Origin of the sequence: Bifidobacterium thermacidophilum subsp. thermacidophilum DSM 15837 (genome assembly GCF_000426425.1) — a bacterium.
GTDB classification, from domain to species: domain Bacteria; phylum Actinomycetota; class Actinomycetes; order Actinomycetales; family Bifidobacteriaceae; genus Bifidobacterium; species Bifidobacterium thermacidophilum.
This window is the reverse complement of the sequence record NZ_AUFI01000013.1, coordinates 1-57,671: the sequence shown is the minus strand read 5'-3', so window position 1 is coordinate 57,671 and position 57,671 is coordinate 1. Positions and strand designations below refer to the sequence as shown.

At 61.3% G+C, this 57,671-nt stretch carries 42 protein-coding genes, 1 pseudogene and 2 riboswitches; of the genes and pseudogenes, 12 read left to right on the top strand and 31 right to left on the bottom strand.

Annotated elements, in window-relative coordinates; translation table 11 throughout:
- Nucleotides 1–159: 159 nt before the first annotated feature.
- The 14 genes from K315_RS0108425 to K315_RS0108360 form a co-directional block, all read right to left on the bottom strand.
- Complete coding sequence (locus K315_RS0108425) at nucleotides 160–975, bottom strand: putative ABC transporter permease (RefSeq protein WP_029577055.1); 816 nt, start codon at nucleotides 973–975, stop codon at nucleotides 160–162.
- Entirely contained in the window at nucleotides 975–1,499 is a 525-nt protein-coding gene (locus tag K315_RS0108420; RefSeq protein WP_029577054.1) for an HD domain-containing protein, read from the bottom strand. The genes K315_RS0108425 and K315_RS0108420 overlap by 1 nt, the downstream gene beginning before the upstream one ends.
- Before the next feature lies 1 nt (nucleotide 1,500).
- A complete protein-coding gene (gene argH, locus K315_RS0108415; protein WP_029577053.1) occupies nucleotides 1,501–3,003 on the bottom strand; it encodes an argininosuccinate lyase in 1,503 nt (500 codons plus the stop codon).
- 231 nt (nucleotides 3,004–3,234) lie between these two features.
- Nucleotides 3,235–4,473: an argininosuccinate synthase gene (locus tag K315_RS0108410; RefSeq protein ID WP_029577052.1), complete on the bottom strand. Its 1,239-nt coding sequence runs from the start codon at nucleotides 4,471–4,473 to the stop codon at nucleotides 3,235–3,237.
- Between the two features lie 267 nt (nucleotides 4,474–4,740).
- Nucleotides 4,741–5,259 carry an arginine repressor gene (argR, locus tag K315_RS0108405; RefSeq protein WP_029577051.1) on the bottom strand — a complete coding sequence of 173 codons (519 nt, stop codon included), beginning with the start codon at nucleotides 5,257–5,259 and terminating at the stop codon, nucleotides 4,741–4,743.
- Nucleotides 5,260–5,273: 14 nt separating this feature from the next.
- The gene (gene argF, locus K315_RS0108400) at nucleotides 5,274–6,239 is read right to left on the bottom strand and encodes an ornithine carbamoyltransferase (RefSeq protein WP_029577050.1); all 966 of its coding nucleotides are present in this window, start codon (nucleotides 6,237–6,239) and stop codon (nucleotides 5,274–5,276) included.
- Between the two features lie 131 nt (nucleotides 6,240–6,370).
- Nucleotides 6,371–7,669, bottom strand: a complete 1,299-nt coding sequence (locus K315_RS0108395) for an acetylornithine transaminase (protein ID WP_029577049.1) — start codon at nucleotides 7,667–7,669, stop codon at nucleotides 6,371–6,373.
- Nucleotides 7,659–8,612: an acetylglutamate kinase gene (gene argB, locus K315_RS0108390; protein WP_029577048.1), complete on the bottom strand. Its 954-nt coding sequence runs from the start codon at nucleotides 8,610–8,612 to the stop codon at nucleotides 7,659–7,661. The genes K315_RS0108395 and argB overlap by 11 nt, the downstream gene beginning before the upstream one ends.
- Nucleotides 8,613–8,683: 71 nt before the next feature.
- A complete protein-coding gene (argJ, locus tag K315_RS0108385) occupies nucleotides 8,684–9,853 on the bottom strand; it encodes a bifunctional glutamate N-acetyltransferase/amino-acid acetyltransferase ArgJ (protein ID WP_029577047.1) in 1,170 nt (389 codons plus the stop codon).
- On the bottom strand, nucleotides 9,850–10,944 hold the full coding sequence (gene argC / locus K315_RS0108380; RefSeq protein WP_029577046.1) for an N-acetyl-gamma-glutamyl-phosphate reductase: 1,095 nt from the start codon (nucleotides 10,942–10,944) through the stop codon (nucleotides 9,850–9,852). The genes argJ and argC overlap by 4 nt, the downstream gene beginning before the upstream one ends.
- A 148-nt stretch (nucleotides 10,945–11,092) precedes the next feature.
- Complete coding sequence (locus K315_RS0108375; RefSeq protein ID WP_029577045.1) at nucleotides 11,093–11,890, bottom strand: hypothetical protein; 798 nt, start codon at nucleotides 11,888–11,890, stop codon at nucleotides 11,093–11,095.
- A gap of 196 nt (nucleotides 11,891–12,086) precedes the next feature.
- The gene (gene pheT / locus K315_RS0108370; protein WP_029577044.1) at nucleotides 12,087–14,699 is read right to left on the bottom strand and encodes a phenylalanine--tRNA ligase subunit beta; all 2,613 of its coding nucleotides are present in this window, start codon (nucleotides 14,697–14,699) and stop codon (nucleotides 12,087–12,089) included.
- 7 nt (nucleotides 14,700–14,706) lie between these two features.
- Nucleotides 14,707–15,774: a phenylalanine--tRNA ligase subunit alpha gene (gene pheS / locus K315_RS0108365; protein WP_029577043.1), complete on the bottom strand. Its 1,068-nt coding sequence runs from the start codon at nucleotides 15,772–15,774 to the stop codon at nucleotides 14,707–14,709.
- A 57-nt stretch (nucleotides 15,775–15,831) separates the two neighbouring features.
- The gene (locus K315_RS0108360; RefSeq protein ID WP_029577042.1) at nucleotides 15,832–16,740 is read right to left on the bottom strand and encodes a TrmH family RNA methyltransferase; all 909 of its coding nucleotides are present in this window, start codon (nucleotides 16,738–16,740) and stop codon (nucleotides 15,832–15,834) included.
- Between the two features lie 323 nt (nucleotides 16,741–17,063).
- Between K315_RS0108360 and K315_RS0108355 the strand changes: the two genes are divergently transcribed.
- Entirely contained in the window at nucleotides 17,064–17,636 is a 573-nt protein-coding gene (locus K315_RS0108355; RefSeq protein ID WP_029577041.1) for a TIGR01440 family protein, read from the top strand.
- Here the strand turns inward: K315_RS0108355 and K315_RS0108350 are convergent.
- From K315_RS0108350 to K315_RS0108310, 8 genes are all read right to left on the bottom strand, one after another.
- The gene (locus K315_RS0108350; RefSeq protein WP_029577040.1) at nucleotides 17,615–18,085 is read right to left on the bottom strand and encodes a hypothetical protein; all 471 of its coding nucleotides are present in this window, start codon (nucleotides 18,083–18,085) and stop codon (nucleotides 17,615–17,617) included. The genes K315_RS0108355 and K315_RS0108350 overlap by 22 nt on opposite strands.
- 9 nt (nucleotides 18,086–18,094) lie before the next feature.
- A complete protein-coding gene (locus tag K315_RS0108345; protein ID WP_029577039.1) occupies nucleotides 18,095–18,454 on the bottom strand; it encodes a hypothetical protein in 360 nt (119 codons plus the stop codon).
- 305 nt (nucleotides 18,455–18,759) lie between these two features.
- A complete protein-coding gene (locus K315_RS0108340; RefSeq protein ID WP_161786025.1) occupies nucleotides 18,760–21,297 on the bottom strand; it encodes an ATP-binding cassette domain-containing protein in 2,538 nt (845 codons plus the stop codon).
- Nucleotides 21,298–21,556: 259 nt separating this feature from the next.
- Nucleotides 21,557–22,252, bottom strand: a complete 696-nt coding sequence (locus K315_RS0108330) for an ECF transporter S component (protein WP_029577037.1) — start codon at nucleotides 22,250–22,252, stop codon at nucleotides 21,557–21,559.
- 228 nt (nucleotides 22,253–22,480) lie between these two features.
- Nucleotides 22,481–23,110, bottom strand: coding sequence for an ECF transporter S component (locus tag K315_RS0108325; protein ID WP_029577036.1), 630 nt, complete (start codon nucleotides 23,108–23,110; stop codon nucleotides 22,481–22,483).
- Between the two features lie 32 nt (nucleotides 23,111–23,142).
- A riboswitch (TPP riboswitch) is annotated at nucleotides 23,143–23,253 on the bottom strand.
- A gap of 50 nt (nucleotides 23,254–23,303) precedes the next feature.
- Complete coding sequence (locus tag K315_RS0108320) at nucleotides 23,304–24,473, bottom strand: hypothetical protein (RefSeq protein ID WP_029577035.1); 1,170 nt, start codon at nucleotides 24,471–24,473, stop codon at nucleotides 23,304–23,306.
- Nucleotides 24,470–25,237 (bottom strand): ABC transporter ATP-binding protein, encoded by a 768-nt coding sequence (locus K315_RS0108315; RefSeq protein WP_029577034.1) that lies wholly within the window; start codon nucleotides 25,235–25,237, stop codon nucleotides 24,470–24,472. Before K315_RS0108315 ends, K315_RS0108320 begins: the two co-directional genes overlap by 4 nt.
- Nucleotides 25,228–26,313, bottom strand: a complete 1,086-nt coding sequence (locus K315_RS0108310) for a hypothetical protein (RefSeq protein ID WP_029577033.1) — start codon at nucleotides 26,311–26,313, stop codon at nucleotides 25,228–25,230. Before K315_RS0108310 ends, K315_RS0108315 begins: the two co-directional genes overlap by 10 nt.
- A 493-nt stretch (nucleotides 26,314–26,806) precedes the next feature.
- Here K315_RS0108310 and K315_RS10545 point away from each other — a divergent pair, with 493 nt between their 5' ends.
- On the top strand, nucleotides 26,807–26,992 hold the full coding sequence (locus tag K315_RS10545) for a hypothetical protein (protein WP_152571459.1): 186 nt from the start codon (nucleotides 26,807–26,809) through the stop codon (nucleotides 26,990–26,992).
- 10 nt (nucleotides 26,993–27,002) lie between these two features.
- On the top strand, nucleotides 27,003–27,422 hold the full coding sequence (locus K315_RS0108305) for a hypothetical protein (RefSeq protein ID WP_152571458.1): 420 nt from the start codon (nucleotides 27,003–27,005) through the stop codon (nucleotides 27,420–27,422).
- A 910-nt stretch (nucleotides 27,423–28,332) separates the two neighbouring features.
- Here K315_RS0108305 and K315_RS0108300 read toward each other — a convergent pair.
- Entirely contained in the window at nucleotides 28,333–29,703 is a 1,371-nt protein-coding gene (locus K315_RS0108300) for a dipeptidase (protein ID WP_029577031.1), read from the bottom strand.
- 184 nt (nucleotides 29,704–29,887) lie between these two features.
- Between K315_RS0108300 and K315_RS0108295 the strand changes: the two genes are divergently transcribed.
- The 5 genes from K315_RS0108295 (at nucleotide 29,888) to K315_RS0108275 (ending at nucleotide 36,479) form a co-directional block, all read left to right on the top strand.
- Nucleotides 29,888–30,514: a DUF3043 domain-containing protein gene (locus K315_RS0108295; RefSeq protein WP_029577030.1), complete on the top strand. Its 627-nt coding sequence runs from the start codon at nucleotides 29,888–29,890 to the stop codon at nucleotides 30,512–30,514.
- Nucleotides 30,515–30,736: 222 nt separating this feature from the next.
- A complete protein-coding gene (locus K315_RS0108290) occupies nucleotides 30,737–32,215 on the top strand; it encodes a dihydrolipoyl dehydrogenase family protein (protein WP_029577029.1) in 1,479 nt (492 codons plus the stop codon).
- Between the two features lie 148 nt (nucleotides 32,216–32,363).
- Nucleotides 32,364–33,155 carry a DUF4191 domain-containing protein gene (locus tag K315_RS0108285; RefSeq protein WP_029577028.1) on the top strand — a complete coding sequence of 264 codons (792 nt, stop codon included), beginning with the start codon at nucleotides 32,364–32,366 and terminating at the stop codon, nucleotides 33,153–33,155.
- A gap of 359 nt (nucleotides 33,156–33,514) precedes the next feature.
- Nucleotides 33,515–34,951: a type I glutamate--ammonia ligase gene (gene glnA / locus K315_RS0108280; RefSeq protein WP_026503287.1), complete on the top strand. Its 1,437-nt coding sequence runs from the start codon at nucleotides 33,515–33,517 to the stop codon at nucleotides 34,949–34,951.
- Between the two features lie 256 nt (nucleotides 34,952–35,207).
- Nucleotides 35,208–36,479: an Mrp/NBP35 family ATP-binding protein gene (locus K315_RS0108275; protein ID WP_029577027.1), complete on the top strand. Its 1,272-nt coding sequence runs from the start codon at nucleotides 35,208–35,210 to the stop codon at nucleotides 36,477–36,479.
- A 228-nt stretch (nucleotides 36,480–36,707) separates the two neighbouring features.
- On the opposite strand, the gene ligA is transcribed toward K315_RS0108275, so the two are convergent.
- Together ligA and K315_RS0108265 are read right to left on the bottom strand one after the other, a co-directional pair.
- A complete protein-coding gene (gene ligA / locus K315_RS0108270) occupies nucleotides 36,708–39,506 on the bottom strand; it encodes an NAD-dependent DNA ligase LigA (RefSeq protein ID WP_029577026.1) in 2,799 nt (932 codons plus the stop codon).
- A gap of 266 nt (nucleotides 39,507–39,772) precedes the next feature.
- Complete coding sequence (locus K315_RS0108265; protein WP_029577025.1) at nucleotides 39,773–43,453, bottom strand: tetratricopeptide repeat protein; 3,681 nt, start codon at nucleotides 43,451–43,453, stop codon at nucleotides 39,773–39,775.
- 60 nt (nucleotides 43,454–43,513) lie between these two features.
- Between K315_RS0108265 and K315_RS0108260 the strand changes: the two genes are divergently transcribed.
- A complete protein-coding gene (locus tag K315_RS0108260) occupies nucleotides 43,514–45,739 on the top strand; it encodes a hypothetical protein (RefSeq protein ID WP_029577024.1) in 2,226 nt (741 codons plus the stop codon).
- A 5-nt stretch (nucleotides 45,740–45,744) separates the two neighbouring features.
- Nucleotides 45,745–46,536, top strand: a complete 792-nt coding sequence (locus K315_RS0108255) for an ATP-binding cassette domain-containing protein (protein WP_081666458.1) — start codon at nucleotides 45,745–45,747, stop codon at nucleotides 46,534–46,536.
- Nucleotides 46,537–46,732: 196 nt separating this feature from the next.
- Here K315_RS0108255 and K315_RS0108250 read toward each other — a convergent pair whose 3' ends face one another.
- The 3 genes from K315_RS0108250 to K315_RS0108240 form a co-directional block, all read right to left on the bottom strand.
- On the bottom strand, nucleotides 46,733–47,926 hold the full coding sequence (locus tag K315_RS0108250; RefSeq protein WP_029577022.1) for a pyridoxal phosphate-dependent aminotransferase: 1,194 nt from the start codon (nucleotides 47,924–47,926) through the stop codon (nucleotides 46,733–46,735).
- 638 nt (nucleotides 47,927–48,564) lie between these two features.
- Nucleotides 48,565–49,362, bottom strand: coding sequence for a polyphosphate--glucose phosphotransferase (gene ppgK / locus K315_RS0108245; RefSeq protein WP_015451304.1), 798 nt, complete (start codon nucleotides 49,360–49,362; stop codon nucleotides 48,565–48,567).
- A 170-nt stretch (nucleotides 49,363–49,532) separates the two neighbouring features.
- A complete protein-coding gene (locus K315_RS0108240) occupies nucleotides 49,533–50,549 on the bottom strand; it encodes a glycosyltransferase family 2 protein (protein ID WP_029577021.1) in 1,017 nt (338 codons plus the stop codon).
- Between the two features lie 88 nt (nucleotides 50,550–50,637).
- Nucleotides 50,638–50,794: riboswitch (FMN riboswitch) on the top strand.
- 4 nt (nucleotides 50,795–50,798) lie between these two features.
- On the opposite strand from K315_RS0108240, the gene K315_RS0108235 reads away from it, so the two are divergent.
- Complete coding sequence (locus tag K315_RS0108235) at nucleotides 50,799–51,527, top strand: ECF transporter S component (protein WP_029577020.1); 729 nt, start codon at nucleotides 50,799–50,801, stop codon at nucleotides 51,525–51,527.
- Nucleotides 51,528–51,678: 151 nt separating this feature from the next.
- On the top strand, nucleotides 51,679–54,417 hold the full coding sequence (locus tag K315_RS0108230) for an energy-coupling factor transporter ATPase (RefSeq protein ID WP_029577019.1): 2,739 nt from the start codon (nucleotides 51,679–51,681) through the stop codon (nucleotides 54,415–54,417).
- 322 nt (nucleotides 54,418–54,739) lie between these two features.
- Here the strand turns inward: K315_RS0108230 and K315_RS10790 are convergent.
- The 3 genes and pseudogenes from K315_RS10790 to K315_RS0108215 all read right to left on the bottom strand — a co-directional run.
- A pseudogene (locus K315_RS10790) lies at nucleotides 54,740–55,126 on the bottom strand (DUF4186 domain-containing protein); the annotation flags it as partial.
- A 59-nt stretch (nucleotides 55,127–55,185) separates the two neighbouring features.
- Complete coding sequence (locus K315_RS09775; RefSeq protein ID WP_029577017.1) at nucleotides 55,186–55,644, bottom strand: YihY/virulence factor BrkB family protein; 459 nt, start codon at nucleotides 55,642–55,644, stop codon at nucleotides 55,186–55,188.
- A gap of 308 nt (nucleotides 55,645–55,952) precedes the next feature.
- The gene (locus tag K315_RS0108215; protein ID WP_029577016.1) at nucleotides 55,953–56,780 is read right to left on the bottom strand and encodes a hypothetical protein; all 828 of its coding nucleotides are present in this window, start codon (nucleotides 56,778–56,780) and stop codon (nucleotides 55,953–55,955) included.
- Between the last annotated feature and the right edge of the window lie 891 nt (nucleotides 56,781–57,671).

The following is a 57,671-nucleotide window of genomic DNA, read 5'->3' as shown; positions in this document are numbered from 1 at the left end:
CCATGGTTTCCCCGTTCTCTTACAGGATTCCAAAGTGTGCCCGACTGGTTCCCTTGGAAATTCCTTGCCTCACTGCTCTCCCAGTTTTCACCAAGTTATCATCATGCTTTGACAGATTCGCGTCGAATCGCACACATCATCGTGTTCGATTTTGCATATTCACCGATTGTCGCCGTCAGTCGCATCGCCACCGTTGCGGTCAATCAGGTGTCGAACGGTTTCGATGAGTGAATCGTAGATGCTGGATGTGGTGGAAGTCAGATGCGGGAATGCGCCAATCATACGACGCTGCTGCGCGCTGAGCACACCCGTCGCCGCGTCGCGCAGCCGCGTAAACGTCTCCTGGGAGGATTCCGACCAGGCGCGCATTCGGCGCGTCAACGTGGGTCCGTCCCACACGGGCAGACTCTCCCCCGCCCGCGAGACATATTCCTGAATCATGGCTTTGAGCTTGTCGAGATTCTCCTCAAAACAGGCCATACCGCGGATTGTCACGACAGTATCCGCCACGAGCAGGGCAGCGCAGACAGCGCATACCGCATGCAACACGGCAGGCGGAATCGCCTGCGTCAGCCCCGCGACCACAGGCTGAGCCACCTTGACAATGAGCACACCTGCAGCGCCGAACACCACGGCCCCCAGCAGGCACACCCGCCCTTGGATATTGAACCGGCGACGGCTGTAATCCCACCATCGCGCATGAAACAGTTGCTCCATCGCCCATGATGTCACGTATTCGAGCACGCTGGCGCCACCAGCCGCCGCAAGGAACACGACCACCGGGTTGGCGATGCCACCAAGCAGCAAAACGGCCAGCACCGCTCCCACTCCATATATTGGGCAGAGTGGACCATTGAGGAAGCCTCGGTTCACCCAGCGGCGGCTCGCAGCAGACACCAGTATGGATTCGTATGTCCACCCGGCGATGCTGTAGCCGATGAACCACAGGAACAGCCGTTCGAGTGTGCCGAGCATCATGCACGGGACATCCGGGAGCGCCGGGAATGCCTGGCATATCGTTTGCGGCGCTTGAATCGCGTCGGCGACAAGGTCTCCCGAGTGGCGCTGATCTTATCCGCGAGTGACACGATGTACCCTTCGAGGTATTTCGGCGGAATCGGCGTCAGCGGGAACATATGCCGCGCGATGCTGTCACGTTCGACGCCGCCGAGCTGGAAGTCGCGGGAGGCGTTGAGCAGCGCGGTCTGCCCATGGGTCAAACCATGCAGACGATGCGTACCGTTGTCCCACTCATGCCAGTCGTACAGGAAATAGTCGTGGAGCAGCGCTGAACGTACCAGTGCGCGTTGATCGACCCTGTCCCACAGATGCATCCGGTCCGCCAGCCAGATGCTGAGGCAGGCGACCCGGATGGAATGGGCGAAAGTCGTCACCGACCCATGCTGGTAACTGGTACGCTCGATGCGCATATGCTCATGCGGGATGATTTCCTCGCCCTGACGCTCGACGATGCGCTGGATCTGGATTCGGTCGAGCATATCAGGCCAATGAACCCGGGGCTTTGAAGGCGCTGCCGTCACTGCGCGATGTGGCGAAATGTCCAAGCTCGACGGCGAGGTTCTTCGCGGCGAGAATCTGTTCGCGCACCCGCGCCGGCGAAGTGCCGCCACGGCCGTTACGCGCCGTGACCGACCCCTTGGTGGACAGGACTTCACGCACTTGCGGGGCTTTGTCTGCGGGCAGGAAACCGCTGAACACGCTGATGAAATCGTCATCGGTCAAATCACACAGTTCCTGGCCGCGGCCTTCGGCGAGTTTGACGCACGCGCCGGACAACTCGTGGGCGTGGCGGAACGGCACACCGTTGCGCACCAGCCATTCGGCGATATCCGTGGCGAGCGCGAAACCGCGCGGCGCCTCCTGCTCGAGGCGTTCCTTGTCGAAGACCGTGGTGCGCAGCATGCCAGCGAATGCGGGCAGCACGACCTCAAGGGTGTCGACTTGGTCGAACACCGCTTCCTTGTCTTCCTGCAAATCGCGTGCATATGCGGTCGGCAAGCCCTTCAGGGTGGCGAGCAAACCGGTCAGGTCGCCGATCAGCCTGCCGGACTTGCCACGGGTGAGCTCAGCGATGTCCGGGTTCTTTTTCTGCGGCATGATCGACGAGCCGGTCGAATAGGCATCGTCAAGTTTAACGAAGGCGAATTCCTGGGTGTTCCAGATAATGATTTCCTCGCTCAGACGCGACAGGTCGATGCCGGCCATCGCGGCGACGAACGCGAATTCCGCAACCACGTCGCGGCTTGCCGTCCCGTCGATCGAATTTTCGGTGACACGGCTGAAACCAAGTTCGCGTGCCACTGCATCTGGGTCAAGGCCGAGCGTGTTGCCGGCGAGCGCACCGGAGCCGTACGGGCTGGCGTCCGCACGCCGGTCCCAGTCAACCATGCGCTGCACGTCGCGCAGCAGCGGCCATGCGTGTGCCATGAGCTGATGGGCAAGCAGAACGGGCTGGGCGTGCTGCATATGGGTGCGTCCGGGCATAACGGTGTCCCCCGCCTGTTCGGCCTGGCCGATCAGCGCCTGGATGACGTCAAGGACCTGCCCGGCGATGAAGCGGGCATGGCGGCGCAGCCACATACGGATAAGCGCGGCGATTTGGTCGTTGCGCGACCGGCCTGACCGCAGTTTGCCGCCTAGCTCGTCTCCGGCGATGTCCAGCAGACCTCGTTCGAGCGCGGTCGCCTCGTCCTCGTCTTCCTCGATGGGTGCGAACGACCCGTCATCGACGGAACGTTGCAGCTGGTCGAGCGCGGCCTCCATACGATTGAGCTCGTCCTTGGTGAGCAGTCCAGCACGGCCGAGAGCGCGTGCATGGGCGCGCGAACCGGCGATGTCGTCGTCGGCGAGCCGCCAGTCGAACTGGGTCGATTTGCTCAGCCGCGCCAGCTCAGGCGAGGGACCGGATGAGAATCGCCCTCCCCACAGCGCGATTGAATGTTCCGGTGCGTTCGAATGTTCCTGTTCGTTGTTCTGTTCCATGGACGTTGGCGTCTTTCTGTGTTGTCTGGGTTGTCGGATTCGGCGTTGTCGGATGCAGTGTTGCCGGACTCGGTATTCCGCAGGCTTGTTGTGTCTTACCCTACACCGGTGATTCGTCAAACCGGCCGGATATGCCGGGAAGGCCATGGACCGGCGTGCCGGCATGGCCTTCCCAATGCATTCCCCGCACGCAACACCCTGTGCCGCAGGTTGCGCGTGCCGTGGTTGGCGTTACTCGACGGTGTTCTCCGGCACTTCGATGCCGTTGCCGAACTTGACGTCACGAGCGGCGGCAACCTTGCTCGGCAGGCCGTAGATCTCGATGAAGCCGTTGGACGCGTGCTGGTCGAAGCTGTCACCAGAATCGTAGGTGGCGAGGTTGTAGTCGTACAGCGAGCTGTCGGAGCGGCGTCCGGTCACGACCGCGCGGCCGCCGTGCAGGGTCATGCGGATTTCGCCGGACACGTACTTCTGGGTGTCCTCGATGAAGGCGTTGAGCGAATGGACCGCCGGGGAGAACCACTGGGCATCGTAGACGAGCTCCGCCCAGCGCTTGTCGATATCGCGCTTGATGCGGTGCTGCTCACGTTCGAGGCAGCAGTTCTCGAGTTCCTGATGCGCGGTGATGAGCGCGACAGCGCCCGGAGCTTCATACAGTTCGCGAGACTTGATGCCCACGAGACGATCCTCGATCAGGTCGATACGGCCGATGCCCTGCGCGCCGGCGCGACGGTTCATTTCCTCGATGGCCTGCAGCGGGGTGACTTCCTTGCCGTCGATCTTGACGGGGACGCCCTGCTTGAATTCGATGACCACCTCGTCCTCGACCGGCGGGAACGCCGGGTCGTCGGTGTAGGAGTAGCAGTCCTTAGTCGGGGCGTTCCACGGATCTTCGAGGAAGCCGGTCTCGATGGCACGGCCCCACACGTTCTGGTCGATGGAGTACGGGCTCTTCTCGGTCTGGGTAATCGGCAGCTTGTGGTCCTTGGCGAACTGGATTTCGACGTTGCGGGTCAGGGACAGATCACGAATCGGGCTGATGGCCTTGAGCGTCGGGTCAATCGACTGGATGGAGACCTCGAAACGGACCTGGTCGTTGCCCTTGCCGGTGCAGCCATGCGAAATGGTGTCGGCACCGAACTGGTGGGCCGCACGCACCAGATGCTTGGTGATCAGCGGACGGGAGATGGCGGAAACGAGCGGATAGACGCCTTCGTACATGGCGTTCGCCTTGAGGGCGAGCATGCAGTATTCGTCGGCGAACTCCTCACGGGCGTCCACGACATATGCTTCGACCGCGCCGCAGGCGAGTGCACGTTGCTTGATGGTCTCGAGGCTTTCGCCGCCTTGGCCGACGTCGAGGGACACGGCAACGACGTCTTTGCCGGTGCGTTCCTTGAGGTACGGGATTGCCACGGAGGTGTCGAGGCCTCCAGAATACGCCAAGACGATGCGCTTGTTGTCGCTCATGACTGCCCTTTCTGATTGGAGTTCTTGCATGTCGATACTGTAATTATATACAGACCTATGCATAAGTATGCATTAAGCGGTGTTCCGCGTGTCGTTTTTCGGATCGGACCGCGCGCGGACCCGTCTGTGGACAGGATTTGCATACAAACCGCCCACTTGCCGAAACGAGCCGCGATGACCAAACCCGCGCAGAAAAAGGTACGCAGAAAAAGGTACGCCCGGCGGATTGTCATTGTGGTGACAGTCCACCGGGCGTGGCACACAGAATCAGTCAGTGCTCTGCTGGCTGTTGGAGGAGGCGATGCTCAGCAGCCATTTGGCGCGCGCGGCTGCCGATTGGTCGTCCTTGCAGATGATGAGCACGGTGTCATCGCCGGCGATTGTGCCGAGCACATCGTCCAGTGATTGGCGGTCCATGACACTGGCCACATACTGGGCCGCCCCCGAAGGCGTATGTATCACCGCAAGATTGCGCGCCGACGCCACGGAAGTGACCAGTCCGGACAGAATACGCGACATCTGCTGCTGCGCCGATTTCGGAGTCGTCGACTGCCCGTACCCCAACACGTAGGCGACTGTCCCGTTCTCGAGACGTGTTTTGGTCGCGTTGATCTCCTCGAGATCTCGGCTGAGCGTCGCCTGGGTGACGTCTATTCCCTCATCCGACAGCATGTCGGAGAGTTGGGATTGGGACGTGACGATGTGATGCAGCAGCATCTCCTCGATCGCGCTGAGACGAGCCGCCCGTGTCGCAGGCCGTTGCAACGGCGTTTTCTTGTCTTCCATAGCGTCCACGCAGCTTAGGCGAGCAGGCTTTCGTCGCCGCGCAGCTGGCCAGTCAGCCAGGTGAGCAAAGCCTTCTGGGCGTGCAGGCGGTTTTCGGCTTCGTCCCAGACCACGGACTGCGGGCCATCGATCACCGATGCGGTGACCTCCTTGCCGCGGTACGCGGGCAGGCAGTGCTGGAACAGGGCGTCCGGCTTGGCGAGCTTCATCAGTTCGTCGTTGACCTGGTAATCCCAGAACGGCTTGGAACGCTTCTCATACTCGGCTTCTTCGCCCATAGACACCCAGGTGTCCGTGAACACGCAGTCGGCGCCTTCGACTGCCTCGCGCGGATCGGTGGTCACAAGGATGGACCCGCCGTTTTCGGCCGCGATGCGCTTGGCGTCATCCACAATGCTCTGCTCAGGCAGATAGCCGTAAGGCCCAGCGATGCGGACGTTCATACCCGCAGTCGCGCCAGCGAGCAGATAGGAGTTGGCCATATTGTTGGCCGCATCCCCCAGGTAGGCGATGGTCTGCCCGACAAGCGCATCGACACCGCCGCGGAACTGGGCGATGGTCATGAAGTCGGCGAGCACCTGGCAGGGGTGGAACTGGTCGGTCAGCGCGTTGACGACGGGGACGGTCGCATATTTGGCCATCTCCTCGACGCGTTCCTGCCCGAAGGTGCGCCAGACGATGCCGTAGGCCATACGGGTGAGTACGCGCGCAGTGTCGGCGACCGGCTCGCCTCGGCCCAGCTGGGAGCCGGACTTGTCAATGACCAGCGGATATCCACCGAGTTCCGCCACGCCGATTGAGAAGCTCGAACGGGTGCGGGTGCTGGGCTTGTCGAACAGCACGGCGACACCCTGCGGCCCTTCGAACGGCCGCTTGTAGAAGCGGTTTTCACGGAATTTCAATCCAAGTGCGATGATCTGCTTCTGCTCGTCATGATTGACGTCATCATCGCGAAGCATGTGGCGCAACTGCCCATCCATACGGTGTACTCCATTCTCTTTGGTTCTCTTTGGTCTGTACTGTCTCTCCGGCACGTCCAACTCGGGCGTCGCCTTTGCACCGGTCGCGAACCGGTTGCACATCGGTCGTAGCGGCTACGAAGGCCGTGACGTCAGTCGTCGGCGAGATCCGCCGGCACGCCGGCCATAATCGATACGGCCTCATTTACATCCTGCGCGGAGACGATCAGCGGGGGTGCGATGCGCAGCGCATTCGGGGCGACGGCGTTGACGATCAGCCCGTGTTCAAGCATCCAGTTCATCGCCGCATGGGCGCACGGGTGTGCCAGCTCGACCGCATCCAGCAGACCGGCGCCGCGCGTTGACTTGAACAGCGGATTGCCGGTGGCCATGATGTCTTCGCGCAGCTGCTTGCCTCGCGCCTGGGCGTTGGCGAGCAGATCATCATGCTCGATTACGCCCAAGGTGGCGAGCGCAGCCGCGGCCCCGAGCGGGTTGCCTGCGAAGGTGGATCCGTGCGATCCGGGAGTGAACAGGTCGGACAACCGCTGCCCGAAGGCGATCATGCCGCCCATCGGGAAGCCTCCCGCCACACCTTTGGCGAAGGTGATGATATCCGGGGTCACGCCACCGGAGAGTTCCTTCTGTTGGAAGGCGAACCAGCTGCCGGTACGTCCGATGCCGGTCTGTACTTCGTCGATGATGAGCAACGCGTGATGCTCGTCGCACAGCTGCCGCGCCTGGCGTACATACTCGGCGCCGACCGGCATGACGCCGGCTTCGCCTTGGATGAGTTCCATGATGACCGCGGCGACCGGGCCTTTGCCTTCAGCTGCGGTTCCTGTCGCGTCGAATGCGGCCTTGAGCGCTTCGACGTCGCCTGGTTCGACGAATTCGACCGCCGGGACGAGCGGTTCGAACGGCTCGCGGATCACGGGCTTCCAGGTGGCGCTCAGCGCGCCCAGAGTGCGCCCGTGGAAACCGTGGACCATGGAGATGATACGCGCGGGTTTTCCGCCCTGTTCAGGCAGGGCACCCGGAAGTGTGCGACCATAGAGCTTGGCAAGCTTGATGGCGGCCTCATTGCCTTCGGCGCCCGAATTGCCGAAATAGACGTGGGACCCTTCAGGGGCTCCGGCGAGCTTGACCAGTTTCGCCGCGAGTTCGATCTGCGGTTCGGTTGCGAAATAGTTGCTGGTGTGGGCGACTTTGTCCGCCTGCTCGCTGACGGCCTTTACCCACGCCGGATGGGCGTAACCGAGCGAGTTAACCGCGATACCTGCGAGGAAATCAAGGTATTCATTGCCGTCGATATCCCAGATGCGCGTGCCCTTGCCGTGATCCATGACGCGCAGCGGAGTGCCGAACACGTTCATGTGCACTTGCGAGTATTTGCCGAGCCACGCTTTGTCTTTGGTCCCGAGTTGCTCGAGCTGTCCGTCAGTCGTCATAGGAACTCCTCATTTCCACACCATCTTCGGGCACGACCATGGTGCCGACGCCTGCGGTGGTGAATATCTCGTTCAGAATCGAATGTGGTTTGCGCCCGTCGATGATGTGCGCCTGGGGTACTCCCCCGTCGATGGCGCGCACGCATGCCTCCATCTTGGGCCGCATGCCGGTTTCCAGATCGGGCAGCATGTCGCGCAGGTTTTCGACGCCGATGCGGCCAATCAGAGAGTTGCGGTCCGGCCAATCCGCGTACAGGCCGTCAACATCGGTGAGAATCACCAGTTTGCGGGCGCCAAGCGCGGAGGCGAGGGCAGCGGCCGCTGAGTCTGCGTTCACGTTGAGCACCTGGGTGGCGTCTTCTTCGTCTGGCGCGACCGAGGACACGACAGGGATGCGACCAGCGGAAATCAGATCCTCAACAGCGGAGGCGTCGACGCTGACCACATCACCGACGAGCCCGATATCGGTGGGTTTGCCGTCGATGATAGGCTGGCGCTTCATGGCGGAAAACAGGCCGCCGTCCTCGCCTGACAGGCCTACGGCCATCGGACCGTGGGAGTTGATGTAGCCGACCAGTTCGCGGGAGACCTTGCCGGTGAGCACCATACGCACGACGTCCATCGCCTCAGGTGAAGTGACACGTAGACCGCCCTTGAACTCGGATTTGATGCCGAGCGCCTTGAGCATCTTGGAAATCTGTGGGCCGCCGCCGTGGACGACGACGGGATGCATGCCCACTTGACGCAGAAACACCATGTCTTGGGCGAAGCACTGTTTGAGATGTTCGTCGACCATGGCGTTGCCGCCGTATTTGATGACGATCCGCTGCCCGGCGAACTCCTCGAGCCAAGGAAGCGCTTCGATCAGCACTTCAGCTTTCTGGTCCGCCCGCAAATCGGTGTGTACGTCCAGGTGGTATCCCGGACCTTTCAAATCACTCATGCCGTTCTTTCTGTATGTGTAATCGCTTGCGTGTCTGTGACAGGCATAGCCTCGTAAGCGACCTTTGCCGATCAGCTCTCGTAATCGGCGTTGATGTGTACGTATTCATGGGTCAGGTCGTCGGTCCACACGGTCGCTTCGGCCTCGCCGGCGTTGAGGTAGACGTCCACCCCCACTTCGCGCGGGGTCATATCGACCTCGGAGCGATCACGCCCCGTGCCGCCTCCTTGGCAGATGCGCACGCCGTTGACGTCGACATCAACATGCGTTGGGTCGAATGGTGCGACACTAGGCGGAACCGTGCCCAGCGAGCTGAGGATGCGGCCCCAGTTCGGGTCGTTGCCGCTGACCGCGCATTTGAACAGGTTCGATGCAGCGATGGCACGCCCGCAGGCTAGCGCCGCGTCTTCACTGGTTGCCCCGTGGATGCTGATCCGGATGTCGTGGCTGGCGCCTTCACCGTCGCCTACGATCTGGCGGGCGAGGGATGCGCATGCCTGACGGACGAGATCGTTGAATTCGTCAGGGCCCGGCTCCACGCCGGAAGCGCCTGATGCGAGCAGCAGCACGGTGTCGTTAGTGGACATGCAGCCGTCGGTGTCAATGCGGTTGAAGGTCACTGAGGTGCCTGCGGACAACGCGGCCTGCATGGCACCCGGGGTGACGACGGCGTCAGTGGTGATGACACAGAGCATCGTAGCCAGCTGTGGGGCGATCATGCCGGAGCCCTTGACCATGCCGCCGATGCGGTATCCGTTGCCTTCCAACGCCACGGTTTTCGGCTTGGTGTCGGTGGTCATGATTGCGTGCGCGGCGTCGCTTCCGCCCTGTTCGCCGGAATCAAGCCCCGCGTAAGCGCTTTGCACTCCGGACAGGACGCGGTCCAACGGCAGCAGCTCGCCGATCAAGCCGGTCGAACATACCGCGACCTTGCCGTCTTCGACGCCGAGCAGGCCTGCCGCCTCATGCGCGGTGGCTTGGGACTGTTCGAACCCGGGCTGCCCGGTGCAGGCGTTGGCCCCGCCGGAATTGAGCACCACAGCCTTGAGATGGCCGTCGGCCACAGCTTTGCGCGACCACTGTACCGGGGCGGCGCAGAATCGGTTGGAGGTGAATACGCCAGCCGCCGCGTCAAGCGGGCCGTTGTTGACCACGAAGGCAAGATCAAGCTTGCCCGCCTTCGCGGAGATACCGGCGGCGACTCCGGCGGCGGAGAATCCTTGTGCGAACGTTACACTCATGGTGCCACTCCAATCTTGGTCAGACCTTGGTCCTCGGGAAGCCCCAAGGCGATGTTCAGCGATTCGACCGCCTGCCCGGCGGTTCCCCTGTTGAGGTTGTCGATTGCGGCAAAGGCGATGATTCTGCCTGCATGCCGGTCGGCGACGACCTGAACATGCGCCGCGTTCGAGCCGACGACATTGCCTGTGGCCGGAAGCGTACCCTGCGGCAACACAGTGACGAAATCCTGCCCTGCGTATGCCTGTTCCCAGACCGCATGCAACTGGTCGTCGCTCAGATTACGGGCGGCGTCGGTCATCGGCGCGCTCACCGTAGCGAGGATGCCACGCGCCATCGGCACCAGCACCGGGGTGAACGACAGAGAGAACCGCGATGCCTGCGCCGCCTGCAAACCGGCGGCATGGGCGAAGTTCTGCAGGATTTCGGGAATATGCCGATGGGTGCCGCCGACGCCATAAGGCACCGCGGAACCGAAGGCTTCAGCAGCCAGCAGGTTGGTGCGTTTGAGGTTCTTGCCGGCACCCGAATACCCGACGGCGAGGTCGGCGACGATGCCGGTATGCTCGATCAGCCCTTCGGCGATACCGGGCTGCAACGCGAATGTAGTCGCGGTGACATTGCACCCCGGGCCGGCGATGCGCTTAGCACCGGGCAACGCGGCACGTTGACGGGTGTACGTGCCGTCAGCGCTCTTGCCGGTGATGAGCTCGGGCATGCCGTACGTCCAGTGCTCGTAGAAATCACCGCCATAGAAAGCATCCCAAGCGTCCCGCTCTTCGAGACGGTGGTCCGCACCCAAGTCGACAACGATGGACTGCGGGTCGAGCTTGGCGGCCAAAGCGCCGGAAGCGCCGTGCGGCAGGGCAAGCACGATGACATCATGCCCATTGAGTACTTCCGGGGTGGTGTCCTGCACCGTCAAATCCGCAAGCTGCGGGATGTGCGGCATATGCTTGCCCAGTCGGTCTCCCACCGAAGAATGACCTGCGACGCACGTCACCTCGAAATCGCGGTGCGCCGCCAAAATGCGCAACGCCTCCCCGCCTGCATACCCGGTGGCTCCCGCCACCGCGACGGTGTATTTTGCCATTTCACATCACTTCCCATGCATGATGGCTGCATATCAATACCGCCAGTATAGCATATCTATACAGAACCATGTATAACTATGCATGGGTGTGTCGCGCGCAAAACTCAGGCAACACCACGGCCCGCCGCGCACGCGCGGTCAGGCGCGGTCAGGCGCTCAGCGAATCCGTTCCGCTTCCCGATCCGCCGCCATACAGCTGGTTGCCGATCATCTGGTACAAATCGGCGGAGGTGATGCCTTTGACCAGCATCCACACCCACACCACAGTGATAATCACGTCGATGATGACGGCGGCGATGGCGAATCCTCGGCCTTTCATATGGAAGGTCTTGTCACGCCAGATCGAGACGGCCCCAAGAATCGCCGGAAGGATAGGCAAGCCCATGAGCGCGAACACGAACGACACGATGGCCGAACTGTCCCAGCGCCCGTACAACGGATTGGAAGCGGGGTCGTTGACATCGATACCGTTGAAATACCGTGGCTGATAACCGGGTTGGCCCGGCAACGGCGTACCGTTCCTGCCTTGTTGCGGCCACACACCTTGCGGTCTGTACGGATACGGCCCGTATGGCTGGTTCGGATTCTGCGGTCCCGGCTGGGTGTATTGCCCAGACGGATACTGCTGGGACGGGCCTTGCGGTTGGTTGCTCCCCGGCCATTGCCCTTGCTGCGGCGCGCCCGCCCACGGCATTGCCGGCTGGGTGTTGCCCCCCTGTTGCCCCGCAGGAGAAGAATTGGCGTCCTGACGCTTGTTCTTACCGCTGTCGTCATCGTCGCGGCCGAACTGGTAAGGATTGTAATCGGCGGGGAACTGACTGCGCATGGCACCGTATTCCGGTGCTCCGGACCGGCTTGTCTGTGCGGACTGCGCAGAACCGGCGCTCTCGCCCGTGGTCTGCTGCGGTTCAGATGCCGTCTGTCCGGGACAATCGGCTTCGCTCATGGTTCCTCCTCGTTGCCGCGCGATGTCACGCACCGCGGCTGCCGTTGTCCGGCCTGTACGCCGCCCGGTCACAAGGCCGGACAGCCTGAATACACATCTGCCGGCGCCCAATCCGGGAGCCGGCAGAATCAATGGGCATCCGGGTGTGCGCCGCTTGCGCACACCACGATAGCACCCTTGTCAGCGTAACCGCCGATTATGCACGCAATTGCGCGCCAAGCTCAGCGGCGGCGTCGGTGACGGCCTTACGGACCGTAACGCTGTCTTGTGAGTCGAAGGTCTTGTCCGCGGAGCGGAAGACCACCGAGAACGCAAGCGACTTCTTGCCTTCGCCGAGCTGATCGCCGGTGAATACGTCGAACAGCTGGATGGATTCAAGCTGGTCGCCTGCCGCCTTGCGGATCACGGCTTCAAGCTGAGCGGCGCTCACCGTATCCGGGACGGTGAACGCAAGGTCCTGCTTGACCGGCGGGAAGGTTGAAATCGGCTTGGCCTGCACGGGCTTGCCATCAAGTGTGCCGAACAGCGCAGTCAGATTGAGCTCGAAAGCGGCGGTATGCGCCGGGAATTCGAGCGCATCGTTGACGTGCGGATGCAGCTCGCCGACCATGCCAACCTCGGTTTCACCGGCCATCACCTTGGCGGCGCGGCCCGGATGCCATTGGGCAGGAACATCGGCGGCCGCCGGCTGCGACAACGTCAGATGCGCGCCCAGACGGTCGCTGATCCGCTGCACGGCCTCGACCGCGTCAGACCAATCGACGTCACGATGCACGCCCAGCCAGCCGGTTTCCTCAGCCTTGCCGGCAAGGATGCCAGCCACGTGAAGCGGCTGGTCCGGCAGACCTGCGTCCAACGCCTTGAGTTGTTCGTCGGTCGGCTTGACGCCGCCGGGGAGCGCCGGGATAGCGGGGGCGTTCGGATCCCACAGGTACACATGCCCGATTTCATACAGGCTGACGTTCTCAATGCCGCGACGCAGATTGCGCTGCACGGTGTGGGCCAAGGTCGGCAGGACTTCGCGGCGCAGGAACGGACGGTCTCCGGCGAGCGGGTTCGCGATTTCCACGCTGACGGGCTTGACCGCGTCGGCGTCATAGGAGAACGCCTTGTAGTCGGCGTCGCCGACGAACGGGTAGCTCAGCGTCTCGACCATACCGTATTCGGCGAGCTCGTTGGCCACCTCACGGCGATGACGCTGGTCAGGGGTCAGACCGACAGCACCGGATACGGGGGCCGGCGGCACGGTGGTCGGAATTTGGTCGTAGCCGACCAGACGGGCGACTTCCTCGACCAAATCGCACGGCTCGTTCAAATCAGGACGCCACGTCGGCGGGGTGACGGAGAATTCGCCATTGCCGCCGCCGGCGACCATGCAGCCGATATCGGTGAGGATATCGCTGATCTTGTTGACCGGAGTATCAAGGCCTGCGACGCGACGAACCTCGTCGGCCTTGAAGTGGATAGGACGACGACGCGCAGGCGTGTTGTTCACGTCGGTAGGATGCTCAGACGGCTCACCGTTGCCGTACTTGGTCATCAGTTCGGCTGCCATCTGCGCGGCTGCCGGCTGCAATGCGAAGTCCACGCCGCGTTCGAAACGCTTCGACGCCTCGGAAGGAATCTTGTGGCGACGGGCCGAACGCGCGATGGTGACCTGGTCGAAATGCGCGGATTCCAACAGCACGTTCTTCGTTTCGGCGGTCACTTCGCCATACAGGCCGCCCATCACGCCGGCGATGCCGAGGATGCGTGAACCGTGCTGGCCGTTCGGCGAATCCGTGATCAGCAGGTCCTCCGGGCTCAGGTCATGATCCTTGCCGTCGAGCGTGGTAAGCTTCTCGCCCGCCTTGGCGCGGCGCACAACGATCGGGCCTTCGATCTTGTCCAAATCGTAGGCGTGCATCGGCTGGCCCAAGTCAAGCATCACGTAGTTGGTGACGTCCACAGCGAGCGATATGGACCGCACGCCCGAACGGATCAGACGGCGACGCATCCAGTTCGGCGTATGCGAGGACGGGTCGAAATTGCGCACCGCACGAGCATAATAGCGGTCGCAACCGGGGACACCGTGAATCGGGTTGTCGTCTTCGATGGACACTTCGATGTCGGACGGGGTGCCGGCCGCCACAGCGGTCAGATCCGGTGCCTTCTCGTTGAGCTCAATCACCGGATCGGTGAACTTCGCACCGGTGGAATGATGATATTCACGCGCCACACCACGGTAGGAAAGCGTGTACCCGCGATCTGGAGTGATGTTGATCTCGAGAATCGGCTGGTCCAGATGCAGCAGGTGCATCGCGTCGTCGCCGGGCTTGAGCGCCTCATACTCGTCAGGCGTGAAGCCGTAATTGCGCAGCAGGATGATACCGTCGTGGTTGTCGCCGAGTCCGAGTTCGCGTTCGGAAGCGCACATGCCGTCGGACATATGCCCGTAGGTCTTGCGCGGTTCGATACGGAAATCACCGGGCAGTACGGCACCGGGCAGCGTGACGACGACCTTCTCGCCGGCGGCCATATTCGGCGCTCCGCACACGATGCCGCGCGGCACCTTGTTGCCGTTCTCGTCAACGGCATTGTACTTGTCGCCGACATCCACATGGCACCAGTTGATGGTCTTGCCGTTCTTCTGCGGTTCCGGCGTGGCATCCACCACATAGCCAACCACAATCGGACCGGTCACCTGGGAAGCATGGATCTGTTCCTCTTCGAGACCGACCTTGACAAGGTCCTTGGCAAGCTGTTCGTAGGTCAGGCCCTGGGGAACCTCGACGTGTTCCTTGAGCCAGTCAATATCAACCATAGGCATGGGTCAATCACTCCCCCATCACAAACTGTTCGCTGAAGCGCACGTCACCTTCGACGAGGTCGTGCATGTCGTTGATGTCGTGGCGCAGCAGAAGCGTACGCTCCATGCCGACGCCGAACGCGAAGCCGGTGTAGACCTCCGGGTCAAGCCCCGCGGACTTGAGCACGTTCGGGTTGACCATGCCGCAGCCGCCCCATTCGAGCCAGCCGGCGCCACCCTTCTTGTCAGGGAACCACAGGTCAAGCTCGGCGCTCGGCTCAGTGAACGGGAAGTAGCTCGGACGTAGACGGGTCTTGGCCTCGGGGCCGAACATGGCGACGGCAAGCTTGTCCAGCACGCCCTTGAGATCGGCCATGGTCAGATGCTTGTCCACCGCAAGCGCCTCGCACTGGTGGAACACCGGGGTGTGGGTGGCGTCGAGCTCGTCCGTGCGGAACACACGGCCCGGGGACGCGATATACAGCGGAACCCCGCGGGTAAGCAGCGCGCGCACCTGGTCGGAGGAAGTCTGCGTACGCAACACCATGTTGGAGCCGACAAAGCCCGCAGCGTCCTTGGCCTGGTTGCCCTTGACATAGAAGGTGTCCTGCATCTGGCGGGCGGGATGGTCGGGGCCGAAGTTCAAAGCGTCGAAGTCATACCACTCGGTTTCCACTTCCGGACCCGCCGAAATCTGCCAGCCCATCGAGATGAAGAAGTCCTCTACATCCTCCATAAGCCTCGGCAGCGGATGACGCGCGCCCAAGGGCTTACGGCGGATCGGCAGCGTCATGTCAACCGTCTCGGCAGCGAGGGCGCGCTGCTCCTCCTCAGCCTTAATCTGCTGCTGCTTGACACCAAACGCGCGCCCGAAATCGGCGCGCAGCTTGCCCATGAGCTTGCCGGCTTCCTTCTTCTGGTCGGCGGGGAGCGAGCCAATAGCCTTGCTCGCTTGCGTCATTGCCGATTCCGCACCCGCATACTGGGTTTTGATGGCTTTCAATTCCTCCGAGCTGGAGGCTTTTTCGATCTTCCCGATGCCTTCGTTGACCGCTGCGGTCACCGCCTGTGCATCGAATACCGCGCTCTGTGCCACGAGTACCCTTTCTTATTTCAGTGAAACGTCGCTCTCGCTCAAGCCGTTGTACCGTCTTCACATTTTCCCAATATGACTCGACATAGCCAAGCTCATGAGCATGACTGCCGCGCTGGTCGCCAGGTTCAGCGATTCGGCCTTCCCATAAATCGGGATGGCGACAACACGGTCAGCTTGCTCGACCAAGTGGGCTGGCAGACCGCGCGCCTCGTTGCCGAACAGCACGGTAAGCGGACGGCTGGAGTCCTGAAGTTCGTGTTCCAGCATGTGGCCGCGTTCGCCGAGCAGACCCGGCAGCTGTTCGGGGGCCCGATCCGGCGTGCCATGCACGTCGGCGGCGACCAATGCGCTGTGCTCGCCAGCGCACCAACCAAGGAAATCCTGGGTGGTCATGGTCAGGACCGGCACGTGGAACAGCGATCCTGCGGTGGCGCGAACGACCTTGGGATTGAAGCGGTCGACGCTGTCATCCACGAAAATCACGGCGTCACAGCCGGCGGCATCGGCGGCGCGGATCACAGTGCCCGCATTGCCGGGGTCGCGCACCTGCCAGAACGCGGCGAACATGGGATGATCTGACCAATCGAAGTCATCGGGGTCGTCTTGCATGCGTTCGGTGAGGCCGACGGCGGCGATGCCTTGGCAGTCTCCGCTGATCTGGCGCATGACTTGAGCGGTGGCGCCATGGATGTACAGGCCGCCCTGCTGGCCCGCCCGCGGGTTGTCAAGCGCCTCGCGGTAGATTTCGGCGATGGTCTGGTTTGCGGGCTGCGGGCCGTCCCCGCTCATCTGCACGTACAGGTCGGTCACGGCGTCGGGACGCCAACGAATCGCTTCGCGTACGGATTGCGGGCCTTCGATAAGGAAGCGCCCGGAGCGTTCGCGCTGCGACTTGGACTCCAAGCCTGCGATCTTGCGCACGCGATCGGCATGCGGATTGCTCAGTATCTCATTGTTCAACGGCATACCGCCCACTGTACGCGGCGGCGGCTACCTGGCGTGGCGTGCGAGGATCCGTCCACACGGCGGGCATCTAGCACGCTCCAGACCACCCGCACAGCATCCAACCGGGCCAACATGTGAGGATTCACTCACACGATGGACACTGTTACAAGACGCAATCAAGGGAGAACACTTCCGCGTAACTTGCATTCCCATCGCATAACACTGGGATGGTTCTACCGAATTACCTGAAAGAAGCCGGGAATTCGCATGATGAATGATGATTGGTTTGACCGCAGGTGAACCGCAGGGGCGGTGTGCAACGACGCGCTAGTACAATCGGCGGTATGCAGACACAGGATTTCGAACAGATCAGGCAGCAGACCGCGCAGGCGGTGCGCGAGGTCCTCGAGGCGGCACACCTGTCGTCCGGGGATATTTTCGTCATCGGATGCTCGTCCAGCGAGGTGCTCGGCGAGCAGATCGGCACCCACACGTCCATGGATGTGGCACCGTACCTGTTCGAGGGTGCCCAATCGGTACTGAAACCGGCGGGTATCTTCCTCGCCGCGCAATGCTGCGAGCACCTCAACCGCGCGCTGGTCATCGAGCTGGACTGCTTGGAACATTACGGCTTCGACCAGGTCAACGCGATTCCCCAGCCCAATCATGCGGGTGGTGCGTTCGGCACCATCGCCTACCGGTTGTTCGACCATCCGGTACTGGTCGAGGATATCCGAGCCAAAGCGAAAGCCGGCATCGATATCGGCGGCACGCTCATCGGCATGCATATCCACCCGGTGGTCGTTCCGCTGCGCATTTCCATTGACATGATTGGCAAGGCGCACATCATCTGCGCGCGGTACCGCCCGAAGTACATCGGCGGCAGCCGCGCGATCTACGATGAAAAGCTGATGTAAAACCCTCCGGAAGACGGCCTCCAGTCACGGGCTATGTCGGGAAGCCCGAAAGCCCGTGACCATTCGGCCGCCCCGGTCGTCTTGCCGAGCAGCCCGAAGTCAACAGTGGACATGAGCATCGTCTGCGTAAGCATCGTACGATAATTCTCACGGACATCGGTTGCGGTACCATCGCCGTTCGTCTGGATATGACGAAGGAAATCAACCATCAGGCATGAGAACAGCATCACCGCTTCTTTCGGATTGCTGCACACCATACGAATAGACGGCTCCCACATATCCCACAGCTGATTGCCATGAGCAACCGCGGTCGTCCAGCTTCCTCCAAGAATCTGATGCGATCCATTGCCGACCATCGAACCGACGACAATGTCGGCAATGCCTTGAATGTCAAGATCAGCGCCATCCGAGTAGACGTTTCGATACCCGAACTGCACGAGACCAGCCACGCTGTAATCCTACATATTGAGCAGATACTGGTCCAACGCGGGCCCCATCACCCACCGGCTGCCATCGGAACCCATCACCGTGTCAAGACGCAAACCCGAAGGCACACCCGAGTACACTGCCGCATACTGCGCGGCGTACGCGGCGATGAGCGCCACCGGATTCGCCATCTCACCGACCTGGACAACACCGTTGATCGAACACATCCGCTCAAGACGCGCATAGAACGGCCCCTCCGCCACAGCCAGACCATGCAACAGGTCGCGCTGCTTCTCCTTACGCACGCGGGCGAAATAGATCCTGTCCTGCAAGGTCGGCTTGGGCATCGGCTTTGCATACGCCGGCCAGCCGTTCGTTGGTTCGTTCATCATTTCTGCTTTCATTTTGATGATTTGGTTTGTGCCTGGGTGCCGATTATGAGTGTTGGAAAAATATCTGCCTCACGTACGTCACTTTCGCCACGGCACGCTCCTCTCAACCCGACGAAAACCACAGCCACCCAAACGGTTCATCTGCTCCCCGTCAGCACGACCATACCCCCGTCACACACGCAAAATCCGTAACGACACGCAGAAAACCATCAGAAACCATTCGTCAAACGTTTGACGTTTTTTCTGCGTCTCACCATGTGAGCCACACAGGCAATGGAAACCGGACGCTCCCGCCGCGACCGCACTCACTTGCCGCCAAAGAAGCTGAACGCGCCGAACCACACTGACACCGCGAGCGCGATCATCGGCACCGCGAAGCAGCACACAAGGAACACCCGGTCGCGCGTCCCGCTCATGCTGACACGCGCGTGGCTGCGAGGCCCGTCGCCGCCGAATCCACGCGCCTCCATCGCGGTCGCCAGCGTGGTCGAACGCCTGATGGACAGCACCAGCAAGGCGAACGCCTGCGGGAAGAACGCCTTGAATGCGTTGTCGTCACCGAGTCCACGCGAACGGCGTGACGCAGTGAGCGCCGCCCAATCGTCGCGCAGCACGGAAAACAGGCGCATGCCGGCGAGCCCGCCATAGACGAATCGGTCCGGTAAATGCAGAATCTGGCTGAACGCGTCAGCCAGATCGGTCGCATCAATGCCCAACACCAGAATAATCGCGGGAATACCCACCGCCAGAATGCGCAGGCCGGTAGCCAAGGCAAGCCACGCCGACCGTTCACTGACGGTAATCATGCCCCAATGCCACCAGACGGCTCCCCCTTGTTTGCCGTACAACAGTACGGCGAGCGCAGAACCTGGCGCCCCGATGAATACCGGCCACGTAGATTTGACGACCCGCAGCGGTTTGAGCCCGAGGCAGGCGAGCGCCAGGAATTCGATGACGAGCGCGGTGCATGCGGATACCCAGTCGAGGCTGAAAATAAGCGGCAAGGAGGCGAGCAGAGCGCCGAAGAGCCGGTAGGCGGGGTTGATGGATGCGATGATGCTTGACCTGCTGGATGCGCGTGGCTGTTCGTGGCGTTCGTTGACCGGGCTGACGCGGATGGTCTGCTCGTCGTCCCATTGGCCGTGCCCGCCTTGCGGGATGAGTTCGATGACTCGTGCGCCGAGCGCGGTGACGAGCTCATGGTCGTGGGTGACGACGATGATGCTGACGCCGTCGCCGCGCAGCCCGTGGATGAGGTGGACGATCTGCATCCAGGTGCGGCGGTCCTGCCCGAAAGTCGGCTCGTCAAGAATGAGCACGCGTGGGGCGGCGGCGAGCGCTGCGGCCACGGTGAGCCGGCGTTTTTCGCCTCCGGACAGCGTGTACGGATTGACGTTCTCGTACCGGCTGAGGTTGAAGCGTTCGAGCAGATCGTGCGCGCGGCGGCGGGCTTCATCGGGCGCGATGCCGGTGCGCAGCGGCCCGAGCATGACTTCGTCGATGACGCTGCCCCGGGCGAACTGGTGTTCGGGGTTTTGGAAAACGTAGGAGATGCGGGAGGCGAGTTCGGTTGATTTCCAGTTGATTGGCTGGGTGCCGTGTGCGTTCCCGGCGAGTTCGCTGCTGGCTTCCACAGACCCTTCGAGCGGTTTGAGCAGTCCAGCGAGGGTCAGGGAGAGCGTTGATTTTCCGGCGCCGTTCGCTCCGACGAGCGCGGTGATCTGCCCGGGTTTGAATGCGAGGTTGATGTCGCTTGCGATGGCGTCTTCACTGTGCCCGATACCCAGACCGCTGGTGGTCAGGATAGGCTCGCCGGTGCCGGTTGCCGGATTGTATTCGGGTTCGCTGTCGGTGTGGATGCGGGTGATGGCGTCTTCGGGGCGTTGGTAGCGTTTGGGTAGCCAGATGCCGAGGCCGGCGAAATCGATGGTGCGGTCGGAGAAGATCTCGTCCGGGGTGCCATCGGCGATAATCACCGTACGCTGGTCGCCATGGCGGCCTACTTCCGCTTCATCGCCCTGCTGGGTGATAACAGTGCCGCTGCTTGGTTCGCCCTGTTCGCCGGATTCCGCCGTTTCCCCCGCTCCTCCGGTTTCCCCGGTCTTGCCAGCAGGCTTGCTGTCTTGCAATCCGAGGACGACGACCCTGTCGATCATGTCGATCCAAGGTTCCGCACGGTGTTCGACGAGCATCATGGTCGCGTGCGTACTGTCGAGCACGTTGCGCACCGCGCCGACAATCTGGTCTACACCGTCCGGATCGAGGTTGGCGGTGGGTTCGTCCAGCAGCAGGACGCCAGGCTGCATGGCGAGCGCTCCGGCGAGGGCGAGGCGCTGCATCTGCCCGCCGCTCAAGTGCATGGTGGAACGGTCAAGCTGGATGCCGTGCATGCCGACCGCGTCGAGGCTGTCGCGGACGCGCTGCCAGATCGCTTCGCGCGGCACGTTGAGGTTTTCCGGGCCGAACGCGACATTGTCGCCGAGTCGTTCGAAAATCGCCTGCGCATCCGGGTCCTGCAAAACAAGGCCGACACGTCCCCTGGCCTGGCTGACGGGCGTGCCGTCGACGGTGACACTCCCCTCGGTCAGCCCGCCGTCCGCGTCAATGGTACTGGTGGTGCCGTTGGCGGCGGTGTTCATGCTTTCGATATCGCCGCCGAGCAGTCCCGCCGCGCCTTCGAGAATGGTGGATTTGCCGATGCCCGAGGCTCCAAGCAGCAGTACGCGCTGGCCGGGTTCGATGCTCAGGTTGAGGCCGCGGACGGCGAAATGGCGGCGTGAGGCATGCCGGTAGCCCCAATCATGGAATTCGAGACGTGCCGGTTGTGTCGACACTGCCGTCATCGTGCTGCTGTTGTCATGTTCGCTTGACTTCATCGCGTCCTGTGTCCTGCCATCTTCAAATGCGCTGGCGCGGAACCGTTGCCCGACCGCCGTCCGCCACTGTATCGCGAACCGCCGTCCGCCGGCCTCGGTTCCGCCGCCGTGCCTGTTGCGCTGTCGTACCGCTGCGCCGCTGTTGCTGCTGTTCTGTATTGCTTCACACCTGAACAGTTGCCTGCCGAAGTGCTTCTGCCGGCGTGAACCGTAGCCCCGCCGTGGTTCAGGCGGTGGCCCTCACTTCACGCCCGGATGCGAACTTGTCCAGCGCACCGGTCCGCGCAATCGCCCGATACAGGTACCACACCACGATGCCGGCGAACACGATGCCGGAAATCACGGACGTGACCAGATAGATGGTGATGTACTGCCCGGTGAACGCCTGGCCGCGCATGAAAATGTCATGCAGCCACACGGCGACCCCGGCGAACGCACCGGACAGCATGGTGATCGGCACGTTCCACACGCGGTACAGCACTATGAGGAACGCGAGTTCGGCGAACGCGCCCTGCATCAGCGACGTGCTGAACGTGTCCATGCCCGTCCACTGGTTGCCCATCAGGCTTTCGATGACTCCGCCGAGCAGTTCCGCGTATGTGGCGGCGCCGGGCTTGCGCACGATGACCGCCGCCAGGGGGCCGGCGAACAGCCACAAACCGTTATAGATGCCTTGGAATCCAGGCATGACCAGGCCAATCAGGTCGCCGACGCCCAGCGCATAAATCAGGGACACCAGCCAGAAAATCAGCGCGCTGGCAACGCCAATCACCGATGCAACGGCAATATCGACGACACGCCACTTGAGGCTGGGGCGTACCGCTGCGACCGGAGTCGCTTCTGGTTGAAGGGTGACCGAATTGGCTGCTGATGTCGCTGTGGCGACGGATGCGTTGGACGCGTTCGAAGAGTTGTTGCTCATATTGATGTCTTCCTATGCGATGCCGGATTTCGATGATGCCCGGCAGGGGTTGGTATATCGCTGCGATGATCCCGAAACCTCCCGCCCATACTGGTGGTGGGCCTTATGCCGCTGACTTGCGAAGCCGTATCGGTGCTCCGCCGCACGCCTCGGAATCCAGACGCTGACGCTTTCAGATGGTGCTATCAGACGGTGACTTCAGACGGTGATTTCAGACGGTGTTGTCTCTCAGGCGGTGATGCCTCGCACCTCACGCCCGGAAGCAAACTTGTCCAGCGCGCCGGTCCGCGCGATCGCGCGATACAGGTACCACATGAGGATGCCGGCGATCAGCAGGCCGGACACCACCGTGGTGATCAGATAGACAATGCCGTACGACCCGGCAAGATTGATGCCCTGAAGGTTTTCGATGAAGCTGTACGCCCAGCATCCGACCCCCGACAGCGCGCCGGACAGAGCGGCAACCGGCAGGGTCCACTTGCGGTAACGCACAATCGCGAACGCAAGCTCCGCGCACACGCCTTGCACCAAAGCAATCAGGAATGTGGCGAGACCGCCCCACATGTTGCCCATCAACGCTTCAAGAATGCCGGCGACGATCTCCGCATACACTGCGGCGCCCGGCTTACGCACGATGATGGCGGCCAAGGGCCCGGCGAACAGCCACAATCCGTTGAACAGGCCGGGCAGACCGGGGACGATTGCGTCCAGTGCGGTCCAAGGTGCGGCGGTCAGCAGGGCGACCAGCCAATAAATCAGCGCGCTGGCAACGCCGATCACCGATGAAACGGCGATGTCGACAACGCGCCACTTGAGATTCACTGTGGATGATGCTGCGGTATTCGCGGCTTGTGCCATAATAATGTGCCTTTCTTGAACGGTTGTTCTCAGGCACGGGAAGAGCGACGTCCGTGCGCCGGCATTGCCCGGTTCACGTTCATTCGGTCGGAGGAAACCCCCATCTCAGCCTGGCGTTCAGCCAAGCCCCCGTGTCGGTTGTTCAGTCTAGGGGCACCCCATGATTTTGTCTATCCGATCGATTGCACGCGCATTACCGGCTCTTGAAGAACCGCAGCAACTGGGACTCCCGCACGCTGAGCCCGGCGAGGAATGTCGCGGCCATCACACCTGCGAACCCGGTTGCGGGGATTCGGCAGGCGGCGATGACGATGTTCATCCAGCCGTCGGTGGACATGCGCCAGCAGTACGCGCACAGCAACGCCAGGCACGCTATGGTCGCCAATCCCGCCCAAATCAGCGTTTCCAGAGTCATTTCGAGCAGTTGGGCGCCTTTGGTCTGCCCTACGTGCAAGGCTCCCGCGTATTCCAGTCGTCTGCGCCGCACGGAAATCACCCCGGCGATCACCCCGACCGCTAGCGAAACGTACGGCAGCCATACCGTCATGCGGTTCTTATAGCTGGAGTACGCATTGTACCGGGAGTCGAAGGATTTGTTGACCTGCGCGACCGTCGTGTTTCCGCCTGTTCCTGAAACAATCGCCGTGGAATACAGCAGGTCGTTGGTTTGCTCGCTGACCGGCCACTGCTTTGCCCAGCATTCGGTGAATTCGCCGGAGGACGCCGATACCGGGATCATCGCCGCATAGGCGAATCTGGTGTCGCGGCCGTCGTTGGGCCAGGAGAATACGCCGGCGATGGTCATATCGCCACGGTTGGTTTGCATGACACTGCCTTTGACCAGCCCGAAATCATGCGAAACGTCGGTTGAAATCCATATTCCCGAGGTGTCGGCGGTCTCGTTCACTTTCTGTTGCGTTGATGTCGCCCCCTGTTGCGCAGACGAGGACGCAGAAGACGAAGACGACGAAGACGATGATGCCGCGTTCGCTGTTTTCTGCCCGGATGCAAGCAGTTTGATGAACCCCGGGGTCACTTCGTACGCGGGCAATTCCATGCCGGGCGTCGAAGACGCGGTGATGCTTTCGGCAGCGCGGGCCGCTCCCGCAAGACTTGGCCCGTTGTGGACCATTTCAAGCCCATCACACGCTTGGCCATCGACGCTTGCACCGATGAGGGCTTTCGTATCGGCGTCCGAACTGATACGCGTGATCGCTTCCTGTTCGAGCTGCACGATGGACATGGCTTCGTACCCGCCGAGAAGCACACCGGTGATGAGCATGACGAGGAAAAACCATGCCGCCCGCGTAGTTCCCGCGCTGATGTTCCGCACGGCTTCGGAGCAGATTGACCGGAGATTCATGACCTAACCCCCTCGCTTCCGGCAAGGCTTCCATCGGCGCTTCCAGCAACGCTTCCAGCAGCGTTCTCATCGATATTTCCGCTCGCGCTCTCCGCAACGCTTCCGTCCACACGTGCAGCAGCGCTCTGACCCGCGTCCCCATACGCGTTTTCAGCACCGACCGGCGCGTAATCAGCCAAATCGACGACTCGGTCGCACGCGTCCCTGGCACGCGGGTCATGCGTTGCCACGACCACGATCATGCCTTGCCCCGCGAGATTGCCCAATACTTCACTCACGGATGCCGCCGTTCGCGTGTCCAGCTGCGCGGTCGGCTCGTCGACGAGCAGCACGTCAGGGTGCGAGCATACGGCTCGGGCGAGCATCAACCGTTGCGCTTCGCCGCCGGAGAGTTCGGAAAACTTCCGGTCCGCCGCATATTCCAAATCGAACAGCCCCATGGCTTGCAACGCTTCAGGAATCGCTTCACGCCTGCTCAAGCCGTGGCAAAGCAGCGGGAAGACCACGTGGTCGAGCGCAGTCCGCTCCGGAACACCGTAGGGGTTTTGGAATACCCACCCGATGCGGTGGATGTCGTCGCGTTCGACTTGCCCCGCCCATGGTTTCACCCACCCCGCGAGAATCGACAGCAAGGTGGATTTACCGCATCCGGAAGGCCCGCACAGCGCGACGGTCTGCCCCGGGCTGATTTCGAAATCGAGATGCTCGAACAGAATATCCGTTCCCGGGAAACGGTGTGCCAGGTCTATTGCTTTCAGGAGCATGTTGCGCCCGCGATCTTCGACCCGATTTCCACCGAGGTGATGGATGACGTGTTGCCGCCGTCATTGAGCTGCACGAGACTGACGCCAAGCGAAGAGCCGACAACGGTGACGGCATGTTTCGTCCCGTCCGTGGTCATGATGCACCCTTTGCTCCCGTTCAAGCCGAATACGGCGCCCGCGGGCACGCGAAGCGCTTCAATGGATTGCGCCAGGGAGAGCGTGCCGCTGATGCCCGCAGCAAGCGTGTCCTTGGTCTGAGTTTTGTACTCTTCCGTCGCCGAAACCTGTTTGAGGTAGTCGGCGTTGTCGATGGCGGTCTGGCCTGCGGGCAGGGTGGTCGATTGGCCGAATACGGTGATCACCCGATCCTGGTCCGAGGGGTTCGTGTTCTTGATGCTGAGTTTGACCAAAGCCCCTGGAATGTCGCCGATCTGCGACCCTTGGGTGACGTTTGCGCCCGTGGTTCCCTGCCAGTTGCTGACGGTGACGCTCTGCTCGGGGATCCATAGGATGTCGCTGAGCAGGAGCGTACCGTCGCTGTCCGAACCGTTGTCCGCCATGAGGCGTTTCCACCCTTGCTGGGTGTTCCATGAGTACCGGTCGCTGTCGGCGTCGGATTGGTAGCCGAGCCGGGACAGTTCATTGTTCAGCGCACGCACGTCCTGTCCCCGGTCTTCCACGTGCAGGTCGCGGTACAACGGCAGGGCCGTGTTCAGGGCGATGACGGCACGGTCGTTGACGCGCATGCAGGCATGGCCGGAAGATAGCCCGTTGCCTGAATAATCCGCTGTCACGGTGCCGGTGCTGTTGCCCAGAATGGTCCTGTCGCTGGCGATGCTGGGGATCAGTGTGACTGTTTGTGCGCCGTTGTACTGTTGCGTCGATACTTTGGCTTGCGTCACTTCTCCGGATGTGCCCAGTAGTGCGGGCGGTCGGTCGGGCATGAACATCGCGCACGCCCCCGCGGTGATTGCGGCGGCCACCACGATGGACATGATGACCCACGCCGCGATATTGACATGCCGGCGGCGTTTGTTGTCGACTTTGCCTTTGACACCACGCTCATGACGAAACATCGATGTTCCTCTTCTCTTGCTGCTAACGGACTATCGCATACCGGCAATCGGTGCGGATGGTGCGCGATCTATCCCAACGGTTTCCAGTAAGACGCCTGATCTGACGCTTCGGCGTACCCGTACTGATACAGTGCAAAGCATTTCTGCGCTGCGCTTCTGCACTATGGAAGAATTCCAGGGCCAAGTCGCTCGACGTCGTTATGCCAAGCCCCCCCCACTGGCCAACCAGCGAAGGAACATATTTCTCTTGGTATTGCCTATTCCAGCGGTTTCCAGTATGCGCTTTCATCGCGTGCGTCGTTCGCGGAGTATCCGTATTTCACCAGACAAGCTGCCGGGAACGTTTGCCTTACTTTCCGGGTTCATCTATGAAATATAATTGTGATTGACATTGGTGTCAGACATCGAGCAAAGCAAAAGAGGGGCGTTTGCATACGGAATTTGCAGGTATTACGGCAGTGAATACCAACCCAACTATGGAAAGCGTGCTGACATGAAGAAGCAACCACGGCTCGTGAAGCCGATTTCGGCAATGGCGGCGACCTTCTCGCTAGCTCTTGGCGTCGGCGCCTGCGGTTCCGGCAAGCGCACCGACCCAGACCCGCGGGAGCACTACAGCAAGCGAAAACGGAACATCCCGCGCGAAAATATACGACTCCGCCAAAGCGATCACGGATGATTCCGATCTGGTGATCGTCGGCACCGTCGCCGACCAGAAAGTCGTCCAGGACATCGACGATGAGACGGACTTCACCCTCTCCACGGTCAAAGTCATCACGACGAAGAAAGGCGATGTCGGCGATAAGACCGTCGTTGTCCGCCAGACCGGTTCAACCAAGAACCAGACCGCGGGGGCGATCATGAAAACCGGATCGACCTACCTGCTGTTCCTCGTGCACAGCGGACTGTCCGGCGACCTCACCTCGCAATACTACGTGACAGGAGCGGACGCCGGAATCTACCTCGCCTCCACCACTGCGAAGGCGAAGGCGCAGACCGGCTCGGCAACCGAACAGGATATTAGCGGGGAGACCTTCAACCGGGTGAACTGCAACTCCGGCGACAACCTGCACGCAACGCTGACCGTCGACGAAGTACCCGCAAGCTGACAGGCCGCCGATGGCGGGCTGGCGGATGTCGTTGCGATGGGTGTCGTTGCGTGAGGATTTGCTCACACGACGACACCCACAGCCTTTCAACCAGCCCATGCCCGCCACCAACCGCCCGTCGCGCGAGCCAATCATCACACGCCCAGCGACCACAGCACCATGCCATTCCGCAGCCATCAGCTGCATTGCCAATCGCGCATGCCCGGACATACACAATCCTGCGCATCAGTATGAGTCAGCACCGTTTTGCCGCCAGGACTTGTCATTGCGTATGCCCCGACATACGCAACGCGATGTATCGACCTGCGCCGACACCAAACGATGGCAGGTCCTATAGATTGCGCGTCTCCAGACATACACGGCGCGACATATCACCCATGACCAGTGCGGCGCACCACACGAACCCGCATACCACGCATACCATGGCATACACAATCCGACACCATGACTTCTGCCGTCATTACATCTTCATCCAAGGAATCCGTTACGTACGTCATGACATACGCAACGCAACATATCGGTCACGGCACGTGTCATAGCGCACCCGGACCAACAATTCGCGCATGCCGGAACATACGCAGCACGACAGATGTCCCACAAACGACACCCGACACCAACCGGACCGCACCATTGCGTATGTCGGGACATACGCAACGCAACAAATACCCCACAAGCAACGACCCACACTGGTCGACCCGCACCATTACGTATGCCGGAACATACGCAGCACGACAGATACCCCGCAGTCAGCAGCCACCGCCAGACATCATTGCAACTTGCGTATGCGCAGACATACGCAACCGCACAAAAGACGGCGGCACCGACACCAGCACCGGCACCAGCACCGGCACCACCGCCTCACCAGGCAAACAACGCGCGATCGATCACCTCGACCGCGGCATCCGCCGCGTCACTGCCCGAGTTTGGCGAGCAGCAGCGCTTCGGCGACCACGTTCTTCTTCAACCCGGGCAGGCTGACCGACTCGTTGGGGCTGTGAGCGTTGGATTGCGGGTCTTCAGGCCCGGTCACCAGCACTTGCGCCTTCGGGAAGATGCGCTGCAATTCGGGGATGAACGGGATGGAACCGCCCTCACCCTTGTTGATCGGTTCGACGCCGAACGCCTCACGCATGGCGGCGAGCGCATCCTCGGTTGCTTCGGCGCTCGGGTCCATGGCCCACCCCATGCCGTTGTCCAGCGGGGTCACGGTCACGCTCGCACCAAATGGCGCGTGCGCGGTGAGGAAATCGGCAACCGCCTGCTGAGCCTCTTCAGGCCGCTGGCCGGGGGCGGTACGCACGGACAGACGGAATCGCGTCTCGTTGGCGATCACGTTGAACGACCCGTCGACCGGGTGCGCGTCGAATCCGATGACCGTGGCGCTCGGCTTGGTCCACAGGCGTGAGGCGAGCGAACCGGTGCCGGCGAAACGGTAGCCAGGCACGAGCGACGTGTCGGAACGCACCTTGTCAGGGTCGAGATCCTGTTGCAGGCCGCCGACCGGCTCCTGGGAGAGCAGACCGGGGATGTCAAGCTCGCCGTCGGCGTTGTACATGGAGGCGATGAGCATGGCAGCGAGCGTGTTCGCGTCGAGGATCGGCCCGCCGTACTGCCCGGAGTGGACGGGATGGTCGAGGACTTTCACGCTCAAGTCGAGCGTGGTGTTGCCGCGCAGGCTGGTGGTCAGGCTTGGGATGTCCGGGGTCCAGTTGCCGGAGTCCGCGACGATGATGACGTCGGAGTCGAATTCGTCGCGATGCGCTTCAATGAACGGGATGAAGCTGCGCGAGCCCATTTCCTCTTCGCCTTCGAAGAACACTTTGATATTGACGTGCAGGTCATCGCCGAGCGCCTTGAGCGCGCCGGAGTGGATGGCGATGCCGCCGCCGTCGTCGCACGTGCCGCGCCCGTACAGGCGGTCGCCCACCTGGGTGGCGGTGAAGGGGTCGTCAATGTCCCAGTCCGCGGGATTCGGGGCGGGCTGCACATCGTGGTGCGCGTACAGGAGCACGGTGGGCGCTTGCCGGTCGACGATATGCGAGCCGATGACCTCCCACGCGCCCGGGGTGCCGTCCGGGTTCGTGGACTGCTCGACATGCGCGTCGATACCGACCTTGCGCATTTCGCCAGCGACGAATTCAGCCGAACGCTTCATATGTTCGCCGGTGATGCCTTGTGCGGACACGGCTTTGAGCGCGATCTTCTCCTTGAGCAGGTCGACGATCCTGGCCCAGTCGGCTTCTACGCGCGCGCGGACGGTCTGTTCATTCAACGCGGTCATGGGTTCTCCTTATATATATCTGGTCATCGTGTGTGCGATGTGCGATGTGTCGCCGCCGCGCACCATCCACATACCGTAATACCGTGGTACCGTGGCGTCCTGCCGTGCCCATCGGGCTGGTTTTCGGCGGCTCCGGGCGGATTGTCGGGCGGCGAGCGTCTAGTGGTCACCGTAACCTGCAAGCATGACATGGAACCCGTTCAAGAAGACCACCGACGAGCAGCCGGCCGAGCAGGACGAACCGGCCGCGTCGAAGGAATCAGGCGCGAAAACCACTGAAGGCAAGGGCCGTCCGACCCCCAAACGCAAGGAGGCGCAGGCGCGCAATCTGCGTCCGCTCGCCCCCAAGGACCGTCAGGCGAGCGCGAAGGCCGCCAAGCAGCGGATTCGCGCGAAGGAAGACGCGGAATACGAGGCAATGCAGAACGGTGATATCCGCCATATGCCAAAGTCGGAGCAGCTGCCGTGGCGCGTGTATATCCGCGATTATGTGGATGCCCGCTACAATCTGGGCGAGTTCTTCATTCCGGTGATCGTCGTGATGATGGTCGTCATGATGGTGTTCAGCTCCCGCAGCCCGCAAGCAGTGATTGTACTCACGATTCTCATGTACGCGTACCTGTTCGCAGTCATCATCGACATCGTGGTGATGTGGCACAAGCTCAAGAAGAAGCTGGTCGCCAAGTTCGGAGACCGTGCGGTGGCCCGCGGTTCGCGCTCATGCATGTACGCGTGGAGCCGGTCAATCCAGATCCGCCGGTGGCGTCTACCCAAGCCCACCTCCCCGAAGCGCGGCAACTGGCCTGACTGAGTTTCGTTCGGTCGCTTTTCCGGTTTTGTCTGACGCCCCGTTGCGGCATACCACCGCAGCGGGGTTGTTGTATGTGGCGGCATGTTGTCCGCCAACCGCACGCTTCGCCACGGGCGGATACGGGCGGCAGGTAGAAGCGTCACCTTAGACTGGAAGGCATTGCAACCTGAACCAAGGCCCGGCGCACACGGCAGCGCGGCGGGCCATGTGCGAGGAGGCCATATGAGTGAACATGCCGACATCGTCATCATCGGGGCCGGGCCGGGCGGATACGCCACCGCACTGCGAGCCGCGCAACTAGGCAAATCCGTTGTGCTGGTTGAACGGGACGCCACCCTCGGCGGCACGTGCCTGAACCGCGGGTGCATCCCGTCCAAGGCGCTGCTGACCGCCACACGCACTATCGGCATGATCGGCCGCGCCCAGCAGCTTGGCGTCAACGCCACGCTCAATGGCGTGGATTATGGCGAGTTACGCGATTACCGGCTTCGCGTGGTCGACACGATGACCAAGGGGCTGGCCGGTTTGCTCGCCCACCGCAAGGTCACGGTCATCCGCGGGCAGGCCGAGCTGACCGACCATTCCACGGTCAGTGTCACCCCCAGCACCGGAACACAGCAGGTACAACGGTTCCGCAATGCGGAAATCCCCGAGGATGCCGGCCAGACCTTGGTCTTCAACGCACAACATGTGGTCCTGGCCACCGGCTCGGAACCCAAGCCGCTGCCCAGTCAGCCGTTCGGCGGGGCGCTCATCGACTCCACGCAGGCGTTGGCGCGCAACCAGTTCCCGTCCAGCGCAGTGATTATCGGTGCCGGGGCCATCGCCATCGAATTCGCTTCGATGTGGCATGCCGCCGGCACTGACGTGACCATGCTGATCCGCAAGGAGCGGCTGCTGTCGGCGTGGGACCGCAGGACTTCCACGGCGTTGACGCGCGAGCTGAAACGGCACGGCATCACCATCATCGATCACACCTCAGTCAGCCATGTCGATACGGGCGTCAATCTCGGTGCTACCGTCCACTACACGCGTGGCGACGACGCGACGGACCACACCGCATACGGCGAAGTAGTGCTCGCCGCGATTGGCCGAACCCCGAACACGTCAAGTCCATGGTTCGCTTCGAACGGGATCGCCCTGACCGACGGCGGTTTCGTCGTCACCGACGCATACGGACGCACGAATGTGCCCGGCGTGTGGGCGGTGGGTGACATTACGGTCGGGCCGGCACTCGCCTACCGCGCGTACGAGCAGGGCATCGTCATCGCGGAATCGATCGCCGGGCTCAATCCCCCGCCGGTTGACGATGACGCAGTGCCGCAGATCGTATTCTCCACGCCAGAGGTCGCGTCCGTCGGCATGACGCTCGACGAGGCACAGAAGCGCGACGATGTGCAGGAAGTCAAGGAAACCCTGTACCCGATGCTGTCGAACGCGCGCATGCTGATGAGCGGCTCCGCGGGTTCGATGTCCGTGGTGAGCGGCATGCGGGCGAGCGACCCGGATACCGAGGTGATTCTCGGCGTGCACATGATGTCGCCTGTGGCCAGCGACCTGATCGCCGAAGCCCAGCAGCTGGTCGGCAACCATGTGCCGCTGAGCCAGGCGGCGCGGCTCATCCACCCGCATCCGACCTTCAGCGAGACGCTCGGCGAGGCGATACTCAAGGCGGACGGACGTCCGTTGCATACGCGTTGAGCCGCACGCAACGCCGCGAGCCAGAACCGACCGCGGAAAGCTGCCCGCAGACAGCGATTTCGCTACCCGCGGGCAGCCTCCAGCGCTTCCATACCGTTTGATAAAGTTGTGCCCAGTGTGTCCGTTTCCAAGAAGATAAGGATCGCAAATGGCAGACAAGGCTGAAAAGAGCAATGGCGGCAAGCGCCAGAACATGGTGAAGAATATCATCACGCTGTTCAAGTTCACCTACAAAGAGGATAAGAAGCTGCCTTGGCTGGCCGCGGGCGCCTTCATCGCGCCGATTGTCGTCGCGATTGTGCTCGGCATCGTATTCCACTGGTCGGTCATCGCCTGGATCCTGCTCATGATCACCGCGGTCATGTTGGGCGCCCTGTTCTTCACCATGGTGCTCACCAACCGTGCCGACCGAGTCGGCTACGCGAAGCTCGAAGGCCAGCCGGGCGCCGCCATCGGCGTGCTGGGTAATATCAGCAAGGCCGGCTACTCCTTCCCGCAGGAACCGGTGTGGGTCGATCCGAAAACGAAGGACATGATCTGGCGCGGCACCAGCAATTCCGGCATCTACCTGCTCGGTGAGGGCGACGAGCAGCGCGTCAGCCGCGCGATGGACCGCGAAGAGCGCAAGATTAAGGGCGTCACCGCCGGCTCGTCGATCCCGGTCTACCGCATCTGCGTGGGCACCGGCGAACATCAGGTGCGCTTGAAGGACGTGCGTCGTGCCGTGCTCAAGTGCAAGAGCTACGAACCGACCCACCACAAGCTGTGGATCGCGAAGAAACTCCACCCGCGCACCCGCTTCTACCTGACCAAAACCGAGCTCAACACGCTCAACGAGCGTCTGCGCACCCTGCAGCTCAAGCAGGGCTACGGCATCCCGAAGGGTATCGACCCGACGCGCGCTCAGCATGTCAATCGTCGAGCGCTGCGCGGTCGCTGACCTATATCGCTGGTCGCGGCAACACTAAACGCACAGCGACATCACACAACAACACCACACGAATGCCCGGTCGGACTTGTCTCCGGCCGGGCATTCGTCGTTCCGCACGCCGCCCGAGACGGCGCCAACGGCATGCGCACATCGTCCGCCCACGACGCCCAGATACGCCCACATGTCCATGTTTCGAACGCCTAATGCACGAAATCCTTACGGATTGAAAAATACAGAACCTTGATTTTCCAACGATTTCACCCAAATGTTACCGAAGTACGAAACATGTTCGTAACGCAAACGGCGAGTGGCCGAAACCGACGAACCTAGACTTGGAGCCTGTAAGTTCACATGAAAGGAGCGGTCCCTTGACTGCACTCGAAACCAAAGCAGACGTCGAGGCCCTGATCAACCAAGAGGGCGTTGAGTACGTCTCCGTTCGCTTCACCGATCTCATCGGTATTCAGCAGCACTTCACGGTTCCCGCCAGCGAGTTCCTCAAGGATGCTTTCACCGACGGAATGCCGTTCGATGGTTCCTCCGTCCAGGGCTTCCAGGCCATCAACGAGTCCGATATGAAGCTGGTGCCGGATGTCTCCACCGCGTTCATTGACCCGTTCCGCAAGCACAAGACGCTCGACGTGGCCTTCTCCATCGTCGACCCGATCACCGATGAGCCTTACTCCCGCGATCCGCGCCAGGTCGCAGGCAAGGCCGAGGCCTACCTCAAGTCCACCGGCATCGCCGACACCGCGTCCTTCGCGCCTGAAGCCGAGTTCTTCATCTTCGACAAGGTGCGTTACGAGAACAGCATGCGTCGTTCCTTCTACGAGGTCGACTCCATCGAGGCTCCGTGGAACTCCGGTGTGGACACCGAAGATGACGGCACCCCGAACATCGGTTTCAAGAACCGCGTCAAGCGCGGCTACTTCCCGGTTCCGCCGAATGATCACTATCAGGATTTGCGCGACGACATGGTCGCCAACCTGCAGAAGGTCGGCCTGATTCTTGAGCGTTCGCACCATGAGGTTGCGGGCGCCGGTCAGCAGGAGATCAACTACCGCTTCAACACCCTGCAGCACGCGGGCGACGACCTGATGAAGTACAAGTACGTCGTTCACGAGACCGCTGCCCTCGCCGGCAAGGCCGTGACCTTCATGCCGAAGCCGATCGCAGGCGACAACGGCACCGGCATGCACTGCCACCAGTCCCTGTGGAAGGACGGCAAGCCGCTGTTCTACGACGAGAAGGGCTACGGCGGGCTTTCCGATATCGCTCGTTGGTACGTTGGCGGCCTGATCAAGCACGCTTCCTCCGTGCTTGCCTTCACCAACCCGTCGCTGAACTCCTACCACCGTCTGGTTCCGGGCTTCGAGGCTCCGGTCAACCTGGTGTACTCCGCTCGTAACCGCTCCGCTGCCATCCGTATTCCGCTGGCTGGCACGAGCCCGGCTGCCAAGCGCATCGAGTTCCGCGCTCCGGATCCGTCCTCCAACCCGTTCCTCGCCTTCTCCGCCCAGCTGATGGCAGGTCTCGACGGCATCCTCAACCACATCGAGCCGCCGGCTCCGGTTGACAAGGATCTCTATGAGCTGCCGCCGGAAGAGCATGAGGGCATCAAGCAGGTGCCGGGCTCCTTGGGTGAGGCGCTCGACGCCCTCGAGGAAGATCACGACTTCCTGACCGCCGGCGACGTGTTCACCGACGATCTGCTCGAGACCTGGGTTGACCTCAAGCGCGGTGAAATCGACCAGGCTCGCCTGCAGCCGACGCCGCTCGAGTACGAGCTGTACTTCAACATCTGATTTCGCTAATCAGTAGCTGAAACGGGAAGCAAGTTTGGGCTTGCTTCCCGTTTTTCGTATGTGTGCGGGATGTTCCCTGCCACGGTTTTCAGTGGTGCGTGAGGTCTTCCGGCATGTGGGTGGGATACACCTGATCACAGCATGACATCGTTGTCATCGTGACGTTAGTCCGGTAATCGGTCCCCGTATACGCGCTTCGCCACTGGCGTGGCGGACGGAAGCGCGCTACGGTGTTCAAGGACAATCAGGAGGAACCATGGCACACATCCCGACTTCCCAGCAGGCGACGCACGGCATCAACGACGCCACCGGCACAAACGGCACTACTGGCGGCACCACCGGTATCACGAGCAATACCAGCAGCGCTGACAGCCCTGACAACACTGACGGCTTAGCACACGTCCCGACCAGTCAGCCGAATGCCATCGAAATCGCCATCTACCACCGGTTGAGCAAGGTCATCGACCCAGAATTGGGGCGTTCCATCACCGATCTGGGCATGATCGCCGCAATCGAGGCAACCCCTCGCGATGCGCTCCCCTCGACCTACGACGTGATTGTGCACGTGGAGCTCACCGTGGCGGGATGCCCGTTGTCGAAAACCATCACGAACCAAATCAACGAGGCTGTGGCGGCTTACCCGGATGCCACGCTCATCCCCCACATCGAAGTGAGCGCGATGAGCCAAGACAAGCTCGCGAACCTCGTTGCGCAGCTCAAGGCCGAACGCCGGCAGAACCCGTTCACCAAGCCGGGCATCAAGACGCGAATCTTCGCCATCGCTTCCGGCAAGGGCGGGGTCGGCAAATCCTCAGTCACGGCGAATCTCGCCGCCACCTTCGCCGCGCTCGGCTACGATACCGCTGCCATCGACGCGGATATCTACGGATTCTCGCTTCCGCGGCTGTTCGGTGTACACACGCAACCCACGAATCTGAACGGCATGCTCATGCCTGTGGTCTCGTGGGGCGTCAAACTCATGTCGATCGGCATGTTCGCCGGCTCGGAGCGCGCAATCCTGTGGCGCGGGCCGAGACTGCAACGCTCGCTGGAGCAATTCCTGTCGGACGTGTGGTGGGGCAGCCCGGACGTGTTGCTGCTCGATATGGCCCCCGGCACCGGTGACATGGCGATTTCGGTCGCGCAGACCTTGCCGAACGCCGAACTTGTGGTGGTGACGACCCCGCAGTCGAGCGCCTCGGAAATCGCGGTACGTTCAGGTCTGGTCGCCCTGCAGGTGCCGATGAAGGTGCGAGGGGTCGTTGAGAATATGAGCTATTTCGAGCACAAGGGCGAACGGTTGGAGATTTTCGGACACGGAGGTGGACAGCGTGTCAGCGAACAGCTGACCCACGCGCTCGGATATGATGTGCCGCTGCTTGCCCAGCTCCCGCTCGAGCCGGAAATCCGCGAGATCGACGATTCCGGGCGACCGGCCGTACTGACGCCATCCGGCGAGTTGGCCGACACTCCGCTCGCCGCACAATTCACCGCCCTCGCCCAATCCCTCATGTCCAGTACCAAGTAAACAGCACCGAACAAGGCGGGTAAGTAACACAGGTAAGCAACGCCACCCCAATCCCCAACGCAGCCCCCTTCCCAAACTGTCTACGGAATCAGCCCTCCCAGCGTCACCGGTTTGTGGAATTCCCCAAACCGTCCACGCAAACAGGCCTCCCAGCGTAGCCAGCTTGTGCAGCTGCTGCTTCTGCCGACGCTGAGGGCGGTTTCAGTGTCGGTAGAAAGTTGGGAGAGGTCAGTCAGCGAGTTCGGGTTGGGTCGTATCGGCTGCGCCAGCGCCAGCACGAGTGGCGGGTTCTCCCGGTTCGCCGGTGTCCAGCAGGCGGTGGAACTGGGTTTCGTCGAGGATCGGCAGGCCGAGCTCCTCGGCCTTTGTCGCTTTCGAGCCAGGATTCTTGCCGACCACCACGTATGTGGTTTTCTTGCTGACCGATCCCGCGGCCTTGCCACCGTGCGATACGATCGCTTCCTTGGCGGATTCCCGGCTTAAATCCTCCAACGATCCGGTCACCACCACCGTCATGCCGGCCAAGGTCTGCGGTTCGGTGTTCTCATGTTCAACCTGTCCCACTCCGGCGGCTTTCCAGGCGGCAAGAATCCTGCCACGCCAATCGCCCGGTTCGCGTGACTTGGCGAACCAGTCGACCACCGAACTGGCGATTTCCTCCCCGATACCGCCGATTTCAGTCAAATCCGCGACGCTCGCATGCTCAATCGCCTCAAGCGAGCCGAAATGGTCGGCAATCGTGCGGGCGGTTGGCGGCCCCAACCGCCTTATGGACAATGCAACCAGTACACGCCACAAATCCGCCCGCTTGGCCTTGTTGATCTCTTCGAGCAGCTTGTACGTGTTCTCCATCGGCCGTACGTACACCGGCTGTCGTGCAACCGTGCCGTCGCGCAGGGTCCGGGTCAGCTCGCGCACGACATGCGCGTCGCGCGGCACAGCGTACCCCGGGTAGGATTCCAGATCGTCCCCGCGCGCGATCGCCTGTTCGATCGCCTTCCCACTGGTCGCAGCTTTCGCGTTCGTCGGCGTCGTCCAGAACGCCGGCACCTGATGCCACAGGCCGGATCCGCCAATCCGACGGCGTATCTTGCGTTTCTTTCCGTTTTCGTCAGTCCGCTCGCGCACTTCGATAATCGGCGCCTCACGCCACACCTGCACATCGCGCAACATATCGGCGTCAAGAGTGAACAGGTCCGCTTCGCTGGACAATACCGGCGTCTGCATGGGCGGCAGTTGCAAGCCTTCCACCGGCTCATAGGGCTCCGGCTCTTGGCCGGGCTTCACATCGATCTCGGTGCGGTACGGGTCGTAGGATGCCACGGAATCCGGCCGGTTCTCCTCTGGATTGGTCAACGCGATTGCGCTCTGGTCGCCCAGATGCTCGATATCGAAGGCCTTGCGCGACCCCAGGTTGATAATCCGCTCGGTCAGCTGCGCCGGGCAGGATTCGACATTTGGGCAGCGTATGTCCTTGTCACCTTCCTTCGCTGGGGCGAGCACCGCTCCACAGGACGGACAGCGGGTGGGCATCACGAACTCATGCAGCTGGTCTTCTCTGCCTTTGCGCCGTTCCAATACCGGCCCGACAAGCTCCGGGATTACGTCGCCCGCCTTGCGCACAACCACGGTATCGCCGATGAGAATGCCCTTGCGCTTGACTTCGAAGGGGTTATGCAGCGTGGTGCGCGCGACCGTCGACCCGGCGACATACACGGGTTTGAGCACGGCGACCGGCGTGACGCGCCCCGTGCGCCCGACCTGCACGATGATGTTGAGCAGTTCAGTGTTGACCTCCTCCGGCGGGTACTTGTAGGCAATCGCCCAGCGCGGGGCGCGCGAGGTGGCACCCAGCCGGCGTTGCAACGCCAGATCGTCGACCTTGACGACAATGCCATCGAGCGCATGCTCAATATCACCTCGGTGCTCGCCGTAGTAGTCGATCATGTCGAGAATCTGGCTGAAATCCGTGACCTCGCGGTTATGCGGGGATACCGGAATTCCCCACTTCTTGTACAGGTCGTACGCCTGCGACTGGTCGTCCACCTGGTCGTGACCCTGATGCGCGCTGCCCTCACCCCAACGCAAAGTGCCCAGGCCGTGCGCGTAGAAGCTCAATCGTCTGGTCGCGGCGATCCGCGGGTCCTTCTGCCTGAGCGAACCGGCGGCCGCATTGCGCGGGTTGGCGAACGGGGCGTGTCCCTCGTCCTCGTTGCGTTCGTTGAGCGCGTGGAAATCATCCCACCGCATGAACACTTCGCCGCGAATCTCCACGAATTCAGGGATATCCGAGGCAGGGCCGGCAAGATTCTGCGGAATGGTCGAAATCGTGCGCACGTTCATCGTGATGTCTTCGCCGACCACGCCGTCGCCGCGTGTCAAGCCCTGTTCGAGTACGCCGTTGCGGTAGATGAGGTTCAAGGCGAGCCCGTCGATTTTGACTTCGCAGGTCATCGGCAGCGGCTTGTCTTCCGGCCATTCGAGGTCTTCCCGCACGCCGTTGTACCAGTCGTGCAGCTCCTCGATGGAGAACACGTCGTCGAGGCTCATCATCCGCGAAGGGTGACGCACCGACACGAAATCATTGGAGAACGCCCCGCCGACACGGTGGGTGGGCGACTGCGGGGAATCAAGCGAGGGGAACGCGGCCTCAAGACGCTGCAGACAGCGCATGCGCGCGTCATACGCAGCATCCGAGGAAACCGGCGAATCGTCGATATAGTAGGCGACCTGGTCGCTTTCCACCCACGCGGCGACCTTGGCCCACAACCGTGCCGCCGCATCCGCATCCATAACGCTGACATCGAGCCGGTCGAGCCGCAGCGCATCCTCGTCGTCCGCGCGCAAAGCCGCAATCCACTGCACACTGCCGGGCGCGTACTTGCGCACGCCTTCGTCTGCGGCCACCGGAATGCCTTGTGTGCCCGTTGCTGGCGTATTTCCAGCCTCCTGATCAGGAGCGTCGAAATCCCATGCCAGCTGTTCCCCTTCAGCCTCGCCAGCCTTGTGTGCATCATGTGCAGTCATGCCAAACCCGCCATTCGTCATCGTTGCGCGGGCCGAACGCCCGCTTCCATGCACTCGATGATAGTAGAAGCCCGTCACCATGGGCGCATGATGATGCCCGGTTCAGGAGGCGGTCACCGATTCCGCCGCGCGTCGTCACTAGCGTTTTTCGTCGCGCGTCACCGCGTGGCGCTGTGTGTCGCCTTGTGCCGGACTTCACACGGCCGCGTTACGCAACCGATTTCAACGCGCGTCGCACTCCGCCAATCAGCGCCGGCATCACCGGTTCATGCGTCCAAGGACCGGAGGAACTGCGCCTGCGCCATATCAATACCGTCGCTTTGCCCGTCGTTCAACCGCGCAACCGCAATGGACAACGTGCGTGCGGGCACAAACATGCCGTTGTCGACGCACACCCGCGCGGCCTGACGCACAATCGGTTCGACTTCGGTGTGCGGCCACACCGGCAAATCATGTTCAGTCAGCACCGTCGCCGCATCCACGACATCGTGCGGCACGGGGATGCATTGCGAACGTGCCCGTTCCATGAGCTCATCCAACTCCGCAGGAAGTGTGGAGAACTGTCCGGGAGCGATATGGGCGGCCATAAGGTAGGCGGCGGCAGCGGTGTCGAACCGGTCGCGCATCCATTCGGAGTATGCGAACCGGTAGTATGCGAACGCCGCATCAGCCCGGTCGAGGGCGACCCGCAACGCGTTGAGGCAGGCGGCGCGTGCGGAATCCCAATCCTCGTCCCTGGCCAGCTGCACCGCCAAACGCATATGCGACAGCGGGTAGGCAGGCGCGTACGAGACCATCGTGTTGAGATGCTTCAGCGATGCCTTGGCCCCCTTGACTTGGGAGAGGATGTCAGCAAGCTCCATATGCGCGTAGAACAGGCTGTCGGGAATCAAGACCGTACGCTCCCCCGCCGTGGCGAACAGGCGGTTGTACACCACCCGTTCCGCGTAGGAGTTGAAGTATCGAGGCACGCCTTTCGACTGCGCAAACAATGCGTCAACCCGACTGACTGCCGCTTCCTGGACCTCGATCGCCTGGTCAGGCTGCCCTGAGAACAGCAGGTCTCGCGCTTTGACACGTTCGGCATCCAAGCGTTTGGCGAGGGTGAAATCGAAGTCGGGGGTGTCCTTGCCGTCAATCAGCGCGGCCCCGACCTGCGGGGCGAGCTGGGAGAGTTCCGGATCGCCGATATGCTCGACGATGCGCATGGCGTGTTGCGCTTTGGCGACCGACGGCATGCTGTCATCCGAGGCGAGATGATGGAAATCGGTAACGGCACGCTGCAGCAGATCGACTCGCTGAATGGACAATCCGGTCGCATCCGTGCATCCCAGAACCCGGCTGGTCTGGGGACCGAAATGGGCTTCCGAGAACTCCGGCTCCTGCTGCGAGGCAAGCGGGCTGAACTTGGCGTCGCGCAAATCAAAGTCGGTGTCCACCGGTTCAAGTGCACCATCGGGATCGACCGACATGACCGCATCGAACATGCGGTAAGTGGTGAGCGGGTCGTTGAGCCCATGATTGTGCACATAGCCCAAGAATGCGTCCCGGCTGAACGTGACCGCGACCATATGCCGTACGGTCGGGTTGCTGCGCAGGGCTTCCAGCGGGTCGTCGCCGCGTTTGCCCGTGCGGGGGATCCCGGCGTTGCCCGCGATTCCAGCGTTGCCCGCGATCCGGTTCGATTCGTCCGGTTCATTCTGCCCAAGCGAACTGTTTCGGTCGTCGGATCCGTCAGACCCGTCCTGCCTGGCTCCCCCGTTCACAGCGTCCAATGTGCTCGATGTCGAACCGGAATCGGCAATGGTGAAGGATTCAGCTCCGGACCCATCTCGCTCGTTATTGCCTTGCGGAACGCTGAACACCGCTTCGTCGATGTCGGCGCCCTGCATCAAATCCTCGAATTCCTGCTCTTCCGCGGATTTCAAAGCATTATCCGGCGCACCATGACCTTCGTCTTGACCCTCGCCATGCCCCTCGCCGTGTTCAAACGAGGATTGCGCACTCAGCCCGTCTGCAGGAATGCGCCCCTCGCCCACATGCGAATCAGCGGCATCATGCGACCCGTCTCCCGGCTTGGGGGACGCCAGCGACGGATCGCCGTGCACATCGCCGTCCTTCGGCGCGGATTTGCCGCCCATCGCCGCTCCGGGCTCCTGGGTGCGCATGCGTTCGAACGCTTTAAGCGCCTCGCCCATGAGTTTGGCGATGGCGCTGTCCTGTTCGGCGACCGCTTCCTCAAGCCCGATGGAATCGATGGTCACGGACACCTGCCGCACCCGTGTGTCCACGGCGAACGCCATACCGGCCATCATCAGGCCGACGCGCAGGTTGTATGCCGCACTCATCGCGGCGCGCTCATGCTCCTCGAGTTTCACCCAGTCATGCCGGCGTTCGCTGTACCGGCTTTTCGGCATCATCGCGGCGCCCGCCGTGGTGAAGGCGATTGCCACGTTGCCGTCATGCAGGTTCGTGCGGAAATCAACGTCGAATCGGAAGGGCAGACGCATGCTGCGCAGCAGCAGCGACAACGTCTGGCGGTACACCCATTCGGACCCCGCGGCATCCTTGGTTCCCGTCATCGCACGCCCTGTCGGGTCGGGGAAATCATGGGCCATCTGCTCGGCGGCATCCCGCGCGATGCGCATCATGGTGTGCAACGGGGCGATACCATCGTCATGCAACGGATCCAACGGCGTGCGGTCGTCGCTGCGCAGGGCGATAAGCGCGGGATCGTTGAGCAACGCCATATCAAGCTGCGCCGCCTGTGCACGGGTGACATTGTCTTCGATCGGCTGCTGTCCGACTCTCGCGTTGCGTTCCAACACCGCGCTGACGGCGGCGAAACGGTTGAGCCCGCCTTCAATCACCAAGGATGCAAGCGCCGGCGAGAATTCAAGCGAGGAATCCCAGCTGAAGAAATAGCTCCCCGAGAAACTCGAAGTGTACAGGTGCAGCGGCTCGGCGCCATGAACTGCCTCCAGACCGGCGACCGGTTGAAGCGCTCCGGCCTCCCGCATGAGGTCGGAGAAGTAGTCTTCAAGGCCGGAAGAGCGCAAGCCATGCGCCCGCGCTTCCAAGGTGTCGCGGACGCTGCGCCGGATTGCACCCATCGGGGCCTCACGGTTGAGCCGACGGAAGATATTGCCCGATCCGAAGCCGATAAGCAAGCCACTCATCTGAGGCAGCAGATGGGCGGTAAAGAAGGCAATCGCGATGGCGTCACGGTATTCGAGGTCACAACGCATCTGGGGGTCGAGCTCCGCGCGCAACTGTTCCAGCGTATAGCGGTTGTTGCGCTTGATCCACGAAGCGAGCCACATCATCCGCCCGTCCTGTCCACGCCCGACGATGCTGCCTTGCAGCACATCGACCTCGGATTCGTCGTTGCGCTCGCCTCCGATTACACCGCGCAGGAGATCGCCGGCGCGTACGCCCATGGACGCCTGCGCGCGAGCCCCTGTTCCCAGCCGTGTATCGTCCGGCAACCGCGATTCGCCGTCCTTGCTGAACATGAATCGGATTTCAGCGCCTTGAACATCCATCGTCGGGTCTGTTCCGGCGAATACACGGCCGCGATCGTCGGCGAGCGCGATCTGGGCGAAACGATCATCCCCGATGAACATGCCCAGGGAGAACGCCCGCCCGCGTGTCTGCGGCAACTGCGCCCATCCAAGGCGCAATCCCTCAGGCACACCAGAAAGGCCCTCGTAGACCCGGCGCTTGACGATTGGCGTGAGTTTGATGGCGTGGCGGCTCAGCTCGTCCACCACATTGTCTGGGTTCGACAGCGCCCGTCCGAAGGGATTCGCCGGCGCGGATGAGCCGTGTCTGTCGCCATCCGGCTGGCCGAATACCGAATGGCGAATCGATTCTTTCAGCTTGGCGAACATCGATGGTTTCGGCTGGCTGCCGTGTGCGTCCGTATGCTTCCTGAATCGTGTCATACGGCGATTGTCCCAATGCGCGCAGACATGGCGGGGTGGTCTTGCTCTTAGAATAAAACCGTGCTGTCTGTCCACGAACCTCTTGTCCACCGCGGCCGGTCCCATCCGGCGGCGCGGTTCGCCCTCATATCCGTACTCATCATCGCCGTGCTCGAATGCGTGGTGTTCAACCTGCCGTATTGGACAGGCGTGGCGGCGAGCACCGATTCACCCGCCACGCTCAACACCATAGGCTCCGGACTGGTGCGTGAAGCTTCCGGCACACTGGAAGTGACCGATCAGACGAAGGCGTTTCTGTCCGTGCCGGTGGACGGTAGTTCACACTATGTTCGCCTCGATCTGGCGCAAGTTACCGGGGCAACAGGGACGACACGCTCCCACATCGTATCCGTTGTTCGTGTCCGTCTTGATTCGGACGGCCGCGCCGGCTCGTCCACGCTGGTCGACGTATCTCAGCCGCGCTCATTGTATCTGCGCACGGACGCGCAGCATATGGTGAAACTGTGGATTCAGGCTCCCGCCGGCACCCAGGTTCCGATTTTCGCGGTCCGTCCCAATGTTCGCGTCGCGTTCCAAGTCGATTGGCTGCGCGTCGCCGTGATGGCCGCCATCGCCGTCCTCATCGCCTGTCGGCGGCCTCGTTCGGCGCTGTGGCGTATTCGCGTCAACCCGGCGAGTGCAGCACAGCGCCTGGCCTTTTTCGCGGTGATGGCGGTTGTCGGGGTGATTTCGCTCACCGGCGCGGCGATTATCGCCACTATCTGGAAACCATTGGTATTCCAAGCCCCAAACGGGTACACGTACGATTTCGACCAGTATGGCCATATCGCCGATGCGCTTCTGCAAGGCAGGGTCTGGCTTGATCTGCCGGTGTCGTCGACGTTTGCGCAGAGCGCCAATCCGTACGACCCCGCCCTGAGGGAACGTCTGCTGGACGCGGGGGCATCTCCCATTTATTGGGATTACGCGTTCTATCGTGGGCACTGGTACTCGTATTTTGGTGTGATTCCGGCGATTATTCTGTTCGTACCCTATCAGGCGCTGTCACACGTGATAGACGGCATGCCGGCCATGCTGCCGTCGGCAAGCGCGGTGCTGGTGTTCCTGTTCGGATTCGTCCTGTTCGGTTCGCTGCTGACAATCAGAATGCTGCGGCGTGTTGCCCCCAATTGCTCGGTGGCCGCCATGAGCATGGCTTTGGTGGCGATGCTGTTGGGTTCGAACGTAGGGTATCTGTGGCTTCGCACGAACTTCTATTCCGTGCCGATCGCCGCCTCGCTGATGTTCACGACGCTTGGATTGTGGCTGTGGGCGGGAGCTGAACGTCCGAAAGGCTCCCGCCGGCTGTGGCATGTGGGTGACGCGCCCGGATTGTCGTTGCCGCGGTTGGCTTGCGGCGCCGCCTGCATCGCGGCGAACGCGGGGTGCCGCCCGACCTTCGCGTTGAGCGCATTGCTGATCTTCCCCATGTTCTGGCGGCAAATCAGGCAGATGGCGCGATTGGTGAGGACACGCAAGGCGACGCGCCAACTATTGGCCGGCCCCGCGGCGGTGGTCCTGCCCGCAATCGCGGTGGTGATTCCGGTGTGCGTCTACAACGCGCTACGTTTCGGCTCGCCGTTCAATTTCGGCAACTCGTATCAGATCACCGTCAACGACATGACCTCATACAGCGAACCGGTGGCGAATATCCCGTGGATCATCGGTTATTACCTGCTGTTGCCACCCCGACTGCAATCGACGTTCCCGTTCGTGGCAATCAACCCCACGCCATTGCCACATTGGGGTTTCGCCGAACCGATGGTTGCCGGATTGTTCGCCATATGCCCGATGGCGTTGCTGGCCTTCCTCATTCCGCTGTTGCGTCGGCATCGTCGTGAGCGATTCGGCGCGCTGTTCTCCTGCATGTTGATGCTCGGCATGGCCATCATGCTGGTCGATGCGTTCAAAGCCGGGTTGGGCTGGCGGTATATCTGCGATTTCGGGTGGCTCATCACACTGGCGAGCCTGCCGGGGCTGCTGTGGGTGCTCGGCGAACTGCCCCAACAAGGGGTCACAGGCGGCACGGGAGGCACCGGCACACATGCGCTGCAAGACAGTCGCATAACGGGACGCTGGCAACGGTTCGCGCTTGATACCAGGCGCACCCTGATCATGCTGCTCCTGCTGGCGAGCATCCTGTTCCTTCTCACCTCGTGTTTCGTCACCGGCCGCGATGATTCGCTGCAACGCTCGGCCCCGGACATTTTCGCGCGGATTCAAGCCTGGTTCTCGCTGCTAGGATGACTGGTATGGATATCTTCTCAGGATTGTTCTCGCGCAGGGATAACACGCCCCGCCCCGACCATGTGACGTTCACGTTGGCACAGACCACGTACACGTATGAGGATGGCAACACGGGCTTGCACGACACGACCCTGACCCTCGACACGCGACGCACCGCGGTAATCGGTCTGAACGGATCAGGCAAGACGACACTGCTAAAACTGCTCGATGGCTCGCTCGCCCCCACTTCAGGTTCGGTCACGATCTGCGCGGGCGAGCACACGCTGCACCCCGGCTCCCGCAAAGACCGCAAACGTGTCGAACAGCTAATCGGCTGTGTGCGACGGGAGGAGATTCCGAACAGCTTCTACCGCAGCGAAAACATCGCAAAGGCGCTTGACGCGCATATGCAGGCGCGACACATCGCGGATGCGGAACGTCAGGCGCGTATCGGCTCGCTGTTGGCGCAGCTTGATTTGTCGGTGTGGCGGGACAGGCCGGCGGACGCGCTCGACAGCGAGCACCGTCATCTGCTGGCCATCGCGGCCGCGTTATGCCTTGATCCTGCGGTTCTGGTCGCCGACGAGCCAACGAAGGGACTTGACGAAATCGGAACCGCCCACGTGGCGCGCGCCCTGTTTGCGCTTGACCGTCAAGTGGTATTCGCCACGCACGACACGGATATGATCACCAGACCGGAATATGCGATTGACCGGGCATTGCTCTTGGACGGCGGACGTATTATGTTCGACGGGAGCCCCCAAGACGCGGTCACCGCCTATACTAATCTGATTCGCCGCATGCGCGATCGCGCGTAAGACTAAGCCTGCTCGCGTAAGTCTATGATTCGCACGCGCGATATGTCTGCGCCGCTCGCGATGTTCGCGCCGTTTGCTCCACTGTTCGCCTGATATCAGTGAACTTGGGTTCTTGCCACCAAAGTTCTTGGGGTTTCCGTTCGTGGATGATAGCCAAACGATCGCTCAATTTGCGCTGAATGCTCGTCGGATTCGTCTATTCCTTGAGCATCGCCGCTACGGTATCCAGCATCGCGGCAATGTTGCGTGTGAAACGATCCGGCTGCGGTAGGAGCGAAACCGCGAGATACCCGTTGGAAGTCATATCGAAGAAGTAGCCAGGCTGCCCGGTCAGCCGATGGTCGCGGATCATCCGCAGCACGACTTCGTTTTCGTCAAGCACCGAGGGAATCCGCACCAAAGCGTTCCAGCCACCTTCCATACGCAGCACCGATACCAGACCGTTGGGGTCATCGGCGAGCATACGACGCAAGGTTCCGGCGTTCGTCTGGACACGATCGCTAACCCGTGCGGTCTGTTGCGCCGCCTCGGCAAGGAACGGGGGAAGACGGTCTGCGATGATATCGCTCATCGGCAGATAGTCGTCAGCGATCACGTCAAGTCGTTTCAATGCTTCATCGACATCAAGCTCAGGGCCGGACACCTGAATCCACCCGACTTTCGCGTGCGGGGCTGCAAGTGTTTTCGACAATCCGTCCAACGCGAAAGTCAGCACGCGTGGCTCCCCCGCCAAGCGTGCGTTGCCTGGGAACGGGTCGACCGGGAAATCATAGAACACCTCGTCGGCAATAATGGCGACCCCATGCTCGGCACATAGCCTCACAATCGTCTCACGCTCTTCGGGCTTGACGTACGAACCGGTCGGATTGTTCGGATTAATCAGCACCAACGCGCGGATTTTCGCGCCCTGCGGGCCATTCAGCAGAGATTCCAGTTGCGCGGTATCGATGATCCATGACCCGTCGAAACGCTGTTGATACGTGACGACTTGGACGCATTCCAGCGCCGCGATCGATTCGATGAGCGGATATCCAGGCTTGGGGGCGAGCACGATGTCGCCGGCGTCGCACAGCAGTTTCATCAGCCACGAATACGCTTGTGAGGTTGAGCTGAGCAGATACAAGCGATTCGGATCGACCGGCTGCGCGTCAGGCAACGTGGACTCGCGGCGGCGTCTATCAGCAAGGAAATCGGCCAGTTGCCGCCTGGCTTCGAATTGGCCGCGGGGTTGCGCAGCGTAGACGGTCGGCAAGGATTGCGGCGCGAGCGCGAACTTGGTCGGATTCGAATCGTTGAGTTTGTCTAGCGTGATGCCGTCCTCTTTGGCGGCTTGCTCCGCCCGGGCAATGGCATTCGGGGCGCTGATGTCTACTCGTGATGAAAATCGCACGCCACCATCCTAGCGCACACCCTCATCACGGCCATTGCAGGCAGCGGGCGAGGGCTGTCCCGTGGATGTCAACGCCGCCAGACTCCCGCCCCGGCAGAGATGCCCAAGCCAAACCGTCGCTCCAAACCGCCCACACCGCCACCATGTGAGCCAATCCTCACACAACACCGCCAAACCCCGCCACCAGATGAAAAGTCTGAAGCAATACCTTTGGTTCCAATATGCCGCAAGCAGGCAGATACCAAGCGTTTTGCCGTTCTCCCCTGCGCCTTCCGTATGGTTGCATATGGCAACGCATACGTAACCAGATGGAACTCTCATTCACCACCATGGCGCCAATACGTCGCAACGACCAAACTTCATCAACTCCGCCAACCAACCGACCACAACCGACCATATCGCCGCCACCGACCAACCGACCACACCACGAACTAACCGACCGTAACGCCACCAGCCAAACCAAACCGGCAATACCAACCACCAACCCAAACCGACGAACCGCCCAAGCCGCCTCCAAATACGCGTTGTGGCCCGCCCCGATCATCTCGGGACGGGCCACAACCGATGCTTCAGCATCCTCCGACATCCCAACCGCATGCGTTCATCCGCATCCGGACCAGGATTCGCCGCAGAATCCGTTACTTGGCAGCTTCAGCGGCTTCAGCAGCCTTAGCGGCCTTGACGCTGGCGTAGTAGGCGGCACCGATGATACCTGCCTCATTGCGCAGCTTCGCCGGAACCATCGGGGTCTTGATGTCGATGTACGGCAGGAACTTCTCGCTCACACGGCTGACGCCACCGCCGACCACGAACAAATCGGGGTTGAAGTACTTCTCCATGAGGCCGTAATACTTGGTCAGGCGCTTCGCCCACTTCTTGTAGCTCATATCAAGCTTGTCGCGCACGGACGACGCCGCGTACTTCTCCGCGTCACCCTTGCCGTTCTGCAGTTCGATATGGCCCAGCTCGGTATTCGGGATGAGCACGCCGTCGTAAATCAGAGCGGTGCCGATGCCGGTGCCGAGCGTGGTCGCGATAACCAGACCGTCCTGGCCCTTTGCCGCACCGAACTGCTGCTCGGCGATACCCGCTGCGTCAGCATCATTAACGACAACCACAGGACGGCCGCACGCCTTGGAGAACTCCTCGGTGACGTCCACGCCGATCCAGGACTGGTCGAGGTTCGCCATGAAATCAAGCGGCTTGCCGGGCTTGATCGGCGCCGGGAACGCGATACCGACCGGCGCGTCCTCGGGAACTTCAAAATGTTCAAGCTGCTGACGCACAATGTCCGCAACGGCCTGCGGAGTGGATTTCTCCGGGGTCAGAATCTTCAGACGCGGTTCAGCGAACTCACCCTTCTCCAAATTGACGGGAGCCGCCTTGATGCCGGAGCCGCCGATGTCAACGCCGAAAGCCTGTGCTGTCTCAATCATCTTTGACCTTCCTATGAGGTGATGGGGTGTATGAACCGGTACGGCGATTGTACCGCGCCCCCTGACCGAATGCGGCCGCGCCACGCCGAAAACCTGCAAACGCTTTCATCATTGTTCCCAAGTCTTCGGGCGACACGCGGCCAATCGAATTGCAAACGTGACTTCGATCCTCACTTCAACGCGGGCATCGGCCGCCAATCGGGATCATGCAGCAACTTGTGCGAATCCCACCAGCCGCGCGCGATAGCGGACAGCCCACTGCGCAGGTGCCCCTTATCCACGGCAACCAATCGGATGACCTCCTTGATTGCGGTGGCAGCCGTACCGAGTGCAAACAACGCAGGGCGATAATCCCCGTACACCATGAAATACCGCGCCATATACCCGCGGTTGCGCATGATGTGGTACCGGTTCATATCGGATGTGGAGTTCAACTGCCGCAACCCGGCGATATTCCAGTTGTCGATATCGCGCGTACGGCGCATGATGACGTCCTTGACTTCGATCGGATTGGTGACTTTGCTGGCAAGATAGCCGTACATCGTGTCATCCCAGTAGATGAAGAACCGCCCGTCTGGGAAGCCGATTTTCTCGACGATGTTGCGGCGGAACAGCCCGCCCTCGAAGCACATGGTGTTCATGAGCCGGTAGCCACGCGGCCCGAACGCCGCCGGGGCAATCGGATCGGGGATGCCCAGCGGGACGATGAAATGGTACTGCCAGTAGAACGGACCGCCGTCATAATCGTTGCGGCTGCCCTGGATCACGTCGTGATGGAGGGTCCATGGAGCGAGCTTCTCAATGGCATCCGGCAGCACCGCCACGTCGTCGTCCATGACCCAGAACCATTCGGCGCCGAGCTCATACGCTTTGCGCACGCCGTTGCTGAAACCGCCGGAACCGCCGATGTTGCCTTCCTGCGGGAAGTACACCACACGGTTCATGTTGCCTTCCGTGTCGGCGATGGTCTGCCCCCATTGGGCGGTGACCGCGGCGCTGAAATCTTCGACCATCGACTTGGTGGTCTCGCTGTGTTCGTTGTCCACGACGACAATACGCCACGGCGCGACGGTCAGCGCCTTGAGCGAATCGAACAGTGTCGCGAGCAGCTTCTGCCGCTTGTAGGTGACGATGACAATGGCCAGCTTGTCGATGGCGGCTTTCTTGGCGTGCTGTGATTGTGTCATGGTCACCATTCTTGCACTTACCCTCGCCGAACGCCGAATATCGGGCATTGACTTGCGTTTGCTGCCGTCATAAGGTATTGATGATTTCTGTAAGTTTCAGGGAAGGTGAAATTCCTTACTGGCGGTAACGACAAGCCGTCCGCATTGAGCGGCGGCGTTACATGTCGAAGCCCGCGACCCGCGCAAGCGGCTGATCCGGTGGGAATCCGGGGCCAACGGTACAGTCCGGATGGAAGAAACGGAGCTCAGATGAGCATCTTTTCGCATACCCATATTCATGTACGTGCCATTGTCAAGGATGATGATTTGTCAGGAAGCGTCCAGCCTACTGATACCGCAGCTGATTCCCAGGCCACACCCGCAACCACGCCAGCAGCCACACCCGTGGCCGATGCAGCCGACGCAGCCGTGTCACCGAAAGACGCCCATTCGACCGGCGTCGGCGATTCCGGCCGCTGGTCAACCCGCCGCATCGCCATGTACGCATGCTTCGTGGCGTTGTCCATGGCGTTGAGTTTCGTTGAATTCCCGCTGATTCCGGGTGTTCCGTGGCTCAAATACGATCCGTCGGGCATCGTCGCGCTGGTCGCGGGCTTCGCTTACGGTCCTGCGGCCGCGCTGATCGTCAGTATCCTCGGGTTCGTCCCGCATCTGTTCATCAGCCCGTGGGGTACGCTTATGGCCTGGCTGGTCGCGATCGGGTTGTCTGTGCCGGCAGCAGTGATCTACCGGCGTATGCATACCCGTCCCGGTGCGGTGCTCGGTCTGGTCGTCGGCGCGATTGTCGCACTCGCGCTCGCAATCCTCGGCAATCTGGTCATCACCCCGATGTACGCGCATATGACCGTCGCCCAGGTCGCCGCATTGATTGTACCGGCGCTGCTGCCGTTCAATCTTGCGAAGTACGCGATCAACTGCGTGGTCACCTTCCTGATTTACAAGCCAGTGTCTGAACTGCTCAACAAGTCGGCACGCTGACCAACACGCAGGTCTGGCCGTCCGGTGGCCACGAGCGTTGGGCGGCCAGACCTGCATCTCGTTCCCGGAACCATCGATTCCCACATCATCGATAAACTCCATTGGCACACCACCCCTGCTCCCACGAAAGATACGGATACTGTACATCATCATGAACATCTCCCGGATTTCCTCCCCCGCCCCGGATTCGGTCGCGACATCGACACCGGCTTCGGCGCAAGTGGATGCGAACGCGAACGACAGGCAGGACCTTGCCGCGAGCTTGCGCCGCGTTCGCTACCGGTATTCCAGTGCACACGACTGGGCGCTCGACGGGGTGGACCTCGATATCCACGCCGGTGAATATGTGTGCATCGTGGGGGCCAACGGTTCGGGAAAATCAACGCTTGCCCGGCTTCTTGCAGGGCTTTCCGCCCCAGATTCGGGTGTGATCACGTTGGACGGGCATCCGGTATTCGATGCCGCGGGCGCGCATGCCGACCAGTACCGGCTCGCTCGGCATGATATCGGCGCGGTGTTTCAAAATCCTGAGGATCAGATTGTCACGACCATCACCGGCGACGATGTGGCCTTCGGACCGGAGAATCTGGGGATGAGCCGCCTGCACATCGGTGATCAGGTCGCGCATGCACTCAAAGCGGTCGGCATGATGGAGCGTATCGAAGACGATCCGACAACGATGAGCGGCGGCCAGCAACAGCGCATCGCCATCGCCGGAATCATCGCGATGAATCCTGCGATGGTGGTGCTCGACGAGCCGACCGCAATGCTCGACCAGGATGCGCGTATCGGCGTGCTTGACATCCTTGACGCACTTCACCGGCGGGGGGCCACCATCGTGCATGTGACCCATCATGCGGATGAAGCGCATCGCGGCCAACGCGTCATCACCATGAGCGCAGGGCGGATCATCAACGATTCCAGCGTTGCAACGCCATCCCTGGATGGTTATCCCAATTCATCAGAGCATCCTGCCAAGGATGATTTCCGTCATCTGCTGCAAACAAGCGGCATGCCGGTCACGTGGCTGCACCCCGGTTCAATCGACGGACGTACGCCGTTGCCGTCCGGCACGTCGCTTGCGCAGGGGACCATGTCCCTCGCCGCGGCGACACCCATGACCGCCGGTACCGATGCCGTCGGGATTCCTGGCACCGGTTCGCCCGACGCCGAAGAAATCCCTGCCGCACATCCCTCGGCACCCGCAATCAGCGTGGACCATGTGTCCTTCACCCCCCAAGGCGCAGCCTCCCCCAGCGTGGATCGGTTGACTTTCTCCGTGCGTTCCGGCGAAACCGTGGCGCTCATGGGCACCAACGGAGCCGGGAAAACCACGCTAATCAGGCTGCTGGCCGCCCTGGATCGCCCTGACAGCGGCAATATCACCATCGACGGCATCCCTGTAGCCACGGATTACAGGCGCACTGGGAACGCAGACGAAAGGCGACTGACGCAACCGGCTGAACGATTGAAGTCCCGGCTGATGACTTGGCTGGCCAAGCCCAGGTCGGGGGTGCACCCGTTGTCCCGCGCCCAACGAGTCCAGTTGAGACACCGGCTTGGACTGGTCATGCAACATCCGGAACGACAGTTGTTTGCACAGACAGTGGCCGAGGATGTCGCGTACGGCCCGCGCAATCTGGGGCTTTCCGAGCAGGAAGTCGCGCAACGTGTCGATGAAGCGCTGGAATTGCTGCATATTGGCGATATCCGCGACCGCTCGCCGTTCAGCCTGTCCGGCGGGCAACAGCGGCTTGCGGCTATTGCGGGGGTTATCGCCTGCCATCCGGATGTGCTGCTGCTGGACGAGCCGACGGCCAGTCTCGATGAGACGGCGAGCGCACGAATCCGCGGTTTGCTCGCTGATCTGCACCGCCGCGGGGTTACGGTGCTGCTGGTCACCCACAGTATCGACGAGGCACGCGCTGTTGCCGACCGCGTGCTGGTGCTTGAGTCTCCGACAAACGCCCAGCAGAAGGTAACTCCGCAATCGGCAGACGAGCAGAAACCGGCGGACACACTACAATCGGAGGCATCCGCGGCGGCATCATCAGACGATATCCCCGCGATTCCATCTGCCAATACCGCGGATATCCAACCTTCCGAAGCACGGCGAACCGGCACCGGACGGTCCGCAATCGGCAAGCTTGACACCAGGGTGAAAGTGGTCGCGTTCCTGGCGCTCATGTTTTCGGCGTTCGCCATCAGTTCACCATACCAACTGGCCGTCGGCGCCATCCTGACCGCCGGTATCGTCGCCGCCGCGCGAATCAGCCCACTTCAATTGCTAGCGCGCATCCACATGTTCCTGTTCCTATTTGTGTTCGCGGGTGTGCTGAACATCTTCTTCGTCCGCACAGGCACACCACTTGCCCATATCGGTCCCGTGCCTATCACCGATGACGGTGTGCACACGGCAATCATCTACGCCTGCCGCTTCGCTCTGGTGATTATTCTCGGCGCGGTGTATGTGGAGACGACAACGCCCACGGCCATGACCGACGCGTTTGAATCCCTCTTGTCCCCGCTCAAACGATGCGGCATCCATGTCCAGGAGATAGCGCTGGTACTGAGTCTGGCGTTGCGGTTCCTACCGACGCTGCGCGTGGAAATCATCTCCGTCGCCCAAGCGCAAGCGGCCCGCGGCGGCAGTATCGAAAGCGGTTCCCCGGCTCAGCGGTGCCGTGCGATGTGTGCGATCATCATGCCGGTGTTCGCCGCGTCGCTAAGGCATGCCGACAATCTGAGTCTTGCCTTGGACGCGCGTTCCTATGAGGAAGGCATCCATCGGACTCATTGGCATGAGATGCGAATGCACGCCCGCGATGGCGTGTTCTGTGCGGCTTGTGCCGTCTATGTGGCGGCATTGGTTCTCGTCGCGTTGCTGTGACATGCGCTGTCACGGTGCCCGCTGCCGCGACCAGACCGTCAAATGACCGTATTGCGTTCCTTTCGTAGCGTCTACGCCGTATTTTCCCCTGCATCCCTGCTAACCAGCCATTAACATGTTGCGGCGATTACAGCAGCTCGCCTTGGATAAAGCCCGATGCACCGTCAGCATGGCGATTATCCGGATGCCGTCTGCTTCTCTCCAGATGTCCCGCAGCGTCACTGCGCCGACGTGGTTGCGGTGTTGGCCCACCTTGTTCTACGCCGGCATCCTTGGGGTTCTCGAGCGGTGCCGCCCATCCGTCACGCTCCCCCGTCACCGCTGGGTGCGCGGCAAGATCGCGATCAATCCAGGCCATAATCAATCCTGCCAGTTGATTGATCTCCTGAGCACTCAGTTCTCTGCCCCGCGGAATATGGTGCCATTTCTCGATGCATCCACGACAGCAGCATGCGGTGGCGTGTTGGGCGGTGAACACAGGATGACCACGCCAAGGCGTTTGTCTCCCGTCTTTCGCAGGCTGGGCCGCGCCAACCCGTTGGGCGAGCATCTCATGCGCATGCCGGTCAATGAGTTCACGCCCTTTGCGCCTCGCATATTCGGCGTCGTGCGGACTCAACGTGAATGATGATCGGAATGACGAATGGGACAGCCGTTCCAGCGTTTCGGCAACCCAATTGGCAGCTTGCCGAGCGTCGTTTTCGTCGATGCGATGGCCGGATTCGGTCGGCTGCCTTGCACCTGCAGGCAGATTGTCACTCACTGCGATCACGCTTCGTTATGCGTCTCGTGCGTGGGCGCGGCTGTGGACCGGTCGAACATCTCGACCCGCTCATGCAAGTCATCTGCGATGCGATACCAATGCTGGACCGTATTCTCCAGAAAGAAGTAATACCTGATATACCCAATGAGCAGTCCCAGCATTGCCAGGTAGATGATGGTGGACACAGGAATCGTGGAAGGGACGAGCACCATAAAGGCGAGCGCGACCAAGAACACGGCGATGGTAATCATCATGACTCCCAAATGGATGAGCCGCTCATGCTGCAGCCATGCGAGCTTGCGCTCATGCCAATCCAACAGTCGATGGGGATCTTCACCTTGGCCGAGGCGCGTGGCGATGCTCTTTTCATGCCGTTTTGTCCATTCACGCAGATTCAAGCCGTATTTGTCCCGAGTGTCCTCCACGCGTCGCGTAGCTTGTTTTCTCGGTTGATCGCCATCCATCGGCATGCCTCCCTTGCAACGACGCATGCTTTCATCGTACTCGTCCGCGGCATGGATACGACAGCGCTGCCCGGCGACCCGTGCAATTGCGGGAACAGTACGCAGAAACAATATATGGAAACCGGACGATACTCAGAATGCACAATCGATATGCACGATTGAAAACTGCACTGGATTGTGGACGCACGTGATGGTGGACCGCGTGGGAATCACATGGTAGACGGCAACGCATCACAGAGGAGACAAGAGAAGACGCAGTCCGCTTCCAGTCTGCGTGGTGAACAGCAGACGATTCCACGCTGATGCCGTCAGTCGACCACGCACGTTCCGGCGTGTGCCGAAGCCGCCGCCTGGTCGGTCTGCGCATTCATCGCATATTCCGGGAAACTTGCACCGGTGCTGTTCAAGGTGTCGCGGTTCGCCCCCAGATACATTACCGCGTAGGAATTCGTCATGCCCTCGTTCTCGACATGAAGCGGCGGAACGGATGTCTCGCAACGGGAATACACCAGATAATGGGCGATTTCATGGCGAAGCTCGTCAAGATACTGCGTCGAACGAACGACGTACGGGTACGCCTCATGGCCGGTGTTGACGAAGATGGTATCGGCTTTCCCTTCGCAAAATGCCGCGAATGCGTACCGATCCGCTTGCGTTGAAGGGCAGTAGTTGCCCATGCTCTGGAAATCGTAGTCGGCGTGCAGACCGGCGATTGACAGCATTTGTTCACCCGACTGTAGGTAGGTGCCGTCCTGCCCTGTCTGTCCTTGGAAGGACGCGATCTGCTGTTCGATACTGTCCAATTGTTGTGGCGATGGCGCGTGATGGCTGTCATCTTGTGTAAGGACGATCTCGAAATAGGAGCCGGTCGCCGTGGTATGTGTCTGGATTGAGATGTTGTACAACTTGTGGATCTTGAAATCGTATTCAAGCTGATGCAAGTCGGCGAGCTTCGCCGTGTAGTATGTCGTGGCATCGTTGCGGTTCATGGAGCGTCTCGCATCACCGTAGGACGTTGCTTCCAGCATATGATCTAGGGCCTTGAGCCATGAATCAATCGCTGATTGGGCGTTCGGAAGCGCTTTGACATATTCGTTGATTTGTGCCGCCGGCATGGCATGGTACTTGTCATGCATGGCTTTGATTTCGTTGATGTATTGACGGTATTGGCCGCATGAATCATACCGGTAGCCGATGATTCCGGTCGAATCCGATGAATCTGAAGACGCTGAGTCAGTCGGCTGCTGTTGGTTTTGCGTAGAACCGCTGGATGACGGCCGAGACGATGGCGAGCCTTGCGCATAGGTGACAGTCCTATCGCGGGGTTGAGCTGAAGAAGGCTTAATGACACCGGCGTTGACGAGTCCGCAGAGTATCAGGCATATCACCACAATAACCGTGCAGATGTTATCAAGAACAGAACTATGAGACCCAGGCAGAGGGGAAACAGATGACAGGTCAGATGTTGAGCGATGGGATCCGCCACGGCTACGAAACCCGCCCATGTTGCTCATATTCGGTAAGAAGCCATTAGGCGAATCATCACCGTGATTATCATCATAGAAGTTCATTGATCCCCGCCCGCGTCAGTGTTCATTGCAAATGCATACGATTGCATATGGAATACCATCATACCGCTCAAAGCCGATATTCAGCCGTTCCCCACAGTGAATCTAATTGTGCCCCCGACCTAGGGGTTCCTATCAGCAGTATCCTGCTCGAGACGTCTATTCAGTGGACATCGCATGTTGATTGGTTGGCCCGCACGCCAATATTGCAAGCACCCAACGCAGTGGCCTTGCCGCATACATCTCCCAAACTGGTTGTGTTGATGAACTGCGCGGTATCGGCGGTGCATGCAGTGATCCTGATGCTGTGGACTTCTGATTGCCGGGCTGGTGATTACCGTCAACTGCTGTATCCCGCGCGCTGGGGGCGGTCTCGGCTTTTCTCCCAAACCGGTTGCGTCGGCGGGTTGTCTGGTGTGACTGGTTTGGGTGGGGGTGGAGTCGGGCGTGTGTGTGGTT

Excerpts from the sequence above, each read along its gene's own strand:
- K315_RS0108330 (WP_029577037.1), bottom strand. The coding sequence starts at position 22,252 with ATGAGCAACAACTCTTCGAACGCGTCCAACGCATCCGTCGCCACAGCG.
- K315_RS0108310 (WP_029577033.1), bottom strand. The coding sequence starts at position 26,313 with ATGTTTCGTCATGAGCGTGGTGTCAAAGGCAAAGTCGACAACAAACGC.
- K315_RS0108275 (WP_029577027.1), top strand. The coding sequence starts at position 35,208 with ATGGCACACATCCCGACTTCCCAGCAGGCGACGCACGGCATCAACGAC.
- K315_RS09775 (WP_029577017.1), bottom strand. The coding sequence starts at position 55,644 with ATGGATGGCGATCAACCGAGAAAACAAGCTACGCGACGCGTGGAGGAC.
- K315_RS0108295 (WP_029577030.1), top strand. The coding sequence starts at position 29,888 with ATGACATGGAACCCGTTCAAGAAGACCACCGACGAGCAGCCGGCCGAG.
- K315_RS0108375 (WP_029577045.1), bottom strand. The coding sequence starts at position 11,890 with ATGAGCGAAGCCGATTGTCCCGGACAGACGGCATCTGAACCGCAGCAG.
- argB (WP_029577048.1), bottom strand. The coding sequence starts at position 8,612 with ATGAGTGATTTGAAAGGTCCGGGATACCACCTGGACGTACACACCGAT.
- K315_RS0108355 (WP_029577041.1), top strand. The coding sequence starts at position 17,064 with ATGCAGACACAGGATTTCGAACAGATCAGGCAGCAGACCGCGCAGGCG.
- K315_RS0108265 (WP_029577025.1), bottom strand. The coding sequence starts at position 43,453 with ATGACACGATTCAGGAAGCATACGGACGCACACGGCAGCCAGCCGAAA.
- K315_RS0108410 (WP_029577052.1), bottom strand. The coding sequence starts at position 4,473 with ATGAGCGACAACAAGCGCATCGTCTTGGCGTATTCTGGAGGCCTCGAC.
- argH (WP_029577053.1), bottom strand. The coding sequence starts at position 3,003 with ATGGAACAGAACAACGAACAGGAACATTCGAACGCACCGGAACATTCA.
- K315_RS0108345 (WP_029577039.1), bottom strand. The coding sequence starts at position 18,454 with ATGATGAACGAACCAACGAACGGCTGGCCGGCGTATGCAAAGCCGATG.
- K315_RS10545 (WP_152571459.1), top strand. The coding sequence starts at position 26,807 with ATGAAGAAGCAACCACGGCTCGTGAAGCCGATTTCGGCAATGGCGGCG.
- K315_RS0108215 (WP_029577016.1), bottom strand. The coding sequence starts at position 56,780 with ATGCATGACAAGTACCATGCCATGCCGGCGGCACAAATCAACGAATAT.
- argR (WP_029577051.1), bottom strand. The coding sequence starts at position 5,259 with ATGGAAGACAAGAAAACGCCGTTGCAACGGCCTGCGACACGGGCGGCT.
- K315_RS0108425 (WP_029577055.1), bottom strand. The coding sequence starts at position 975 with ATGCTCGGCACACTCGAACGGCTGTTCCTGTGGTTCATCGGCTACAGC.
- K315_RS0108300 (WP_029577031.1), bottom strand. The coding sequence starts at position 29,703 with ATGACCGCGTTGAATGAACAGACCGTCCGCGCGCGCGTAGAAGCCGAC.
- pheT (WP_029577044.1), bottom strand. The coding sequence starts at position 14,699 with ATGCCTATGGTTGATATTGACTGGCTCAAGGAACACGTCGAGGTTCCC.
- K315_RS0108320 (WP_029577035.1), bottom strand. The coding sequence starts at position 24,473 with ATGAATCTCCGGTCAATCTGCTCCGAAGCCGTGCGGAACATCAGCGCG.
- K315_RS0108315 (WP_029577034.1), bottom strand. The coding sequence starts at position 25,237 with ATGCTCCTGAAAGCAATAGACCTGGCACACCGTTTCCCGGGAACGGAT.
- argF (WP_029577050.1), bottom strand. The coding sequence starts at position 6,239 with ATGGATGGGCAGTTGCGCCACATGCTTCGCGATGATGACGTCAATCAT.
- K315_RS0108240 (WP_029577021.1), bottom strand. The coding sequence starts at position 50,549 with ATGACACAATCACAGCACGCCAAGAAAGCCGCCATCGACAAGCTGGCC.
- K315_RS0108420 (WP_029577054.1), bottom strand. The coding sequence starts at position 1,499 with ATGCTCGACCGAATCCAGATCCAGCGCATCGTCGAGCGTCAGGGCGAG.
- ppgK (WP_015451304.1), bottom strand. The coding sequence starts at position 49,362 with ATGATTGAGACAGCACAGGCTTTCGGCGTTGACATCGGCGGCTCCGGC.
- K315_RS0108230 (WP_029577019.1), top strand. The coding sequence starts at position 51,679 with ATGAACATCTCCCGGATTTCCTCCCCCGCCCCGGATTCGGTCGCGACA.
- K315_RS0108360 (WP_029577042.1), bottom strand. The coding sequence starts at position 16,740 with ATGCCGTTGAACAATGAGATACTGAGCAATCCGCATGCCGATCGCGTG.
- K315_RS0108395 (WP_029577049.1), bottom strand. The coding sequence starts at position 7,669 with ATGACGACTGACGGACAGCTCGAGCAACTCGGGACCAAAGACAAAGCG.
- ligA (WP_029577026.1), bottom strand. The coding sequence starts at position 39,506 with ATGACTGCACATGATGCACACAAGGCTGGCGAGGCTGAAGGGGAACAG.
- argC (WP_029577046.1), bottom strand. The coding sequence starts at position 10,944 with ATGGCAAAATACACCGTCGCGGTGGCGGGAGCCACCGGGTATGCAGGC.
- K315_RS0108285 (WP_029577028.1), top strand. The coding sequence starts at position 32,364 with ATGGCAGACAAGGCTGAAAAGAGCAATGGCGGCAAGCGCCAGAACATG.
- K315_RS0108290 (WP_029577029.1), top strand. The coding sequence starts at position 30,737 with ATGAGTGAACATGCCGACATCGTCATCATCGGGGCCGGGCCGGGCGGA.
- K315_RS0108340 (WP_161786025.1), bottom strand. The coding sequence starts at position 21,297 with ATGACGGCAGTGTCGACACAACCGGCACGTCTCGAATTCCATGATTGG.
- K315_RS0108255 (WP_081666458.1), top strand. The coding sequence starts at position 45,745 with ATGGATATCTTCTCAGGATTGTTCTCGCGCAGGGATAACACGCCCCGC.
- K315_RS0108235 (WP_029577020.1), top strand. The coding sequence starts at position 50,799 with ATGAGCATCTTTTCGCATACCCATATTCATGTACGTGCCATTGTCAAG.
- K315_RS0108325 (WP_029577036.1), bottom strand. The coding sequence starts at position 23,110 with ATGGCACAAGCCGCGAATACCGCAGCATCATCCACAGTGAATCTCAAG.
- argJ (WP_029577047.1), bottom strand. The coding sequence starts at position 9,853 with ATGAGTGTAACGTTCGCACAAGGATTCTCCGCCGCCGGAGTCGCCGCC.